The sequence below is a fragment of the Sunxiuqinia indica genome (genome assembly GCF_009847015.1).
Classification (GTDB): Bacteria; Bacteroidota; Bacteroidia; order Bacteroidales; family Prolixibacteraceae; genus Sunxiuqinia; species Sunxiuqinia indica.
Window position 1 is genome coordinate 288,358 of sequence record NZ_WVEM01000001.1, and the last position, 57,671, is coordinate 346,028.

A 57,671-nucleotide genomic window follows, 5' to 3' on the forward strand; every position below is an offset into this window, starting at 1 on the left:
ATGGACTGGTCCAGCCAGCTTCCCATTTATTTTAACTTCTGCATCGGTCATCACCCCATCAAAAACAATCGTTATCTCTTTGTTTTTCCAGCTGTTCGGAACAGTGAAGTTGTATCGATAAAGTCCGGTTTCATTCATACGTTCTTCAAATGGATCGTGTCCATAATTATAGTCACCAAATCCTTGTTGTTCCCAGCAGGAAGGAACTGCGATGGTTAACCATTCTCCCGACTTTCTTCCATCAGAACAGTAAAACTCCCATTCGACGGCATCTTCGGCTCCAGTTCCGGATAGGTAGATTGTTTCGGTTTCTTGGGCAAATAAAATACTTGTAAAAAGCACCAACAGTTTTAGTGTAAGTAGTTTCATTATTTTTTGTATTGGTTTTGTACTAAGATAAGCGTTAGCATTGTTTGTGAACTCTATTTTTAACGTAAATCACGTTCTTTTAACCGTTAAAAGTTTACGTTTTTCATCCTTGAATCTTTTTGATAGTCAGTCTGTATTACACAGTTTTTAATTATATTTGAAGCTTTTCAAAAATCATGGTGGCTGAAAGACAAAAACTCGAATACCAATTAAAAAAGATACTTGAAAGTGATCAGTTTTCACGTTCAAATGTGAATACGGTGCTGCTTTCGCTATTGTTTAGTGCAACTATTGAAGGGCGAAAGTTGAAAGAAGCCACAATTGGATCAGAGATTTTTGGTAATAGCTACGACCCGGTAAAAAATGACAATAAGGTTCGGGTTTATGTTCACAATCTGCGAAAGAAACTATCTGCCTATTATGAAACGGAAGGACAAAATGATAAGGTCATTTTTCAGATTGAAAAAGGGCAGTACCGGGTTATTTTTAAAGATGTTGAAAAGAAAAAGTCATTATTCAGTAAACCAGGAATTGTTGTCGGTTTTTTAGTTTTAATTCTTTTTTTTATTGTGGCTTTTTTACTCTTTAGAAAAGAACCTTCAAGTGATTTCTGGGAAGGCTTTTTAGAAGAAAAATTCTCAATAACTGTATTGATTGGTGATCATTTTACCATTGAATCCAACTTGCCAACAGGAGGATTCGGAACATTCAGGGATTTTTCAATAAACTCAGAGCAAGACTTTTCGCAACACCTGCAGCAACATCCGGAACAAGCTTCTCAAATGGTTCCCAATCAATATCCATACGTAACGAAAATGGGACCATACAGTGCAAAGATGTTGAGTCTGTATTTTGGAGATCACGAATTATCTTTTGATTTGTTGTTAAACTCAGAATGGGATAAGTCAAAAATTAATACTGGGAGCCTGGTTTATGTCGGCCAGTTCAAGACCATGGGCTTTTTGAAAAATGTATTTACAGATTACTTTCCAAATTATGAGATTATCGGTGGGAAAATAACCCGAAGAGATCTCACCAACAATGACAATGAAACTTTTCAGTCAAGATCAGGGAAACAGATTGTTGATTATACAATTGTGGCTAAAATGCATGGTCCTGTTAATAATGACATTGTTATGTTTCTTTCTGATAACGATATTGGCGTGATTCGGATGGTGGAGTATTTCACAGACAAGGATTCCGTCGCAGCCTTTTATGATCGACAACACTTACTTGAAAAAGATTTTGCGGCTCTTTTTAAAGTCAGTGGCTGGGAACGGACGGGGTATACCATGGAGTTAATCAGGTTGGATATAAAATAAGTTTCAGTCGCGTAGTTTATTTAGTGGAATCAGGTCAAATTCGGAATGTAGCAGATTATTTTCTTTGATGTAATTTTTATTAACTATGAATAGTTCGCTATTGAATTTATCTTGAGGGAACGTATTTTTCGCAGAAAAATCCTCGTCATCAAAATCGGTAAAGTTTAGTTCGCAAGCTGACAGTTCCCACTGTTCTTCATTCATAAAAAGTAGTGGTAGACCGTGTGTACGACAAATAATTGGGCGATGTTCATATATCTGACAGGCGTGATCTTTCAGGAAAATACAACTTCCATCAGTAGATTCTTGAAAGTCTATAGGCTCATTTTCAATCTTCATTTTTATTGAATTGTATTCAACAGGAAAAACATTGTAGTCCATGCAGCATAAATCACAACCTTTTTTGCAGACCATGTGATTTTTATGTGTATCAGATAACTTCTCTGTCAACAGATCAATCTGATCTTTGAGCTCGTGATAATTGTCAAATTGCTTTTTCATGAGTGGCAAAAGTAGTCGATTTAATTAGAACCAGTGAAATAAAGAATCTTGCTAAGTCGTTCAAAAATCTATTAACAATCGCTTCTTATTATTCACATTCAAGCGGTTTTCGACAGGTTTAGACTATTTCTTCTGAAGTAATTTTTATCTTTGTGCCGTGTTTTACAACATGTCATTTAATCATTAACCGATTCAATATGATTTTATTCTTTAAAACCCTCCAGAACAGCATTGTAGCCGTTCAAACATCCGTCTCATTTTCGGATGAAGACATACAAAAACTGAGCTGGTTGTTTGGTGATGCAACCTTGGTTGACCGCGATTTTTTAGAAGGGTATTTTGTAGGCCCACGAAAAGAAATGATTACTCCCTGGAGTACCAATGCAGTTGAAATTACCCAAAACATGGGGCTCAATGGTATTGTACGTTTGGAAGAATTTATTGAAGTTCCTGATCGTTCTGCCGGATATGACCCAATGCTTAAAGCGTTGTATGAATCTTTGGGACAAAACATTTTTGCAATCGACAAGCAGCCGGATCCAATCATTGAAATTGATGATATTGCAGCTTATAATGAGCAAGAAGGTTTGGCATTGAGCGAAGATGAAATCAAGTACTTAGAGTCGGTTTCAGACAAGATGGATCGCAAGTTGACTGATGGTGAAGTATTCGGTTTTTCTCAGGTAAATTCGGAGCACTGTCGTCATAAAATTTTCAACGGATCGTTTATCATTGATGGGGTTGAGCAGGAAATGTCACTTTTCCAGATGATTAAAAAAACATCAAAAGAAAATCCAAATAAAATTATTTCTGCGTATAAAGATAATTGCTCCTTTGTGCAAGGACCAGTTGTTGAGCAATTTGCTCCAAAAACGCAGGATAAGCCTGATTATTTTGAAGTAAAAGATATTGAAACTGTACTTTCGTTGAAAGCCGAAACTCATAATTTTCCAACTACGGTGGAGCCTTTTAATGGTGCTGCAACAGGCACCGGAGGCGAAATTCGCGACCGAATTGCCGGAGGAAAAGGTAGTTTGCCGATTGCCGGAACTGCCGTTTATATGACTTCTTATCCGCGAACTGAAGAAGCCCGCAATTGGGAGGAAGCTACTGAGGAGCGTCCGTGGTTGTATCAAACACCTGAAGAAATATTGATTAAGGCGTCGAATGGAGCCAGTGACTTTGGAAACAAATTTGGTCAGCCGTTGATTACCGGATCTGTATTGACTTTTGAGCATTTTGAGAATCATAAAAAATATGGTTACGACAAAGTAATCATGTTAGCCGGAGGTATCGGTTTTGGTGCTAAAAAAGACAGTTTAAAAGATAAACCAGGCGTAGGCGACAAAGTGGTATTGCTTGGTGGTGATAACTATCGCATTGGAATGGGTGGTGGAGCTGTTTCTTCAGTGGCTACCGGTGAATTTAAAAACGCGATCGAGTTGAATGCTGTTCAGCGTGCGAACCCGGAAATGCAGAAACGTGCCTACAATGCCATTCGTGCATTGGCCGAGTCAGATGACAACCCAATTATTTCTATTCACGATCATGGTGCTGGAGGTCACCTGAATTGCCTATCGGAGTTGGTTGAAGAGACTGGTGGTAAAATTGACACAAGCAAATTGCCAGTAGGCGATCCAACTCTTTCACAGAAAGAGATTATCGGTAACGAGTCGCAAGAGCGCATGGGCTTGGTGATGAGTGAGAAGCATGTTGATTTGTTGAAGAAGATTGCAGATCGAGAACGCTCGCCAATGTATGTGATTGGCGATACGACTGGTGATATGCAGTTTACGTTCGAAAATTCAAAAACAGGCGAAAAGTCAATTGACTGGCAACTGGCTTATATGTTCGGTAATCCACCAAAAACAATTTTAACAGATACAACAGAGAAAGCCAATTTTGCTGAATTGGCTTACGATCAGGAAAAAATAGAATCGTACCTGGAAGATGTTTTGCAATTGGAGTCGGTAGCATGTAAAGACTGGTTGACCAATAAAGTTGACCGCTCGGTAACCGGTAGAATTGCAAAACAGCAAGGCGCAGGCAAATTGCACCTTCCGTTGAATAATGTAGGTGTCATAACTCTCGATTACCAAGGCAAAAGCGGTCTTGCAACAACGATTGGTCATGCGCCCGTTGCAGCAATGGTCAATGCTGAAAGTGGTTCAATCCTTTCGATTGCTGAGTCGTTAACCAATATTATCTGGGCTCCAATGCCCGATAAGATGAGGAGCGTTTCGTTGAGCGCTAACTGGATGTGGCCTGCAAAAAATCCCGGCGAAAACGCACGTATTTACAAGGCAGTAAAAGCAGCCAGTGATTTTGCATGTGCTTTAGGGGTAAATATCCCAACCGGAAAGGACTCCATGTCAATGACTCAGAAGTATAAGAACGATGTGGTTTATTCACCGGGAACAGTAATTATCTCAGCTTCGGGCGAAGTAACCGATGTGAAAAAAGTTGTTGAGCCTGTTGCTGTGAACGATGCAAGCAAGCCGCTCTATTATATCGATTTTTCTTCTACTCCCCTGGTTTTAGGAGGTAGTGCTTTTGGGCAAATCGTAAATAAACTTGGACAAGAAGCGCCAACAGTAGCCGATTCTGCATATTTCTTAAAAGCATTCAATTCCATTCAAAGTTTAATCGAAGAAGAATTGATCTTGGCCGGACATGATGTTGCTTCCGGTGGATTGATCACAACGCTGCTCGAAATGTGTTTTAGTGACAATGAAACAGGATTGAACCTGGATTTAACTGGTTTGGGCGAGAGAGACAGTGCAAAGGTCTTCTTCAACGAAAACCCGGGAATTGTAATTCAGGCAGCTGATTCTGAAGTAGTGGAAGCGAAACTGAGCGAAACAGGAGTGAAATTTGTAAAAATTGGACAACCTGCTGAAAAACGAGCTTTTACGATTAAAAACTTCGAAGCTGATTTTGATTTAGATATTGATTCGTTACGAGAATTATGGTTCAAATCTTCCTATTTGATGGATCGCAAACAAAGTGGCGAAAAACTGGCACTGGAGCGTTTCAAAAACTATAAAAACAATAAACTGGACTATGATTTCAAAAACTTTACTGGTAAAGCTGCTGACTATGGTATTGATTTAAACCGCCGAACTCCAAGTGGTGTAAAAGCTGCTATTATTCGGGAGAAAGGAGTAAATGGTGATCGAGAAATGGCATATATGATGTATTTGGCTGGGCTGGATGTGAAAGACGTTCACATGACCGACCTGATCTCCGGACGAGAAAACTTAGAGGATGTCAACATGATTGTGTTTGTTGGAGGTTTTTCTAATTCCGATGTTCTTGGATCTGCAAAAGGTTGGGCCGGTGCTTTTAAATATAACGAGAAAGCTCGACAAACTTTAGAAAATTTCTACAAGCGAAAAGATACTTTGAGTTTGGGAGTTTGTAATGGTTGCCAGCTGATGGTGGAACTTGGCTTGCTCTATCCTGAACACGAAAAAATGCCAAAGATGCTGCATAACGAATCACACAAGTTCGAATCAGCATTCCTAAATGTTGAAATTGCGGAGAATGACTCAGTCATGCTGAACTCAATGGCCGGAATGAAACTCGGTGTTTGGATTGCTCATGGTGAAGGAAAATTTAGTTTGCCTTATGCCGAAGATCAATACCATATTCCTTATAAATATAGCTATGACTTCTATCCTGGAAATCCCAATGGATCAGATCTCAATACGGCTTCTCTTTGCTCGAAAGATGGCCGCCATTTAGCCATGATGCCTCACCTTGAAAGAGCCTTTAAACCTTGGCATTGGCCTTATTATCCGGCCGACCGTAAAAAGGATGAAGTAGCTCCATGGATTGAAGCATTTGTAAATGCTCGGGAATGGATTAAGAAGTATTCAAAATAGATTATCAAAGGGCTCTTGTGCAAAGAGCCCTTTTTTTGCTTAACATGTTCTTATTCAATAGCTGTTTATTCAATTCATTTACCTTTTTTTGAACGGTGATTCAATAAAAATTGACATATTTGCAATTCGCATCTTATGCAAATGGTTAAAAGAAGTGGGCTTCATATTATTTTCCTTTTTATATTTCACCTTGCATTTAGTCAAGATGATGTGGATAGCCTTTTGTCTATTCAGACGGATGTGAGTGCTGAGGAGAAGCTAAGTCAAATGTTGGATTTTTCGCAGCGCTATGTGCGTGAAGATAGCACCAAATGTCTGGAAGTAGCGAATAAGGCGATTGCTATTACTGATTCGATTAATGCTCCTTTGTTCGAATCACGGTTTTTATACTTGAGAGGGGAGTGTTACTACTATTATGATAGCTATCCACTGGCTTTAAAAAATTATTCAGAAGCCTTGGAAATATTCCGGCAAATTAATGATGTGCAGAATATTGCAGAGACTTTGAATTCTATTGGCTTGGTTTATTATTACCTTGGAGAATACAATAAGGCCGCAGAAAATCTATATCAGGCATTAAATCTTTTTTCAAAGCAAAATTCAGCAGAAGATGAAGCTCGGGTATATTCAAACCTAGCCATGGTTTTTACGAGGATTGGCGACTTTGAAGAGTCTATACATCATTATGAACTGGCAGCAGAAATTAATGCAAGGGTTGGTAAAAAAACAAGTTTGGCTGTTAATTACAATGGTGTTGGTGTCGGTTACTATAATCTGGAGCAATATGATTCTTCGAAGGTGTATTACAATAAAGCCTTGTTTTTATTTCGGGAATTGAAAAATAAGAAAAGAGAGGCCATTGCACTTAATAATATTGCAAACATCTATCTAAATACAAAAGATAGTATGGAGCTAGCGCTGGATTTTTATGAGAGGGCAGTTGACGTATTTGGTGAGTTGGGTGATAGTCGAAGCGAGGCTTTTGCGCTTGAAGGATTGGGTGGCGCTTATCGCGAACTTGGTCAGTATGAAAGTGCGATCAATACATTTTATAAAAGTTTGCAGCTAGCTGACGATTACGAATATTATTTGAAGCAACTTAATTATCAGGACCTGGCTCTTACCTACGAAGAACAAGGGCGAATTGAAGAGGCCTATCATGCGTTTAAGATGCATGATCAATATCAGGATACCTTGCGTCAGGAAGAACGTCAAAATCAAGTTGCTGAGCTTGAAAAACAATATGAAACCCAGCAAAAAGAGGCAGAAATTGAGCGATTAAGCGTATCACGAGAAATTGATCAACTGCAAATAAAGCGTGATAAGGAACTTCGGGCTTTTGGGATTATTTTGATTTTGGTATTGGTAGCTGCAATATTTTTTGTGTCAGTTGCATACTTAAATAAGAGAAGGATAAATGATCTGTTGCGTTTGAAGAATTTGAAGATTGAAGAACAGCGCAAAGAGCTTGAAGTATTAAATGCTTCTAAGAATAAATTCTTTTCAATAATTGCACACGACCTCAAAAATCCATTTCACTCCGTAATGGGGTATGCCTATTTGATACATAAGGAATATGATCGTTTTTCAGACATTGAAAGAAAGCAATATGCTTCAGATATTTATAATTCAAGCAATTCTATTTCCCGATTGTTACAAAATTTATTGGATTGGTCCCGCTCCCAAACGGGCCGATTGGAGTATATTCCGCAGGAACTCAATTTTCGCGATATTTATGAAGGTATTGAACACTTGCTATTGCCAGTTGCAGCGCAAAAAAATATTCAGTTAATTTCAGAAATGCCTGAACAAGTTACTGTTTATGCAGATCCGATGATGATTGAAACAGTTATGCGAAACTTGTTGAATAACGCCATTAAATTCACGAATGAAAAAGGACAGGTAAAAACAGTTTTGAAATCAGAAAAGGAGACCGTAACTGTTTGTGTTGAAGATACCGGAGTGGGAATTAGTCCTGACGACCTGAATAAGCTATTTCAAATTGAATCGAAAGTAAAACGGAGGGGAACCCATGAGGAAGACGGCACAGGCTTGGGGCTGGTTATTTGTAGCGAATTTGTCAGGAAGAATGGAGGCCGCATTTGGGGTGAAAGCGTGCTTGGTCAAGGCAGCCGTTTCTATTTTACACTTCCGAGCACTAGCGGCCATTCCTGATTCAGCTACTCAACTAACATGGCCTTGGACAATTCTTCTGCTTTATCGGCATGCATTATTTCTTTGACAAGCGCAAGGCCAAATTTTAAAGCAACGCCAATTCCGCGACCCGTGACGATGTTGTCAGAAACGGTCGTCGGATCTTTTAAAACTTCAGCTCCATGTAGTTCATTCTCAAAACCAGGATAGCAAACAGCCTTCCGTCCCTTCAATATTCCTAAATGCCCAAGCACAAGCGGTGCTGCACATATTGCACCCAATAGTTTTTTCTCGTTATTAAACTGCAGGATTTGTTCTCGCAAGCCCTTATGATTATCCAGATTTGTCGCCCCAGGCATTCCTCCAGGCAATACAATTACGTCAATAGTTGAATAATCGAGCTCCGGAAATAGGATATCAGTAACGATAGGGATCTGATGGCCGCCTACAACTGTTTTTGTATCGGTCATGGAAACCATAATAACATCCAGCTCTGCTCTTCTTAATACATCAACAATGCTTATTGCTTCAACTTCTTCAAATCCGGTTGCAAAATGTACAGCTATTTTTGTCATGTCAGTTTCTATTTTTTCGTGATTCGTATTTTACTTTCGATTAAAAATAAAAAAAATGATCCGCAATTGCGAACCATTTTTTAACTGATCTAATCATTTTATAGCGATCAACTAGATAGCATATTCTTTTAAAGCTTTTTCTAATTTTTTTCTTGTAAAGAAAATGCGGCTTTTTACTGTTCCTAACGGAAGGCTGAGTTTGTCTGCAATTTCTTTATATTTATAACCATCCAAAAACATTTTAAATGGAACTTTATATTCCTTTTCAAGGGCGTTGATATTTTTAATGATTTCTTTAGAACTGTAAAATGAATCCGGCGATGGATAAATTTTGTCTTTTGAAAACTTTAAATGAAAATCGTTATTTGCTCCATCAAAGGTGCTTTTGGCTTTCACATTCCTTCTGTAGTTATTAATGAAGGTATTTTTCATGATGGTATAAATCCACGCTTTAAAGTTTGTGTTCTGCGTAAATTTATCACGGTAAGTAAGCGCTTTCAAAAAGGTTTCTTGTAAAAGATCTTGTGCTTTTTCCTGATCTGCAGTTAAACTAAGTGCATAATACAAGAGTTTGTCTTGCAGTCCTAAAAGTGCGTTGTTAAATTGAACTTGTGTCATGGCAGCGTGTTTTAAATGAGTTATTGTTTAGAACAAATATAAATAAACAACCCCTTTATATAAAGGATTTAGGGGTCTTTTATTGTTCGATTTTATTTATTTGTGATAAAGAAAATTGATACATGCTGATTATAAGCAGTTAATGTTAAGATACGACATTTACATAAAAATGTTTGACGTTTTGTAGCTGTCGTAAAACAATCTATTTTTATTTGGATTAACTATGAATTATTCTTTTCGTTTTGTATTTTAAAATCCTTTCAGAAGATTTTCGTCCCAATTTTTAATGGAAAACTACTATTGTGAATTTTCCATAGTCTCTTTTTGTGCATCATTTGTTTATCAAAGAACTACCTTCCCATGCTCAACGATCATGCAGAACCTGTGATAATTGTTTCTTTTGGACGCATTGGATCACATATTTTGCTGTTTGTTAGTTTGTTGTATTTTGTTGAAGGAGGTTGTTTGTGTATACATGGCACTAATTATTTTGTTTCAATATATCTACAGTCGGGGTGAGTGTTCTACAAAATGATCGTTTCATTTCTTTTTGTACCATAGTGCATAAAATGCTTGTTGCTTTTCAAAGTGGCTTGGATTAACGACTTTCGGATGTAGTCAGATATTTCTACATTTGCGGCTTCTGATTACTTATTCGTGAACAAATTCAAATGAAAAAGTTAAGTTTTAAACACAGTTGGGCAACCAAACTTGTTTTCAAACGATGGGGTGGTCAAAAGTATTCATTGTTTCAGGCATTAAACAGGCAAGTGCGTATTGGCGTATTGGCCGTTGCTTATTTTATGGTGACCGGAATTAATGATGCGATTGCACAACCCGATAGTTTGGAAGTAAAGATGGAGTATGATCTTGATGAGATTGAGGTCAGCGCCCAACGAGCACCTGTGACATATTCGCAGGTGGCACGGATTATTTCCGTGATTGAGAAAGATCAAATTGAAGCGGCTCCGGTCAATAGTATTCAAGACCTCCTGGAGTATGCGCTGAGTGTTGACATCCGGCAACGAGGAACGCACGGCGTTCAAGCTGACGTTTCAGTCCGGGGAGGTTCTTTCGATCAAACACTCATCCTTTTAAATGGAATCAATCTTTCCGACCCCCAAACCGGGCACCACAGCCTCAACTTGCCGGTTAGTTTTAAAAGCATCAAACGTATTGAGATATTGGAAGGTCCCGGAGCCCGTATTTATGGCCCGAACGCATTTTCAGGTGCTATCAATATTGTTACGGAGCCTGATGATAATGATCAGGCCATTCTGGATGTGACTTATGGGGAACACCAGTTGAGAGATATTAATGTATCGGCCAATAAACAAATTGGGAAACTGCAAAGTTTTGTTGCTTTCAATAACAAAGCATCCGATGGATACATTGATAACACCGATTTTAAAAGTTCCAATATCTTCTATCATGGAGCTTTGAAAAGCGATGCCGGAAAGTTGGAACTACAGGCTGGCTTTTCCAACAAACAATTTGGAGCCAATAGTTTTTACACGCCCAAGTATCCCAATCAATTTGAGGAAACGAAAACCTCTTTTGCGTCGTTAAAATTTGAAACAGGTGAAAAGGTTCATTTTACCCCAGCGTTGTACTGGCGTCGTCATCAGGATCGGTTTGAACTGTTTCGCGATAGTCCTGCATCGTGGTATTCTGGTCATAATTACCACATGACCGATATTTTAGGAACCTCGATTAATAGTTGGTTTGCCAGCGATTTAGGAAAAACTGCGTTTGGAGCTGAATTTCGTTCAGAAAATATTTGGAGCAATGTGCTGGGTGAAGATTTGGATGAACCGATTGATGTGCCGGGCGAAGACGGACAACAGTTTACGAAATCACATTCAAGAACGACAACTTCTTTTTTTGCTGAGCACACGTTCTATCTGGGAAAATTCACGGCTTCCGGTGGAGCAATGGCTAACTGGATTTCGGATCTTAATTTTGATTGGAATATTTATCCCGGCGTTGACTTGAGTTACATGCTCACTGAAAAATTGAAGTTGTATGGTTCATTCAACAAATCGTTGCGAATGCCCACATTTACTGATTTATACTACAGTGGTCCTACAAACCAGGGAAATCCGAATTTGAAGCCGGAGCGATCAACAACCATCGAAGGTGGGGTAAAACTGAATAATCGTTATTTGCATTTGCAGACAGGCTACTATCATCGAGTTGGAAAGGATTTAATTGATTGGGTTCGCGAAAGTGAGGAGTTCCTTTGGGAAACCCGAAATCTTACAGAAATTAAAAGTGATGGTTTTGAATTTACTGGCGCTTTGTTTGTGCCTGAACTTATTGATGCTTCGTTCTTTCTTAAAAAGATCAACGTTAACTATTCGTACAACTCCCTCAATAGAAGTCAAAGCGAGTTTTTATCGAATTATGCTTTGGACAATTTAAAACACAAACTGGTTATCTCAATTGACCATAAGATATGGAAGAACCTTTTTGCTTCGTGGAATTATCGGTTTCAGGAAAGAAATGGAACGTATACCAAGTTTGAAAATAAGGAGCCTGTTGGTGAAGCAAACTACGAGGCATTTGGGTTGACTGATCTGAAAGTGTATTGGAAAACGCCCAGATTAATGCTATCAGCATCGGCAACAAATCTATTCGATAAGGAATATGTTGATTTAGGTAATATTCTTCAGCCGGGGCGTTGGATTAGTTTTGGCGTAAAATATCAAATTGGATTAAACCAGTAGTAATAATATAACGGTAATCAGAAAGAAAGGGCACTCGTTTTGGGTGCCCTTTGCTATTCCGTTCAGGCCAGAGTAGCAACCATAACTGCTTTAATGGTGTGCATACGGTTTTCTGCCTGATCAAAAACAATGGACGCCGGACTTTCAAAAACTTCATCAGTCACTTCCATTGACTGAAGGCCAAATTTTTCAAAAATTTCCCGACCAATTTTGGTTTCCTGGTTGTGAAATGCCGGAAGACAGTGCATGAATTTTACATCCGCATTACCTGTCAGTTTCATTAGTTCATTGTTTATTTGATAGGGGAGAAGACGTTTTATTCTTTCCTCCCAAACTTCTTGTGGTTCACCCATCGATACCCAAACATCGGAATACAGAAAATCGCACCCTTTCACTGCCTCCTGCACGTTATCGGTAACAGTAATTTTGGCACCACTTTTTTCAGCAATGCTTTTGCTTAGCTCAATTAGCTCTTCGTCAGGTTGACAGCTTTTGGGTGCCGCAGCCCGAAAATCCATACCCATTATGGCTGCTCCAACCATGAGCGAATTTCCCATATTGTTATGGGCATCGCCCAAATAGCAAAATGAAATACTGCCGAGTGGTTTATCAGCATGCTCTTTCATGGTCAGAAAATCAGCTAAAATCTGTGTCGGATGAAATTCGTTGGTAAGTCCATTCCAAACCGGAACACCGGCGTATTTTCCAAGTTCTTCTACAATTCGTTGCCCAAACCCACGGTATTGAATGCCATCGTACATCCGCCCTAAAACCCGGGCGGTATCTTTCATCGATTCTTTATGTCCGATTTGAGAACCTCCCGGCCCAAGAAAAGTAACGTGCGCCCCTTGGTCGAATGCGGCCACTTCGAAAGCGCAACGTGTACGAGTTGATGTTTTTTCAAAAATCAGGGCGATATTTTTTCCCTGTAACATTTGTTCCTCAGTACGATTATATTTTGCGAGTTTTAGTTTCTCTGCTAGTTCAAGTAGTTGGTTGATTTCTTCGGCTGTAAAATCTAATAGCTTCAGAAAATTTCGGTTTTTAAGATTCAGTATCATGATTTTGTTTTTTGTTGTCGTAATTCAACGTTATTTTCGATCCATAGGATTTATCTGATAGTTTGGTTGCTTCGGTAATGACGCTTTTTTGTCCTCCGTTTTCAATAAAACTTAGGCAAGCTCTTATTTTTGGAGCCATACTTCCTTCACCAAAAGTACCATTATTCAGATGTACTAAGGTGTCCTTGTAGTTAAGGAATTCTAGTTTCCTTTGGGTCGGCAACCCAAAATCTTTAAAGATGTATGGTACGTCAGTTAAAATATAAAATTCGTCAGCATGAATGGTCGATGCCAGCAGAGCAGAGCTCATGTCTTTATCAATCACTGCTTCAGTTGTTCGAACATTATTATCATCGTCTAAATAAACGGGGATGCCTCCACCTCCAGCAGTAATAACAATATTTCCTTCGTGCACCATTCGCTTGATAATGTCTTTATTGAGTATATCAATTGGCGTGGGAGAGGGAACAACCCGCTGGAGACTCCCCTCGTGTTTCGAACTTGGTTTGAATTGCCAGCCTTTTAATTTCGCGAGCTGATTGGCTTCCCTCTTGCTGTATACTTTACCAATCCGTTTTGTCGGATTCTGAAAAGCAGGATCATTTGGATCAACAGTAACCATGCTGATCACAGATATGATATTTTTGTCAATTCTGTGTTGGTTTAAAACGTTGCGCATCATGCGTTCAATCATATAGCCAATTCCACCCTGCGAATCGGCAACGCAAACATCGAGTGGCATTGGCGCAATATTGTACATGGCTTCTCCCGCATCATTTCGCATCAGGATATTGCCAACCTGCGGACCGTTTCCGTGCGTAATAACTAAGTTGTATCCCTCGCGAATTAGATGCACCAAATTTTCGAGCGTTGCAGTGGTGTTTTGCTCTTGTTCTTCTATTGTTCCAGCTTCATTATCACGTAGCAAGGCATTTCCACCCAGTGCAATTACTGCCAACTTTTGTTTGTTCATCGTTTTCAAAATTAACTGGCTTTACACAAACATAGAAAAATAGGTGTGATAAAAAGGTGACGAAACTGCTAGTTGTTGTTTTTTTCGCCTGTTGTTGAGCAGCGATTTTTTGATCGTTTTATTCTGATTGTAAGTGTGGTTCTTCTCTTTCAAATTTAGAAAGTCAGAATTCTGTTTCGAAAACCTTTTAAAAATAAATTCAACCAATAATACTGGGGATGAAAAAAGGTGGCTTTTTTTGAAATGATTATCCGGTATGATTTTTTTTCAATATTTAAGCAGCCCAGAAGGCACGATATGCTGTCCAAATTTCGTTAACTTTGCAATCGAAATTTCAAAAATACCTCATGGCTAAAAAGACCAAAAGAAAACCTGTGAAGAAGAAAAACAATAGTTTGAAAGGACTATTCACTCTGTTTAAGGGAGATAAGTTTAGGTATACCGTTGGGCTATTTCTATTTGTGTTTGCTCTTTATTTGTTAATCGCATTTATATCTTTCTTGTTTACAGGTCATGCAGATCATAGTAAACTAGATCTATCGTGGCGTGAGTTGTTGGCAAATACCGAAATAAAAGTTAGAAACAAGGCTGGCAAAACGGGCGCATTTTTGAGCGAAGCGATCATTAATCGCGGGTTTGGAATTTCAAGTTTTCTGTTGATATTTATGTTGGTTATTACAGCGTTCCATTTTTTTAAGCGTCCGCTGGTCAGGTATTGGAATTCAATAATACTTGCTTTTGTGAGTATGCTTTGGCTCTCCCTGTTTTTTGGGCTTTTACTAACGGATGTAAATACCAAAAGCTTCCTGTACTTGGGAGGTGAAAATGGTTATTTTCTGGCTGTTTGGTTAAGCTCACTTGTCGGATATGTCGGCACTTTCTTTATTCTGGTTCTTAGTTTGTTCTTAATCGTGCTTTTTAGTTTTAAAAACTTTATTCCCTGGTTGCAAAAGCTATTTGGTAAAAAGGAGATGGGTGAGACTGAAGAGCAGCCAAGTTCTGTTGAGCACAGTCAGGATGTTGAGATGGAGGATAGTATTTCAAAAGTTATAGACGATAATGATACCATTGAAACCATTTTTGACCCCGATGAGAATGATCTCGACCTAGATGAATCGATTGATAAGAACAAGATTCAAACGAACGTGCGCGAACAGCTTTCAGGAAAAAGCGGGAACGAGGAAAATGAAGATGATCTGGAGATGAGTGTTGAAAAGGTGGAAGAGGAGACAGATGAGAATTATGAGCATGAAGCGATGGTTGATTACGATCCAACGCTGGATTTGTCAAACTACCAATTTCCATCAATTGATTTACTTGATGATCACTCTTCAGGTAATGCCGAAGTAAGTAACGAAGAGCTAATTTCGAATAAGAATAAAATTGTTGAAACACTTCGCCATTACAAAATAGAGATTACTAAAATTCGAGCAACCATTGGACCAACAATTACCTTGTACGAAATTGTGCCGGCTCCTGGAATTCGAATAGCCAAAATCAAGAATTTGGAGGATGATATTGCCTTGAGCTTGGCCGCTCTTGGAATTCGGATTATTGCACCAATTCCCGGACGCGGAACAATTGGTATTGAAGTGCCTAATCAAAATCCTGAAATTGTCTCAATGCGATCGATCATTGCTTCCAAAAAGTTTCAGGAAAGTACAGCCGAATTGCCCGTTGTGCTTGGTAAAACAATTTCGAATGAAACTTTTTTGATTGATTTAGCAAAAATGCCTCACATTTTGGTTGCCGGTGCTACCGGACAAGGAAAGTCAGTCGGATTGAATGCCATTATTGCTTCGTTACTTTATAAAAAGCATCCGGCACAATTGAAGTTGGTTTTAATTGATCCCAAAAAAGTGGAGCTGAGCTTATATTCGACTATTGAAAAGCATTTTCTGGCCAAACTTCCAGACGAAGAGGAAGCCATTATTACTGATATTCAGAAAGTGAAACATACGTTGAATTCAGTCAATATTGAGATGGACACCCGATATGATTTGTTGAAGAAAGCACATACCCGAAATATAAAAGAATACAACAAAAAGTTTATTGGCCGGCGTTTAAATCCTGACAAAGGTCACCGATACCTGCCATATATTGTAGTTGTTATTGACGAATTTGCCGATTTAATTATGACAGCTGGAAAAGAAGTGGAATTGCCGATCGCCCGCATTGCACAGTTGGCTCGTGCGGTGGGAATCCACATGATTATTGCAACTCAGCGACCATCAGTAAGTATCATTACCGGGGTAATCAAGGCGAATTTTCCGACACGTATTGCTTTTAAAGTTGCGTCAATGATTGATTCACGTACTATTTTAGATACTTCAGGAGCCAACCAGCTAATTGGTAAAGGTGATATGTTGATTGCGATGGGCAGTAGTATTACGCGTTTGCAATGTGCATTCCTTGATACTCCGGAGGTCGACCGCATTTGTTCGCATATCTCGGAACAACAAGGATATCCAACTGCTTTCTTATTGCCTGAATATGAAGGGGAAGATGCTGGAGGAGTTCAGGGGACAGACTTAGCGAACCGCGATGAGATATTCGATGATGCCGCACGCATCGTTGTGGTCAATCAAATGGGTTCAACTTCAATGATTCAGCGTAAATTCTCGATTGGTTATAATCGGGCCGGTCGGATTATGGATCAACTGGAAGCTGCAGGCGTAGTTGGCCCGAGTGAAGGAAGTAAGGCTCGTCAGGTGCTTATTCAGGATGAATATAGTTTGGAACAGTTATTGAATAGCATGTAAAAATTCAAATATAGAAATGAAGAAACTAGTAGTTTTATTGACCGTTGCGTTGTACTGGAGCATTGGCTTTGCCCAGCAAGATCAAAAAGCCAAAAGCATTTTAGAGAAGGTAACCGAAACCACGCAAGGATATTCAAGCATTCAAGCCACCTTTAATTACATTATGGAGAATCAAACAGAAGGAATCCATGAAGAAAACAATGGCCAGATTTTATTAATGGGAGATCAATTTCACTTAAGTTTAGATGAACTGGGCATGGAGATTTTCAACAATGGGGAGACCGTTTGGACTTATATGAAAGATGCCGGAGAGGTAACCATTGCTGAGGCTGATGATGAGATGAATGAAATGATGGATCCTTCGAAATTATTTACCATTTACGAAGAAGGGTTTGCTTATAAATTTGTGGAAGAAAAAATAGTTGAAGGACAGGAGGTTTATGTGATCGACCTATTTCCTGATAATGAGGAAATAGAGTATACAAAAATCAGAATTCAGATTGATAAAAAGCGAATGTTGATCAAGAAAGCTGAAATGGTTGGTCGTGAGGGAAACAACTACATCGTGGAGGTGAAGAACTTAGAAACAGATGTTCGGGCAACTACAGCCGATTTTGAGTTTGATTCGTTGAAGCATCCTGATGTTGAGAAAATTGATTTACGATAGATAACATACAAAAAAAGGAGCTTTAAAGCTCCTTTTTTTTTGTTCTATAATTATTTGTAACTATTCTTTTTCCTTGTAAGTTAAACGTTCAACGGTTGAAATTTCCATGAAGGTTGATCCACCGCCAATACCGAAACTTCCACCAACGTATACCACGTTATCATCGTTAACGACTTTACCTTTATTTACAAGTTCTTTTAATGAAGAACGAACCATTTTAAATTTGTTCTTTTTAGGCTCAACTAAAAAAGGACGGACACCATACGAAAGTGCTAATTGACGAACAACGGGCATTTCGTAGCAGCTGGCATAAACTGGGTTCTTTCCGCGGAAAGCAGCCAGGTAACGAGCCGTTTTTCCGGTAAGGGTGTTGGTTACAATTGCTCTCGTTTTTAATTCATCTGATGCTAAAATGGCAGCTTCAGCCAAATAGGCAACAACTTCGTTATTTACAGCAGGAATTGTAATGTCGTTACGTTTATCTTTGCTGCTTTCAACTTGCTGTGCAATGCGGCTCATGTATTCAACCGACTCAATCGGATATTGTCCGTAAGCGGTTTCTCCACTAAGCATGATAGCATCAGTTCTTGAGTAAATCGCATTTGCAACATCGCTTACTTCAGCTCTGGTCGGACGTGGGTTGTCGATCATACTATGCAGCATTTGAGTAGCAATGATTACCGGCTTCTTTCTCTGAACAGCTTTTTTGATCAGCATTCTCTGGATGCCGGGTATTTTTTCGGCCGGAATCTCAATTCCAAGGTCTCCACGGGCCACCATGATTCCATATGCGTGATCCAGAATCTCATCGATATTATTTACACCATCCCAGTTTTCTATTTTAGCAATAATCTTGATCGGACTATTGAGTTTGTCTAACTGTTCTTGCACTTGAATAACATCTTCTTTATTACGAACGAAAGAATGTGCGATAAAGTCAAGTTTATTTTTCGCAGCAAATTTGATAAATGTTTTATCTTTTTCCGAAATAGATGGAAGTTTTACACTAAACCCGGGCGTATTTATGCTTTTCTTGTTCTTAATTTTTCCGGGATTTTCAACAAGACACAAAACATAGTCTTCAAATTTCTCCTGAACCGATAGTTCTAATTCTCCATCGTCAATTAATAATGTTCCGTCGGCTGGTATTTCTACATGAAAATTATTATACGATACCATCATGGTAGGACGGCCTTTTTCACTTTTACGGTCAAGTCCCGAAACTTCGATAAGATCTCCTTTTTCAATCTCAATTGGGCTTTCCATATTTACAGTTCTGATTTCAGGCCCTTTCGTGTCAATCAGTAGTGCTATTGAATCTGATACTGATCGTATATTGTTTACCATTGTCAAGGCTGTTTCCTCGGTGATATGCGCCGTATTTAACCGGGCAACATTCATCCCCGCTTGATATAAGGCTTTGACAAATTCCGGTTCGCACTTTAGGTCTGAAATCGAAGCAACAATTTTGGTATGTTTCATTACATTCATTTATTACATTATCGGCCGGCAAAATTAGACTTTTTTCTTATAGTGTAAACAAAAGGACCTTTTGAGATCGTTAAATGATTTTAAAGTTAACGTTGCAGAAAACTTTCAATTCCTAAACGGTATGAGTCGAGGCCAAAACCCATAATACTACCCTTGCAGGCCGGCCCTATGATTGATTCGTGTCTGAATTTCTCTCGGGTTAAGATGTTCGATATATGAACCTCAACAACTGGCGTTTGTATGCCGGCGATGGCATCTCTAATAGCTACCGAAGTATGTGTATAAGCTCCAGCATTAAAGACAATCCCATCATAATCAAAGCCAACTTCGTGTATTTTATTAATTAATTCGCCTTCAACATTCGATTGGTAATAGGTTAGTTCATGCTGAGTAAACTGTGTCTGAAGTTGTTTAAAATAATCTTCAAAGGAGGAATTACCATAAATGTTTTTTTCTCTCTTTCCTAGTAGGTTTAGGTTAGGACCGTTGATTAACAATATTTTCATTTTTATTGTGCTTTATATTAAAATTTTAGTAACTTTAGCCGGTCTAACGACGTATTGATAATTATGTATTCTTGGGGAAGAAGCTATTGTTATCAATTTAGTTGAGAAGTGTTACAGAACCAAAATTACGAAAATTGATTTGAGAACAAATTTAAATGCTTTTAATTATGAAATGGGAAGATAGTAAAAAAGGATTTGAAAATTTCTTGAGACTGGAGAAGTCTTTATCTCAAAATTCCATTGCTGCTTATGTGAATGATATTAACAAGCTGATGGTTTTTTTAGAAGAAAATTTCAAGCGCTTAGCACCTGAAAAGGTTAAGTTAAATCATCTGCGGAGTTTTGTTGAACACCTGAACGACAGGGGTGTTTCTCCTCGTACTCAAGCACGTACTATTTCTGGAATTAAGTCCTTTTTTAAGTACTTGTTGATTGAAGGAAAAATTCAGGGAGATCCAACAACATTGTTGGAGTCGCCAAAAATCGGGCGTAAGCTTCCAGATGTATTAACAATGGAGGAGATTGATACGATTATTGATGCTGTTGATGTTGAAAAGCCTGAGGGACAGCGCAATAAGGCTATGTTGGAGACGCTTTACAGTTGCGGATTGCGAGTTTCTGAGTTAGTGAATTTAAAGGTGACAAACTTATTTTTTGAACAAGGCTTTGTTAAAGTTGAAGGCAAAGCCGAAAAAGAAAGACTTGTTCCGGTAAGCGAGAAAGCGGTTGTTGAAATTAATAAATACCTCAGTGGATACCGGAAGACATTAAAAATTAACCCCGAAAGTGAAAATGTTCTTTTTCTGAATAGAAGAGGAAAGAAACTAAGCCGGGTTATGATTTTTACAATCATTAAAAATTTGGCTGAAAAAGTGGGGATGGATAAAAAGATTAGTCCACATACCTTCCGTCATTCATTTGCGACTCACCTAATTTCTGGAGGAGCGGATTTAAGAGCTGTTCAGGAAATGTTAGGACATGAGTCTATTTTGACAACTGAAATATATACTCACCTTGATCGTGATTATTTGAAGTCGACAATTAGTCAATTTCACCCGCGATCATAAGAAATTACCTGGTTCTGTTTTAATGATTTCTTAACATTGTAAATTAGTCAAATAAGTTGGATATAAAGTTGCGAGACAGTACGTTAGTTAACGTGCTGTCTTTTTTTTATTTAGCTTAGTTTCAAATTAGTACTAAATTGATTTTGGCCTCTTAAAAAGAAGGAAAAAAATATTATTTTCGTCTGCCGAGAGAAAATTGGTTTTGTTGGAAATATTAATTTTTAATTGTTGATTATGAAAAATTTAGATTTATCGAAGTACGGCATTGTTGATGTAAAAGAAATCGTACATAACCCATCTTACGAAGTATTATTTGAGGACGAAACGAAGCCTGAGTTGGAAGGCTTTGAAAAAGGTCAGTTGACAGAGCTGGATGCAGTCAACGTAATGACTGGCGTTTTTACAGGTCGTTCGCCAAAAGATAAATACATCGTTGAAGATGAAACAACTAAAGACACCATGTGGTGGAATTCGCCAGAATCTCCAAATGATAACAAACCAATTTCGAAGGAAGTTTGGAATGATCTTAAAGCAAATACAGTAGAACAGCTATCAGGTAAAAAGCTTTACGTGATGGATACTTTTTGTGGAGCGAATGAAGATTCTCGTCTGAAAGTACGTTTCATCATGGAAGTTGCATGGCAGGCACACTTTGTGAAAAATATGTTCCTTCGTCCAACTGAAGAAGAATTGGCAAACTACGGTGAGCCTGATTTTGTTGTGATGAACGGTTCAAAAACCACAAACGAAAAATATAAAGAACACGGATTAAACTCAGAGGTATACACTGTATTTAACCTGACTGAAAAAATGCAGGTCATTGGTGGTACTTGGTATGGTGGAGAAATGAAAAAAGGTATGTTCGCTATGATGAACTACTACTTACCATTGCGTGGAATGGCTTCAATGCACTGCTCTGCCAATGTTGGTAAGGAAGGCGATGTAGCTATTTTCTTTGGTCTTTCAGGAACTGGAAAAACAACTTTGTCAACTGACTCAAGCCGCCAGTTAATTGGTGATGACGAGCACGGTTGGGATGATGATGGTGTATTCAACTTTGAAGGTGGATGTTATGCAAAAACCATCAACCTGGATAAAGAAGCCGAGCCCGAAATTTTTGGTGCTATAAAGCGCGATGCATTGTTGGAAAATGTTACTGTTGATGAAAATGGTAAAATTGATTTCACTGATGGCTCAGTAACACAAAATACACGGGTTTCATATCCGATTAACCACATCGAAAATATTGCTGTTCCTTCAAAAGCAGGACATGCTAAAAAAGTAATTTTCCTTTCTGCTGATGCTTTTGGTGTGTTGCCTCCTGTATCAAAATTGACTCCAGAACAAACAAAATACCATTTCCTATCAGGATTTACCGCTAAGCTTGCTGGTACTGAGCGCGGTGTTACGGCTCCTCAGCCAACTTTTTCTGCTTGTTTTGGTGCTGCATTCTTAACACTTCACCCTACACAGTATGGTGCTGAGTTAGTGAAAAAAATGGAAGCGCATGGAGCTGAGGCTTACTTGGTAAATACAGGATGGAATGGTACCGGAAAACGGATCTCAATTAAAGATACTCGCGGTATTATCAATGCAATTTTGGATGGTTCTATCGAGAAGGCAGAAACGAAAACAGTTCCTGTTTTCAACTTGGAAGTTCCTACTGCTTTGCCAGGAGTTGATCCTAACATTCTTGACCCACGCGATACTTACGCTGATGTTAAAGAATGGGAAGCAAAAGCTCAGGATTTAGGTGGGCGTTTTGTTAAAAACTTTGAGAAGTATACTGACAACGAAGAAGGTAAGGCATTGGTTGCTGCCGGTCCTCAATTGTAAGAGATTACATTTTATTACTATATTTGAGCCCTACCAATTCGGTAGGGCTTTTTTTGTGCTTAAAGTGTAGGTGATTTTGCAGATGAAGGTTTTCAAAGATAGGCAGGTTCTCGTTTTGTTTTTAATTACGGCAGTCGTACTCCGTCTTTTCAGTTTTTTTACCAGTGTGCTTGATCATGATGAATCTACCTATTTAATAATAGGAAGAGATTTGCTGAATGGAAAATTGCTTTACTATGATGTTATTGATAGTAAGCCAGTAGGGATATTTGCAATCTATGCCTTCATGGGCCTTCTGTTTGGACATTCAATTGTAATGAGCCGGTTGTTTGTTGCTCTTATTGTCGGAGTGACTGCTCACTTGCTTTTTCTCGTTTCAAAGAAAATATTGAATAATCAACCAGCGGCACTGGCCACTGGATTTATTTATATTTGTTGTACGTCTACTTGGAACTATTTTGGATTATCTCCTAATACGGAGTTATTCTTCAACTTTTTTACAGCCTTCTCTTTGCTTTTTTTATTGAAAAAGAGCTCAATTCGATATGGGGTGGCAGGTGTACTTATGGGAATTGGTTTTATTATTAAGTATCTGGTTCTTTTCGATTTCGTCGCTCTAATGTCTTTTCTATTGGTATATGAAATTATGCAGCGCCGAAGTCGGTTTTCGTGTAAGGATTTTTTACCCTTTCTGTTCTCAGGTGTTGGGTTTGCATTACCTTTTTTGATGGTAAATCTATATTTCTTTGTCGGAAATTATTTTGAACATTTTAGATTTATTACTTACGATTTGCCGGGAAGGTACATGCAGCAAGGCACAACCTGGCGATTTGTAAAACTGTTACTCGACTTTTCGGGACGATTTTTCCCGGTTACGTTCTTGATATTTTATGTGTTGTTTTCGAAACAAAAGCTACTTAAGCCAAGATACAAGTATTTAGTCAATTATTGGATTGCCGCTATATTATTGGCAATCTATCTTCCGGGAAAAGGATTTAGTCACTATGCAATTCAATTGATGATTCCAATAAGTCTTATTGTAGGTGTGGCTTTTCATTCGGAATTTCGGTTAGGTAAATATGCTCGTTTTTTCTTTCGGGGTAAGACTGGCATGTCTTTTGGCATTTTATTGTTACTGGTCATTCAGGTTGTTGGAATACGGGGGAAAATAGTTCGTCCGGATGAACCAGAGGTAATTGCAGACTACTTACAAAAGCGAATTACTCATGAAGACAATGTTTTTGTGGCTAATTATGAGCAAATTGTGTATTTATTACTAGAAAAAGAGTGTCCCACAAAGTATGTGCATTCATCCATACTGAATTCACCTCATCTCTCAATGGCTTTCAATGTTAATCCGGAATTGGAACTAATTGAAGTGCTCAAGAAAAAGCCCAAGTATATTCTCATTGAAAATAAATTCGAGTTACTTGAAAAGATGATTCATTCGGATTATATTTTAGAAAGGAGCTTTTTTAATGAAAAGGTAAGAGCCTACAGACGGGTGCTGTAGCATTTCTCTACTGATTTTATTCGTTTATAATCTCATTGAGTGATTCGTCAAGGGTAGGATAAATGAATTTGAAATTTTGCTGAATCAAATGCTGAGGCACAACTACCGGACTTTTCAAAATTAGATTCGAAGCTTTACCGAAAAGTAAGCGTAATGCGACAGCAGGAACTTGAAAAAATGCCGGACGACTTATTTTCTTTGCAAGGTTTTTTGTGAATTCCTGATTCGAAGTTTGTTCCGGAGCTACTAAATTGTATATACCCGAATATGATTCGTCAGTAAGTGCGATTTCAAAAGCTTGCAGTACATCATCAATATGAATAAACGGGAAAGCTTGTTTGCCGTTACCTATTTTTCCACCAATCCCTAGTTTGAAAACAGGTAGCAGACGATTCATAAATGGTGAGTTCTTGCCGATTACAATGCCTGATCTGAAAATAATACGCCGGATATCTTCTGGTAGCCCAACCAATGCATCCTCCCAATCATCAATCACGCGAGCTGCAAAATGATTTGCATACCTGGTACTTGTTTCATCGTGAGATAATTCATCTCGGTAAATACCAATGGCCGATATTGACACAACTATTCCAGGTCTGTCAGCATGTTTTATTGCGTTAATGGCCTTAACCAGATTTTGGGTTGTTTGCACACGACTGTTGTATATAACTGATTTATTTTTTTTGGTCCAACGCTGAATAATCGGAGCTCCTGCCAAATTAATTACTGCATCTGTTTCGTGCAGCTTTTCAGCGAGTAATTGATAATCTCCATATAACAGTTCGCGGTCAATCCTGATAATTTGAACATTCCGTTGGTTTAGCTTTTCAATTATGTTTGTTCCAATATATCCTCCCGATCCGGTAATTGCAATTCTCATACTTCTGTTTTTATCTAATTGTTAGTTTTAAGACAATCTTAGTAACTGAAAAGTTTTTGAATGTAAGTACAACATCCGGCTATTGAATCGTTTTATTTATCTAATTTTGTTTTTAAAATAGATTTTAATGGCGACAAAAAGGTCAAAAAAGATACCATCCCAAAAGAGAAAACCAATACGAAAAAAACAAAAACGATCATCGAAAGCAAAAAAGAGAAATGTCTGGATGTTTCTGCTTAAGCTTTTTGCTGTTGGTTTTATTCTCTTTTTTATATTCTTCATGGCTGTTTATTTGGGATTTACAGGCCATGTTCCGAGTTCCAATCAGTTGAATGATATCAAAAACCCACAGGCATCAGAAGTATTCTCAGAGGATGGTCGGTTACTCGGTCGCTATTATATTGAGAATCGGAGCAACGTTCAATTTGATGAAATATCACCTAATGTAATCAATGCACTGATTGCTACAGAGGATGCTCGTTTTTATGAACACCGCGGGATTGATGAGATTGCGCTTATGCGTGTACTTTTCAAAACGATCTTGCTACAGGATAAAAGTGCTGGCGGCGGAAGTACTTTGAGTCAGCAGGTTGCTAAAAACTTATTTCCACGAAATGATTTGTGGGTGTTTAGTATGCCGGTTAATAAACTGCGCGAGGCAATTATTGCCTATCGTTTGGAGCGCATTTATACCAAGGAAGAAATTCTGACACTATATCTGAATACGGTTCCGTTTGGAGAAAACATTTTTGGTATTGAGGTCGCTGCAGAACGATTCTTCAGCAAAAGTCCTAAAAACCTTACCGTAGATGAATCAGCGGTGTTGGTTGGTATGCTGAAAGCCAACTACAGCTACAATCCCCGAATTAATCCTGAACGTTCGAAAGAACGGCGCAATGTGGTCATCAATCAAATGATCGCAAATGGCTTTCTGGAAGAAGCACAAGGAGCGGTTTTTAAGGAGAAGCCTCTGGGTGTAAAATACCGACGGATTTCTTACAACGAAGGGCCGGCACCGTATTTTGTCGAGATGCTAAAGTCGGAATTGATGGAGTGGTGCTCAAACAATACCAAAGAAAACGGTGAACCATATAATTTATTTACCGATGGTCTGCGGGTTAAAACAACCCTGAATTACGATTTCCAGTATTTTGCGCAACAATCGGTGAAAGAGTACATGGAAAACTTACAAAATGTATTTGATAACCACTGGGGGAAAACCGAGCCATGGAGAGGGAAACCGAACATTTTGAAGAGTGCAATACATCGTTCGGAGCGCTATAAGAAGATGACTAAAGCTGGCAAAACGCAAGAGCAGATTGATCAGGCTTTCAATTCGAAGATAAAGACAACTTTTTTTACCTACCAAGGACTCGAACAGGTTGAAACAACCCCTCTTGATTCAATTAAACACTATTTACGCTTACTTAATGCCGGTTTTTTAGCAATTGAACCATCAACAGGAGCCCTAAAAGCATGGGTTGGGGGGATTGATTTTCGCTTTTTTAAATACGATCATGTTTTGTCAGCGCGTCAGGTTGGTTCTACATTTAAGCCGTTTGTTTACTTAGCAGCTCTTGAAGACGGACAAAGCCCATTTGAGTATTACCCAAATGAAAAGAAAGTCTATGAAGATTATCAGGATTGGTCGCCGAGTAATTCACACGGAGAGTATACGGGGTATTATTCAATGGAAGGGGCGTTGAGTCAGTCATTAAATACAGTTGCAGTTGATGTAATGATGAAAACAGGCATCGAGAAAACGATTGAGACTTGTCGGGAATTGGGATTAGAAGCTGATTTGCCCGAATTTCCCTCTTTAGCGCTTGGTGTAGCTTCAATTAGTTTGAAGGACTTGCTTTTTGCTTATGCAACCATGTTAAATCAAGGAACTCGTGTTGAACCCAATTACCTTGTTTCAATCAGTGATAACAAAGGCAACAGGCTGGTTGAATATAAACGGGAACCAGCCACCCGAACTTCGTTGAATGGTGTCAATTGTCAGATTATTACCCACATGCTCGAATCGGTTGTGAATGGTGGTACGGGGAGCTCGATCCGAAATACCTATCAAATTTCTGGCGATTTTGCCGGTAAAACAGGGACAACGCAAAATCAGTCTGACGGATGGTTCATTGGCCTCACTCCTGAATTGGTAACTGGTTGCTGGGTTGGAGCTGAAGATCCTGGAATTCATTTCCGCACAATAAAATATGGACAAGGAGCATACATGGCTTTACCAATTGTAGGTAAGTTTTACAGTAAGCTTTATCGTGATGCTCGATATAAAACGATGCAGTATGCTGATTTTCCAAGTTTGGATAACGGGCTATTGGCCGATCTGGCAATTCCTCACTACCGGGAGTTTTATGATTTGGATGATAAAGACAATTTGATTGAACGAATATTTGCCGGAAAATCGAAAGAAGAGAAGTTGAAAGAGGTTAAAAATCCGGAGAAGAAAGAAAAGAAAAAAGTTTGGGAAGTAATCAAGGGAATTTTCAAAAAGAAAAAATAGTTTCTCCCCGATTTTAGACTGCCTTTTATTATTTTTGCGAACAAATGGAGAATAAGCAGTCTTTAATTGTTCGTTTTCACCGTTGGCGTTTACGGCACTTGAGCGAACGCCACTTTGTGGTGATTCTGAGTGTGGTTGTTGGTATTATTGCCGGAATTGCAGCAACGATAATTAAAAATGCTGTTTGGCTGACGCAACGATTAGTGCACAATATATCGCTGGGGCATTATGTTGAAAATTACATCTACCTAATTCTTCCAATTACAGGGATTTTCATCACTGTTTTGTTTATTACCTATATTATAAAAAAACCGGTTCGTCATGGTATTCCCAATGTTTTGCACAGTATTTCAATGCGCCAGGGCGAACTGAGTAGACACAACCTGTTTTCATCGGTAATAACTTCTGCATTTACTGTGGGCTTTGGTGGTTCTGTTGGGTTAGAAGGACCCACCGTTGCTACCGGAGCAGCTTACGGATCCTGGATTTCAAAAGTATTCAGACTTAATTACAAGAATACCATATTGATGCTTGCCTGTGCTTCTGCCGGAGCAATGGCAGCTATTTTTAAGGCACCCATTGCTGCCATTGTTTTTGCGGTTGAAGTTATTATGATCGACCTGACTACCTTTAGTTTGGTTCCTCTCTTATTGGCATCTTCATCAGCGGTATTGACTTCTTACTTTTTTATGGGGCAAGACGTACTTTATCCATTTAATGTTGAGACCAGCTTCGAACTGTCAGACCTTCCATACTATATTGTTCTAGGAATATTTGCCGGATTGATTTCGGCATATTTCACCAAAATGTACTTATACATTGAAAAACTTTTTGAGGGGTTTAGTACAAAGCGAATACGACTTACGGTTGGTGGATTGAGCTTGGGAATTTTGATTTTCTTTTTCCCAGCACTTTATGGAGAGGGCTACGAAGCCATCAATATGTGTTTAGAAGGAGATTTAGGATATTTGTACGATGATTCGATCTTTTACAGCTTTAAAGGAGAAATGTGGAGTATGTTCGTATTGATTATAGCTGTAATTCTTTTAAAAATTGTTGCCACTTCAATAACCTTTGGTAGTGGTGGTATTGGCGGTATTTTTGCCCCAACACTTTTTATGGGTGTTAATTCTGGAATGCTTTTCGCACAATTTGTCAACATGACTGGGTTAAAACAATTAAATGTAAATAACTTCGCACTGATTGGAATGTCCGGATTAATAGGCGGAGTTTTGCAAGCTCCGTTAACCGGTATTTTCTTGATTGCTGATATTTCCGGTGGCTATAAATTATTTGTACCATTAATGATCGTGTCAACTTTTGCATACCTTACGGTTAAAGCGTTTACATCAAATTCTGTTTACCATATTCAGCTGGCAAAGCGAAAGGAACTAATGACTCATGATAAAGACCTCAATGTAATTCGAATGATGGAAGTGAAAAAGTTAGTTGAAACTGACTTTCTTGTGCTGCGACCAAACTCAACTTTAGGCGATCTGGCTGAAGCAATTTCCAAGGCACACCGGAATTTATTCCCCATTGTTGACGAAGATGGTTATTTGAAAGGAATGGTGAAAATGGATGACGTGAGACATTTGATTTTCCGTCAAGAGCTTTACGATAAGGTTCATGTTAGTCATTTGATGTATTTGCCTGAGCATTCAATTTCAACGTCTGATTCGATGGAACAGGTTGTTGAGAAATTTGAGTCAAGTGAACGTTATAATCTGGCAGTAATCGATCAGGGCAAATACATTGGTTTTATATCCAGAGCTCGCGTTTTTTCGACATACAGAAAGCGAATGGCACATTTATCACACGATTAAGCAAAATTTAATAATGTTGGGGATTGACAAGATTGATTTAAAATCATTGGCGAAACAGCTAATGGGTAAGAAAAGGCTATACTGGATAAGCTTCATAATTGGAGTTGTCAGTGGATTGGCTGCGTTAATCTTAAAAAAATTAATTCACTTTATTGGAGAACAGTTAGTTGGCCACTTTGTTACGACCGATGAAAATTTTCTGTATCTGGCCTTTCCTTTAATCGGAATTGCGATCACGGTGCTGATTATTCGGTATTTTATTAAAGATGATATTGGACACGGCGTCGCTAAAATTTTGTCTTCAATTTCAAATAATAAAGGAAAGATTAAGTCGCACAATTCTTTTTCTTCCATGATTACCAGTAGTTTCACGATTGGGTTTGGTGGATCAGTAGGAGCTGAGGCTCCCGTGGTATTGACGGGAGCTTCGATTGGCGCAAACCTGGCTCGCTTCTTTAAACTCGGACATGCCGATGTTATCTTAATGATTGGATGTGGAGCTACCGGAGCTATTGCCGGAATTTTTAAAGCACCAATTGCTGGCATCGTCTTTACCTTGGAAGTACTAATGCTTGATTTAACCATGGCTTCACTGGTTCCTTTATTAATATCGGGGATTACTGCTGCAGTAATTAGCGTTTATTTTATGGGTGATGTTGCGCTATTCAAGTTCAATCTGATCCACACTTTTCAGGCCGATCAGGTTCCTTTTTATATCGCCTTGGGTATTTTTGCAGGCTTTGTATCCTTGTATTTTACAAGAGTCGCGATGTGGGTAGAACAAGTTATGAAAGGTATCGAAAAGCAGTGGCTTCGTATGGTTTACGGTGGAACTGCTCTTGGAGTTTTGATCTTTCTCTTTCCGCCACTTTGGGGTGAAGGCTATAATTCCATAAACAAAGTGTTTAACGAACTTGGTCTGGAATTGTTAGACAATTCCTTATTTTACGGTTTGCGCGATAATCCTTGGTTTTTTGTTGTCTTTTTAGTGCTTTTATTAGGCTTTAAAGTAATTGCCATGGCAGTTACCACTGCTAGTGGTGGAATCGGTGGAATTTTCGCACCAACACTTTTTGTAGGAGCCATTGGTGGTTATTTTATGGCTTTCTTTCTGAATCTCGTCTTTGGGCTAAATTTACCACTCGATAACTTTGCATTGGCAGGTATGGGAGCGATGATGGCGAGTGTTATGCATGCGCCCTTGCTGGGTATTTTTTTAACTGCCGAAATCACAGGAGGCTATGAACTTTTCTTTCCTTTAATCATTGCATCGTTGGTCGCTTATATTACAATAGTCCGATTCGAAGAACACTCGATATATACGAAGCGATTAGCCCTCGATGGAAAGTTGGTAACGCATCATAAGGATAAAGCGGTTCTTCACTTTATGGAAGTTCAGGATTTGATTGAAACTGATTTCGAAATTATTTCTCCCGAGGCAACTTTGGGAGATCTAACCAAGTCTATTTCCAAGTCGAAGCGCGATCTTTTTCCGGTGGTTGATGCCAGTGGAGTTATGCGTGGAATGATTAAAATGAATGATATAAGAGATATCATTTTTAATCAGGATTTGTACGAAACTGTTTATGTAAAAGACTTAATGTACATGCCCGAGTATTTTATTTCACCCGGGGATACCATGCATGTTGTTGCTGAAAAATTTGAAACGAGTGGACGTTTCAATCTAGCAGTTATCGATAATGGGAAATACATTGGATTTATCTCCCGGGCTAAAGTATTTTCGAACTACCGAAATACCGTGCGTACTTTTTCGCATGATTAAACGCAACGGGAATAACGATCAACTGAATGGAACGGACAGCGTATACCCGAATAACTGCTGGCTGTTGAGAATGAGTGCAACCGATATTCGATATCAATAAAATGGGTTAACTTTGAGTGAGTGATGAATCATAGGCGAATACAAAAAAGACGTGCGGATGGCGAATAAGAAAATCAATCGGTTAGTAACTCAAATTAGAGAAAACCTCGGTTTTTTCCTGTGGCTTACCTTTGGGATTTTCTTATATGTGCTTTTTTTTCAGCCCTTTCCTTTGGACCATTTCGATTTTAATAATCGGTTACTATTTGTCGCTGGCTTTGTAGCTATCATCTTTTTTTTCGTTGTAACTATTCGAAGTGTTTTTCGTGCTATAGCGCAAACCAAATATTCGCAAACGGATGATGAACTCTTATTTTCTTATGCTTGTGGTTTTTTCATTTTTTTGTTGAGCACCACCGCGCTTTCTTTTTATTTGAGGTATGTGGGAAAGGTCGACATATCGTTTTACGTCATTTTTAAATTGGCCCTTATCTGCATGGTCTCGCCGGTTGTTCTAAATATCTTTGATAAATACCAGGATTTGCGGTTTCAGAATACCATCTTATTGAAGGAGAAGGAGAATGTTTTAAAAGAGATTGCGCGCTATGAGAATGATTATTTGACTCAGATGGTTGAGTTTAATTCAGAATACGGCACCGATCAACTAAATTTACCGGTGGCGGAAGTTATTCTGCTTCGATCGGCTGATAACTACGTTGAAATTATATACGGGGAAGGAAATAGCACCAAAAAGAAGCTGATCCGAAATACACTTAAAACGCTGGAAAAACAACTCAGGCCTTTCCCCAATTTTGTTCGTTGCCACCGTACCAGTATTGTTAATACCAACGAAATTGAGAAGCTAAATCGCAAATTCAATAGCCATCAGTTACAATTGCGTCACTTTGATGAACCGGTACCTGTTTCACGTCAGTACCTGTTGAAAATCAGAGAGTCTTTGTAGTTTAGGGGTGAATGGCACCCACCGGACTTTCCTGTTATTAAACCCCTTTTAGCTCGTTTCTCCGTCAAATTCGGTCATTAACCCCTTTTTTATTTAAAGCGCATTGAAATGCAATATCTTTGTGTGTATTGCCGGAACGAGTTATCAATTCCCCATCGAAACAACAAAAACAAAACAGTGTTAGAACACCTGACCTGATGGATGCTGATTCGGCTTTGGAGAATAGTATATGGCTGTAAAAGTAGCTGAATAATAACACTAGAACAGGAGAACATGAAAACAACAATCAGATTTAAAAATACGATTCAACAAGAATTTATCAATGAATTGAGAAAAAAGATATTCGATTATTTTGAGGAAAACCAGATTTCGAAATATGGAAATTCAGGTATGGTATTTAAAACCATTTTCATGTTTTCCTTATACCTCATACCTTATTTCTTAATGGTTTTTTCAGTAGTAACAAATCCATTTGCATTGTTTTTTCTTTTTATATTGATGGGAATTGGGATGTCTGGAATCGGGCTTTCAGTCATGCATGACGCCAACCACAATTCATACTCAAAAAAAGGAACTGTAAATAAGGTATTATCATATTCACTGAATTTTTTAGGCGGCTTTTCACGCACATGGCAATACCAGCATAACACATTGCATCACCATTATACCAATATAGAAGGGCACGATGAAGATATTGATGCCGGAGCAGTTTTGCGGTTGTCACCCAATAGCCCAAGGTATAGTTTTCATCGATTTCAACATTTCTATGCCTGGGTTCTCTATTCCTTAATGACAATTATGTGGACAACAACCAAGGATTTCAGACAACTGTATCGCTATTCAAAGGCTGGTGCATTTAAAGGAAAGAAGAAATCCATCAGCAAACTATTAACTGAGCTGATTCTATCGAAAATCATTTATTACACCTACATGTTGGTAATTCCAATTCTTGTTTTGCCTGTGGCGTGGTGGCTGGTAGTCATTTTTTACTTGAGCATGCACGCTGTGTGTGGATTCATTTTAACGGTTATCTTTCAAACAGCCCACGTTATGCCGTCTTCGGAGTATCCAACGCCGGATAACGAAGGTTCAATAGAAAATAGCTGGGCCATTCATCAACTGTTAACAACGACCAATTACGCACCCAATAACCGGTTGTTCTCGTGGTTTGTCGGGGGGCTGAATTACCAGGTTGAACATCACTTGTTTCCGGCGATTTGCCATGTGCATTACCGGAAAATTTCAGTTTTAGTGGCTGATACAGCAAAGAGCTATAACTTGCCGTATCATGTTCAGCCAAGCTTTTTTTATGCGTTGAGAATGCACTTCAACATGCTCAGAAGGCTAGGGCACTAATTATGCAGGGGTGCAACGTGTTGCAATGAACTAGCCCATGCGGGTATAGAACATCAGGTAGATTAGAAGAAACAAGCTTGTGAAGATTGTATTAACGACTGAAAAAGCATTCCAATTGAGCCAGAGCACCGGTAGAAAAAGCATGGCAAGCTGTGCCCCCAAGTAGAAAAACAACCCTGCTTTTTGCCATTTACGCATTTTAAATACTCCAATGAAGGAGAGCAGACTTAGTGCGGCAAACATCAGGAAATAGAGCGGCGTGATATTGTCCATGCTGGTTATATTGGTAAGCTGAATAACCAGGGCTTTGGTTCGATCGAACATCAAGGCAGCCACACTAAAAAGCAAAAAGCCAGCCAAACCTCCGATCAAACTCAGAAAGGTAGATGCAACGAATAGTAATGGTTGGTTTTCTCGGAGTTGTTGTTTGTTTTGCTTCATAATTTATGAATAACCTTCAGTCCATTTATCTCTTGTTAATTGGAAATCTCAATCAGTTTTCACCGCATTGGCAGCGTGAAATTAAAAAATAAAAAGAAACCTCCATTCAGCTGAGATTTCTTTTGTCTATTTTCAGGTTGGTGAACCTGTTAAGCAGTTCTGGCTTTTGCAAATTTCATAACAAAGGGTTGCACCAAACGTTCAAAATCGGCATATGCCATGCGTATCAGTTCCACATGGGTTCCGGCATTGAAGGCTATTTCTTCATCTTCAGCCAGGCTTTCGGCAACAAAAACCTGCATGTCATAAAGGTTTCCAAAAGGTGGCATTGCTCCAATTTCGCATTCAGGAAAAAATCGTTTAAATTCCATTTCGTTGGCTAACTCAATTGTTTTGGCACCGATTTGCTCTTTCAGAAGGTCGAGGTTTACCATGTACGAAGCCGGCAGTACTGCCATGGCCATCTTTCCGTCTACTTTTACAATAACGGTTTTAGCCAATTCCTTTCCGGGAATGTGTGTGGTTGCGGCAACTCGTTGGGCATTAAATGCCAGCGAATGGCGAATGGTAATGTACTCAATGTTGTAGTGATCCAGATACTTTTTTAGTTTTTCTATTGGCATAACGGTCGTTTTAAATCATTCAGTAAAAACAATCAATAAATCAAGGCATAAAATCAAAGTACGCAGTCGAAGGTAATATCGTAAAGCAAGCAGTAGCTTAGTTGACAACTTACTCTGATAGTTTATACTCCGCAATCCTGAAGAAGGTTACTACTCGAAAAAGGATGATCGTATTGAACTCACAGGCGAAGGTTTTCTCAATGTTAAACGTTCAAAAAAACAGATGTTTGTTAATTTCTAATCGTTTCGGCACGAGATAAAAAGTTTTACCTTTGCACTTTAAATTCGTTATCGAAAATAATTATCAAATGAAACGATCGCAAATTTTGGTATTCTGTTCCCGCTGTTGTTGGGACAAAAAAGAATGACCAGGATTTTCCGGAAGTTCCATCTTATACCCATAAAGTAAACATTTTTAATACGATGAAAAGAGATCAAATTGTATTTGACATTATTGAAAAAGAACGCCAGCGTCAGTTGAGCGGAATTGAATTGATTGCGTCTGAAAACTTTGTTAGCGAGCAAGTCATGGAAGCGATGGGTTCGGTAATGACCAATAAATATGCGGAAGGATATCCGGGCAAACGTTATTATGGCGGCTGTCAGTGTGTTGATATGACTGAGCAATTGGCCATCGACCGGTTGAAAGAAGTTTTTGGCGCAGCATATGCCAATGTGCAACCGCACTCCGGAGCACAGGCAAACGCGGCGGTATTGAGTGTTATTCTTAAGCCGGGCGATAAATTTTTAGGTCTTGATCTCTCTCACGGAGGCCACCTGTCACACGGCTCTCCGGTTAATTCGTCGGGTATTTTATACGAGCCAATTGCATACCATGTAAAAGAAGAAACCGGTTTGGTTGATTACGATGAAATGGAAGCGTTGGCTCGCGAGCACAAACCAAAACTGATTATTGGTGGAGCATCAGCCTATTCGCGCGAATGGGATTATGCCCGCATGCGTAAAATTGCTGATGAAGTGGGGGCGATGTTTATGGTTGACATGGCTCACCCGGCTGGTTTAATCGCTGCCGGATTATTGGAAAATCCCGTAAAGCATGCCCACATTGTAACATCAACAACCCATAAAACATTACGTGGTCCACGTGGAGGTATTATTCTGATGGGTGAAGACTTTGAAAACCCGTTTGGCTTTAAAACGCCGAAAGGGGTGACAAAAATGATGTCGGCCGTATTGGATTTCGCTGTATTTCCCGGACAACAAGGAGGACCACTAGAGCATGTGATTGCTTCGAAAGCGATTTCATTTGGCGAAGCACTTGATCCTTCGTATAAAGAATACCAAACTCAGGTGAAAAAGAATGCAGCCGTTATGGCGCAGGCTTTTGTTGATAAAGGCTACAAAGTAATTTCAGGCGGAACAGACAATCACAGTATGTTGATTGATTTACGGACCAAGTTTCCTGAATTGACAGGGAAAGTTGCTGAAAACACCCTGGTAAAAGCTGATATCACCATCAACAAAAACATGGTTCCTTTCGATAGCCGTTCGCCATTCACAACTTCCGGTTTGCGTGTCGGAACACCAGCCATTACAACTCGTGGTTTGAAAGAAGACCAAATGCCAATTATTGTTGATTTGATTGACGAGGTATTGAGCGATGTTGAGAACGAAGCCGTGATTACATCGGTTCGCGAAAAAGTAAATAAAATGATGAAAGACCTGCCATTATTTGCTTGGTAGTACACTTTCTGACTGAATAATATTGAAAAGGCACTCCAAACGGGTGCCTTTTTTTTGCACTTCTTTTTAGCGGTTTCGCCTGTAGGTATTGGCCGTTGCAAGTTTTCTCAAAAGCGGATGACAAGCTTCTGGAAATATTTTTTCGCTCTCACGTGGCATGGACAGCATGCTGGAAAATTTTTTTCGTTCTCATGTGGCTTGGACAAGCTTCTGGAAAATTTTTTTCGTTCTCACGTGGATTGGACAAGCTTCTGGAAAATATTTTTTGTTCTCACGTGGATTGGACAAGCTTCTGGAAAATTTATTTTGCTCTCATCTGTCGTTGACAAGCTTCTGGAAAATTATTTTTGTCCAAATGAACTGATGAGAAAGTGGTAAATGCTTTCCAGGTAATCTTCGGTGTGTAAAACTTACGTTTAACCCGGGCCGTACGAGTCGTCTATTTCAAATACAGATTACTATCGCCGTAGCTGAGGAAACGGTAGTTGTTGTCGAGCGCGTGCTGATACACCCGTTTCCAGTCGTCGCCCAAATAGGCTGAAATAAGCAAAAGCAAGGTGCTTTGTGGTTGGTGAAAATTGGTAATCATACCGTCAACCAAACGAAACTGATAGCCCGGTACAATAATGATTTGGGTAGAAGCGATTACCACAGGCAGTTCGTTTTGGTCCATATAATCGAGCAAGGCCTGCAACACATCGGCAGCAGGTTCGTGGGCGGCAGCTTCGTAGGGCGACCACTGCTTTACATGCAATTTATCGGGCGCCTGGTGCGGATTCTTCATGATTGATTTGCCCAGCCAGTAAAGGCTTTCCAGCGTGCGAATTGACGTTGTTCCCACCGCAATTCGCTTGCCCTTGTTTTGGAGGAGCTTTTCAATCAACTGCCGCGAAACAACAATTGTTTCCGAGTGCATCTCATGGTCGGCAATGGTAGCCGACTTAACCGGTTTAAACGTTCCGGCACCAACATGCAGCGTCACTTCAGCCAGCGATATTGATTTTTCCTTCAATGATTGAAATACCGCATCGGTAAAGTGCAGCCCCGCTGTTGGAGCAGCCACCGAACCTTTTATTTTCGAATAAATTGTTTGATACCGTTCGTGGTCGCTCGCTTCAGTTTCGCGATGGAGGTAGGGCGGTATGGGTAATATTCCGCAGGCTTCAATCAGCGAGGCAAAGTCAACCGATTGGTCGTTCCAGGTAAATTGAACAACTACATTCCCTTTTTCCTGATTCAACTTTTGGGCAGTGAGCGTAATGGATTTTCCATTCACGTCAACTTCCCGTTCCAATGGCTCTTGCTTCCACTTTTTCAGGTTGCCTACCATGCAGTTCCAGCTACATTGTTGGGTTTGCTGAAACGCGAGCTGATAGTCGGCCGGCAATTCCGGATCAAGACAGAAAATCTCAATCTGTGCCCCCGTTTTTTTCTGAAATGGAAGTCGTGCACGAATAACTCTGGTATTATTCGAAACCAGTAAACTGTTTTCGGGCAAATAATCAGCGATAGAGCGAAAGTTAACATCCGATATCTCACCATTCTTCCAAACGAGTAATTTCGACGCATCGCGCTCGCTCAATGGATATTTCGCAATACGTTCGTCCGGCAAATTGTAATTCAATGCCTGCGCACTTTGATTGAAAACCGGTTTTATCGAAGTTTTTTCGCTCATGGGCGGCAAAAGTACTGAAATATTATTTTCGGTTAAAATAGTTCTTAATTTTGTAGTAAAATATAGCGAACTATGATGAAAGTAGGAGATCGGGTAAAATTTATGAATGATGTCGGTGGTGGTGTTGTGACCAAAGTAGTTAGTAAGTCTTTGGTTAACGTTGAAAATGAAGACGGTTTCGAAATTCCGACTTTAGTGTCCGACTTGGTGCTTGTTGGTGAAGAACAATACGCTAAAAAGCCAAGTGTCGAGCAATTTGCAGCGCAAGCTAATCCGAAAAAGCCAGATCCGGTTGCCGAGCCGGTAAAGGAAGAAGCTGTGCTGATTGAAGGAAATGACAAACCCAATTTTCAGTTGGCCTTTGTGCCTGAAGATAGCCGAAATCCGCTGGAAGGAACCATCAAACTGTACTTGATTAACGATAGCAATTTTTCAGTTTTATATCATTTTTCAGAGTTGAAGGGAAACGAATATAGCTCAAAAGAAGCTGGGGAGTTGGAGCCGAATACCAAGTTGTGGCTGGATTCAATTGCCCAGGTTGATATTGCCGAGCTGCCGGAATATTTCTTTCAGTTGATCTGCTATCGCGAAAAATCCAGTCAGTTGGAACGTCCTGTCGAAGCGTCAGTAAAAATTAACCCGGTGAAGTTCTATAAGTCGGGTAGTTTTACCTCCAACGAGTTTTTTAATGAAAAGGCGATGGTTGTAAGTCTGACCCCAAATCCGATGGAAAAGGTGGTTGAAAACCTGACTGAAAAGGAGGTGAAGAAAGCAGTAAGTGCTAAGGAGCCTGCCCGTAAACGAAAACGAGTTGTTGAAAATACAGATCTGCTTGAAGTTGATTTACATATCCACGAGTTAATTGATGATACCGCCGGACTCTCGAACAAGGAGATGTTGGATTTACAAATGAATCATTTTCATGAGAAAATGGATGAGGCCATTAAAAAGCGAATAAAGAAAGCCGTTTTTATTCATGGGTTGGGAAATGGAACACTCAAGCAGGAAATTCGTCGGGAGCTCACGCATAAGTATAAAAAGTATAACTTTCAGGATGCCAGTTTTCAGGAGTATGGCTATGGGGCAACCATGGTTATTCTGCATAAATAAAATGAGCTGACTAGCATAGTTCAGCGTTTTTCATAATTTTGCAGCGCAGACCGCTCTATCGCTCTTCAATTTATATTGAAGGGAGGAAAGTCCGGGCAACACAGGGCACCATGTTTCTTAATTGGAAGGCGGGCGAAAGCTTGCAGTAGTGTAACAGAAAATAACCACCCCGGCTTGCCGGGGAAAGGGTGAAAAGGTGAGGTAAGAGCTCACCGGTTTCGGAGGTAACTTCGAGAGCCGTACGCCTCGTGGGTTGCAAGACCAAATATATCACGACCAGGAGCGGCCCGTTCCATTTCAACCTGGTTGAAAGTCGTGAGGGGTAGGTTGCTAGATCGTTGCAGTGATGCTGCGGCCAGATAAATGATAGAGGTCTTTGGTCATTTGACGAAGGATACAGAACCCGGCTTACAGGTCTGCGTTTTTTAATTTTTATACAGACAAACTATTTTTTCAATGATATGTTAAAATAGTTTGTCTGTATTTTATACTTTTCGGTCAATAACGAAATCCACTCACTCATGAAAAAGAGTTTACTATTTCTTAGCGCATTATTCTTTGCTGCTACTGTACTTTTTGCTCAGGTAGCTGATACCAATCCAGCACTAACGATTCATTCTAATACCATTATCTCAAGTGGCGACGGTGTTCCCTTTTGGTTGCAAATGAATCAGCAGGGAATGGTCGATGGCTCAGCCCCGGTTCAGGAGCTGTTTATTATGGAGTACGTAAAACAAGCTGACCATAACCTGCAAGATAAATTTCAACTGGCCTATGGAGTGAACTTAGTTGGACAACTATCGGAGAATTCGGCCTTTCATCCGAATGAATACTGGGCGCAGCTGCACTTTAAAAAGTGGTTTTTGCATGCTGGAGCAAAGGCAGAGCCGGTTTTTGCCAATGGCTTATCACTAACAAACGGAAATTTCTATTTGTCGAATAACGCACGTCCATTGCCACGCGTTGGTTTTGGAACAACCGACTTCAAGCTATTTCAAAATGGGTGGTTGAGTAGGTTTGCTTTTGACTTTGAATACAACGAGTATTTGTTAATTGATGACCGAATTGTTGATGATGGGAACTTACACCATAAACGATTGGACGTAAATTATTCAATAACCGACAAGTGGACTCTCTCAGCCGGTTTGGATCATTGGGTTTTTTGGGGTGGTACGTTTACATCCAGCAGCGGCGACTTTAAAATGCCCGGGCTTGAAGATTATTTCAGATATATAACCGGTAGGGTAGGAAGTAGCGATGCTCCGGCAATTGATCGGGCTAATGTGGCGGGAAATCAGCTCGGTCAATACTTGGCGTCGTTGGAGTACAATGGCGAAAGCAATTATCTGAAATTGTATTGGCAACATCCTTGGGAAGATCGCTCTGGTATTCAGCTCGAAAACGCTCCTGATGGTTTGTGGGGGGTGTACTGGAAGCATGTAGCTGATAAACCCTTTATAGAGTCTGCTGTGCTGGAGTATGCCAATACCCGGGATCAAAGTGGGCAACATCACAAATACCATCCGGACCCAAGCCGACCCGATTATGAGATTGGCCAAGGAGAAGATAATTATTTTACGCATGGCGTTTATAAATCGGGTTTTGTGAGCTACGACCGGATGATTGGAATTCCATTATTCATCCCGGTTTTTAATGAGGATGGAATATCGAAAGGCTTTGATAATACCCGGTTTTGGGCAATTCACAATGGCTTAAGTGGGTGGCTTAACAACTCAATCGAATGGAAAACAAAGCTTAGTTATTCGAAGCATTATGGGAGGCACAATGCCGAGTATGCTTCACCTAAAGAGTTTCTTTCGGCGTCAGTTCAGGCGACTTACATATTGCCCAATATTCCTTTGCGGTGTGGTATTCAGCTAGCTTACGATCATGGCTCAATATTACCGTCCGATTTTGGAGCGGCTGTTAAATTGAGCTATTCATTGAAATAATCTACCGGATTATTGTTTTAAGCAAGTCTCTTTTTTGACCTGATAAATTTGAATGGATCTTGGTGAACCGGAATTCCGGTTGATAAAACACGACGGGTAAGCTGAATTTGTTTTGATCTTTTCTTGATAATTTTTTCAGAACGTCTGTGCAAATATCCTATCACTGCGAAACTGATTGCCAGCGTTAAAAGAAAACTTATAGTTGTAGATAAATACGCTTGTGATGAAATGCTCAATGAAACAAAGAATAGCGTGTATAATACCAAAAAACCACTTGCTTGAATATGTTTCATCCCGGAACGAATTAAAATATGATGAATGTGATTCATATCTGCCGAAAAAGGTGAACGCCCCTGATAAAGACGAATAGCAAACACCCGTAAAGTATCGGTAACCGGCACAATGAGTAACGAAAGAATAAAGTTAGGTGCATTGTGAATTCTTACCATCTCGGGAGCAGTCAGGTTAAAGCTTAAAAATTTAATCGCCAAAATACCTAATAAGCATCCTAATACTAACGAGCCAGTATCGCCCATAAATACTTTATTTTCATTTCCCCAAAGGTTAAAGCGTAAAAAGGCTAATAAACTTCCGGCTACCGCAAAACTCAAAATGGTGTATGCAAAGTGTCCGGTTATCAGAAACCATACGCCCAGTACTGATGAAACTAAGATTGTGATTGAAGCTGCAAGCCCATCAATCCCATCAATTAAATTTATCGCATTGATAAGAAAAAGTAGAAGCATAAATGAAATCGGAGCACTCATCCAAATACTAATCTGATTGAGGTAAAATAAGTTAGATAGGCTGCTGATTTGCACATTGCCCATGAAAACCAAAATGCCGGCGGCTAGTACCTGAATCAATAATTTTTTCATCGGAGCAATGATCAGGATATCGTCTTTCAGTCCGATGAAAAATAACATGATGAGCGCAGCAAATATGTATCTGAATTCGGGAAACTCAATCTGTCCGATAAATAAGATCGAACTTAAGGTTATCCCAATGAAAATACTGACACCGCCTAATGTCGGAATAACAGTTTTGTTTAATTTTCGTGAATTAGGTACGTCAAATAATTTTTTTTCTTGTGAAATACGTACAATTGGGGGAATGCATACATAAGTGATGAAAAAGCTTATTGTGATTGTGCAGAATATGTAGAATAAGTATTGTTCCATAATCAGATGGTTTAATGCAAAAGTAATACCTTAATATGTTTGTCAGCAGGTTTTAATATTATTAAAATGTTTCCTTTTGTCTCTTTTTTTATTATAGTGATGCGTAATTGTTTGTTATTCTATTGTTTATGAGCTCTTCTGAAAAACTTCTATCGATTAGCAAGATTAGATCAAGTAACTTTGTTGCGGGTGAAAACGACCGTGTCGAACAAATGTTGTATATAGATTGCTTTCATTTTTTGTTTAATGATTATTTTTGACGCTGGATAAATTGGAATTAGGATTATTATTAAACATGATGGTACTTTTAAATAATAGTTGCGTTAGCTAATTATATTTTTTTTGTTATGCTGAAAAAGGGGGATTACAAATGGCATGCCGTTTATGTCAAATCGCGTGCTGAGAAAAGATCATTCGAAGACATAGTATCTATAGGTATAGATGCCTATTTGCCACTTAAAATATCGAAGAAAAAATGGAGCGATCGGATTAAAGTTGTAGAAGAACCTCTTATTCGGGGCTATCTGTTTGTAAAGGTCAGTAATCGGGAGTATGTTAAGGTTTTACAAGCTTCCGGGGTTGTCGCTTATGTTAGTTTTGGAGGAACGCGAGCCGAGATTCCAGAAAAGCAAATTCAGGATTTAAGAGTATTTCTGGAAAAACTTAATGATGCTGTACAAGTTACCAATGAAAACCTGACTAAGGGCCATAAAGTGAAGGTTTTGAGTGGCCCGTTGGAAGGAATGGAAGGAGAGATCTCAGAGATCAAAGGTCGAAAAAGAATCGGTATGCGTTTTGAATCGCTAGGATGCTCTGTTTTTGCTGATGTTCCAATTGAACTCGTTGAAAAAGTTGAATCAATAAAATAGGTTTTATATCTTTAACTTGTTAATAACGAACTTATATAGGGCGATTCCGATTAATACACCCGAGATGTTGGCGCAGATATCAAGCAGGGAAAAATGCCTGCCTAAACGCATGGTAATTTGAAGAAATTCCATAAAAACACCCCAGCCAATAATAAACAAGTAAAGCTTCCAACGTTCGATATTCGTTTTCACATGAAAGGTCCACAAGACTAGGAGAGAGAATAGAAAGTACATCATCATGTGAATTAACTTGTCGGCTCCCGGGAATAATGGCACCTTGGGAAAGTCGTCAATTGGTAATAAAGACAGTAAGACAATGATGCCTAGGTAGAGGAGTGATATTAGCAGTCTTATCTCGAATGAAAATAAGCTGAAGATTTTTTTTATTATTTTGTTGTCGATTGCTACTTCCTTCATTTTTTGATGAGTTGATTTTTTCAAATTGATAACTTTTTTTTCAATATGATAAAGTTTAGGGGTGGTGGTCGAAATTGCTATTTTCGATTAATTTAGATTCAAAGAAACAAATTTATGCTTATTATGGTTGAAACATCGTTGTCATGTTTCAGTTATCAAATTATTAATACAAAAATCATTCATGAAAGCTGCTTCACTAAAAGAATTAAGAGATGAACTAAAAATCTATTCTCCAGAAGATTTACAATCGTTATGCATCAGATTAGCAAAATATAAAAAAGATAATAAAGAATTGCTTAGTTATTTATTGTTCGAAGCTGATGATGAAGCAGCATATATTCAGTCTGTAAAAAATGAGATTGATAGCGGTTTTGAAAGTATGAATCGGAAAAACACTTATTTGATTAAAAAGAGCTTGCGCAAAATACTAAAAGATACGACCAAGTACATCAAGTACTCGGGAATTAAAACCACCGAACTGGATTTATTGATCTATTACTGTCGCAAAATTAGAACCTCGAAAATTCCTCTCAACAGGAGTTTAGCATTGCGGAATATTTATGCTCGTCAGGTTGTCAAGATTGAGAGCTTGCTTAAGAAGCTCCATGAAGATATTCAATTCGACTATCAGGATGATGTTCGGTTTTTGAAAGCATAAAAAAAGACGAAGCGTTTAAAACTTCGTCTTTGAATATCAATTGTTGTTTTCGATTAATCGTATTGATGTTCTCCTTCCGCAGGACCACAATCGCAGTCACAATCCAGCCCTTTTTCGTACTGTTCAAGCGCTCTTAAACTCATTCCCATGGATGAGAATCCTCCATCGTGGAAAAGGTTTTGCATGGTTACTTTCTTCGTTAAATCGGAGAAAAGAGTAATGCAGTAATTTGCACACTCGTCACCTGTTGCATTCCCAAGCGGCGACATACGCTCACCAAAGTCAAGCAGTTTGTCCATTCCCTTTACACCGCTACCGGCAGTGGTTACTGTTGGCGATTGCGAAATGGTGTTGATGCGCACATTACGTTCACGTCCGTAGATATAGCCAAAACTACGTCCGATTGACTCCAGCAATGATTTAGCATCAGCCATATCGTTATACCCATAAAAAGTACGCTGTGCTGCGACATAAGAAAGGGCAACCACAGATCCCCATTCATTAATTGCGTCTAACTTGCGTGAAACCTGAAGTACTTTGTGGAATGAAATCGCTGAGATATCAAGCGTCTTTTCGAGATAGCTGTAATCAAGGTCACTATAGTGGCGTCCTTTTCTAACATTGGGCGACATCCCTATTGAGTGTAAAACAAAATCAATTTTACCACCAAGGACTTCCATTGATTTTTTTACAAGGTTTTCAAGTTCTTCAACATTGGTGGCATCTGCAGGAATTAACTCTGCACCACATTTTTCAGCTAGTTTAGCTGTGTCTCCCATTCGTAAGGCAATGGAAGTATTAGTAAGTGTGAAGGTTGCTCCTTCTTCGTGGGCTCTTTCAGCTACTTTCCATGCAATGGAGTCAGCATTTAAAGCACCAAAAATAATTCCCTTTTTACCTTTAAGTAAATTATAAGCCATGATTTTAAATTTATGAGTAAAACAACTCTCGTTTAAAATGGTTGTAAAAAATTATCATACAACAAAAAACCGGCTTTTGCCGGCTGATTTGATTTTTAAATCTTTTCTATGTAGCTGACAGGGAGCCATCCCTGATTGCCATCAGCTATTCGAACCTCTCTCCAGTTTCCTAAACTGTCTTTTATTTCCACCTTTAGCCCTTCGTGAATCAAGAATAAATCTGTACCACTTTCCGATGGCGAACTTTTAACAGTTACACTAGGTTGAGTAATTATGGCAAAATTGTGGCTCTTCATTCGGTTTTTCTGCCGGGCGGCAAAGTTATAACTAAAAATTGAAATGCCTATAATAAAAATGCCCAGCCAAAAAGAGAGACGTTTTATCGCTATTGTCCGGGTAAAAAGAAATAGTCCGGCTAGAATTAGAACTAAGATAAATGAACTAATGCTGATTTTTGCCCATCCATCAGTCGAAAACTGATTGGCAATATTGTTCCACCATCGAACAAAAAATACTTTAGGAAGTGGATCAATGGCATCAACAACATGCTGATTGGCCAGTTCGAGGTTGAATTGAATATCTTCATCGTTTGGTGCCAATAATTTGGCACGTTCGTAGTTGATGATTGCCTGGGTAACCTGACCGGATTTAAAGTATGCATTGCCCAGGTTGAAATAAACTTCGGCTGACTCTAAATTACCATTGAGAATCTCGTTATATGCTTCAATGGCCTGATCGTATTCCTGACTCGTATAATGCTCATTTGCTTTTTCGAGTAAACTTTGCTGAGCGAGGGCATTCAACGAAAAGAATAGAATGAATATGATTTGAAAAAATGTTTTCATTGTTTTTTCTATTAACGAATTTGTCTTTCCAATTTCCCCATTAAGCCGGCGGCTTTATCGTACAGTTCTGTTTTGGTCGATTCAACTGCACTTGGTGCATATCGGGCGTATTCGCACGTGTCGACAATATGAATAAAGTCGGTGATTACCTCTGGTGAAACCTGACGTTTTTCCAGTGATTCCGAAGCATTTTGTCGGTTCATATCAGCAAGCGGAATACTTAATTTATCACTCAGATATCCCCAGAAAGCTTTTAAAACGGACTCGTAGAAAGCCTCGTCGTTGTTATTTTTTAAATGACCAGCAGCAACTTTCAAGTGCTTACGAGCCACTTTATTGGCTTTTTTGTTTCGAACAAGTTGCATGTTGGAATTCTCTTTCAGCTTTTTACGATATACCAAGGCAATCACAGTAAAAAGCAGTGCAGCACCCAAATAAAGCAAGTAAAACGCCAAACTTCCGAAGAACGATGATTCCTTAGGCTTCAGTTTATACTGACCTTGTTTTATAAAGCGAATGTCTTTTCCAATGAAGCGAACATCTTCTTTCGAATACGCACTGGTAACCGTTGTATTTTGGTCATCGTTTCCTTTTTCTACCTGAAGGGTAAACTCTTTGGACTGAGCGTATTCAAAACTCCGACTAACCGGGTTAAAGCTGGCAAATTTAACAGGCGGAATAGAATATTCGCCTGCAAAACGCGGAATAAACAAATATTCAAACGTTTTGCTTCCGGTTAATCCGCCGTTCGATGTATTTAAATTCTCACTGGTTTTCGGGTCGTAAACTTCAAAATCAGCCGGGAATTCAACTTTCGGAGCATCAATCAGGCGCAGATTTCCGCTTCCCGAAATGGTAATCTTCAAAGTCGCTGCTTCGTTCGATTTAAGCTGATTTTTATCCAACGAAGCCGAAAACTTCAAATTACCAACGCCGCCGGTAAAGCTTGCTGGTTCTGAAGGAAGGTTTTTAACATTGATTGAAACCGGAGGGCTAACCACTTTAGCCTGAATGTTTCGGTAATTATCAAAAAAATCGTCGAAGAAGCTTCGCTGCTGGCGAATGCGCTGACGCACCAAACAGGTGATTTCAAAAGGATCGATGGTGATTTTTCCGGTTTGCTGTGGAAAAAGGATGGTTTTCTTCAATACGCCAACCTGGTAGATCTTGTTGTTGTATACTTCTCGTGTAAAGCTGATTTGATTTGGAATGTTAATCTCCTGTGTCCAAAACCCGGCGTAGGAGGGGAGTTTCACATCATCGAAATTAGTGATTGGCACATCGGGTGCAACGTAAATTTTAACAGTCGCTATAATTTGTTCGCCCTTAAAAACGTTGCGTTTATCCAGATCCACTTTCACAAAGAGGTCATCTTTATCGATAGAACCACTGGCAGTGGTTGACGATTGCTGCTGTTGACTGTTTGTGGAACTTTGTGGCTTTTGTCCCTTGACTACCTGAATGCTCAATTCATTGGATTCATATACTTTCCCATCAACTTTAATGGATGCAGGACGAATTGTGAATTTGCCTTCTTCCTTAGCACGTAAAATAAAAATATAAGAAAAGCTGACCGATTGAGTCGTCTGTCCGTTAATGATTTGCACACTCGAACTTTGCGAGGTGGATGGCCCCATTAAAACATCAAAATTAGATATGTCGGGTAATTGCAAATCGGTCCCACGTTCGTTTAGTGTGAATGATAAACGAAACTGTTCACCTACTGAGACCACATTGGGTCCCGACATGGTAAATTTTACGCTGTCGGCATCGGCGAAAAATGCCGGAATGAGAAGCAATAGTGTTACAATAAATTTTTTAATCATCTTGCTTAATTATGCTCGATTGAAATTTTTGCTAAAATTAACAAATAATCAGCTACCAGTCTTTGTCGGTTTTCCGCTGTTGCGCTTTTTCCGCTTGAGCCTTTTTTACTTTCTCCTGAATTTTCTTCTCGTCATTCTGTAAGGCTTGCAACAAGCGTTCAGCAGCCTCCTTCGATATTTTTTGCTGCTGCTGTTGTTGTTGCTGTTGCTGCTGCTGATCTTTATTTTGTTGGTTCTTGTTTTTGTCTTTATTCTGATCTTTGTTCTGATCCTGTTTGTCCTTGTTCTGCTGATCCTTATTCTGATCCTGATCTTTATTGTCCTTATCCTTATTTTTGTCTTTGTCCTGCTGTTTCTTTTGTTCTTCCTGTTTTTTCTTCAGGTTCATCGCATATACCAGATTGTATTTACTGTCCAGGTCTTCCGGATTGTTTCGCAAAGCCTTTTTATAAGCTTCAATACTCTCGTCGAGTTTATTTTGCATGAGCATTGAATTTCCCAAATTGTGATACGCTCTGGATTTTTCAATTTTATCATCGCTTTTCTCCGCAATTTCTTCAAATTTCGAGGTTGCCTGGTCAAACTTCATTTGTTTGTACAGAGCATCGCCCAGGTTGAAATTCCATTGCAAATCATCGGGGCGTTTATCCAGCGCTTTTCTGTAGGCAGTTTCGGCTTGGCTAAAGGCGGTGGTGTCGAGCTTGGTGGTATCTTCTAACGCTTGCTCAAAGATGTCGTTTCCCTGGCGAATAAATTTGCGTTCATTTTGTGCTTGAGACTGAATTCCCATAACTAGCATGAATAAAAAAAGTCCGGTATGTATAATTGTTAATTTCTTCATTATCCAAATAATTTGACGTTTTTCAAATATTTGTTCTTTCTCTCTAACAGTAAAAAGTCAATCAATAGCAATAGAATAGAAAACCCCAGAAACCATTGAAATTGGTCTTCGTAATCCGAATAAACCAACGATTCCATTTCTGCCTCTTCCATTTTGTCAATTTCGTTGAAAAGAGTATTTAATCCTACCTGAGCATTGTTGGCTCGCACATAGATTCCATTTCCGGCAGCCGAAATCTGTTGCAGCATCTCCTCGTTCAGTTTAGTTACCACAACGTTTCCTTCTTTGTCTTTGCGATAATCTCTTTGTCCGTTTTTATAAACCGGAATCGGTCCTCCTTGAGGAAGTCCCATCCCAATGGTGTGGACGATAATCCCTTTTTCGGCTGCGGCAGTTGCTGCGTCGATAGCATCGTCTTCGTGGTTCTCACCATCAGTAATAATAATGATGGCTTTGTTGCCCTCAAATTGTGGGCTGAAGGATGATGATGCCAGGTCGATGGCTGCTCCAATGGCTGTTCCTTGTCGCGGAACAATGTCGGTGCTGACGGCATTCAGAAACAACTTAGCCGACGGATAATCAGTTGTGATTGGGAGTTGCGTATAGGCATCGCCTGCGAAGACAATTAAGCCAATTTTATCGTTATTTAAATTGTCAACCAAACGAGAAATAGCACGTTTTGCGCGTTCCAGTCGATTCGGCTGTATGTCTTCGGCCAACATTGAGTTGGAAACATCCAATCCAATAATCAGTTCAACACCTTCTCGTTTAACCGTTTTTAATTTACTTCCAAACTGAGGTCTTGCAATTGCTATTATTAGTGAGGCGATTGCCAAAAGCCAAATGATAAATTTAATAACCGGGCGCGAATGGCTTACATTTGGCATCAGTTGGCTGACTGTTTCTGGCTTGCCAAATCGCTCCAATGCTTTGCGACGGCTTCTTCGTGTAATCCAAAAAAGTACAATCAGCACGGGTATAATTGCCAGTGCGTATAAGTATTCAATATGTGCAAATCTGAACATTTCCATAGTCTTTCCTTTTTAAGGAATGTTTCTGAATAAAGTTGTTTTCAAGAATAAACCACCAAGAAGAACAATGCCTGCTAGAAAAGCATAGCGCTCAAATTCTTCGTCTTTACGACTGTATTCTTTGACCTCCATTTTCGATTTTTCCAGTTTGTCAATTTCCTGGTAAATCTGAATCAATTTGTCATTGTTGGTAGCCCTGAAATAACGACCGTCAGTGATGTCTGCAATTTTCTGTAAGGTTTCCTCATCAATTTTTACTTCAACATCGCGCATTTGTGTGCCAAATGGTGTTTGTACAGGGTAGGGCGCTGTACCAATTGTTCCAACACCAACTGTATAAACACGAATTCCGTACGTTTTTGCCAACTCAGCAGCTGTTTCGGGAGCAATTTCACCGCGGTTATTTTCCCCATCGGTTAGTAATATAATTACTTTACTAATGGCATCGCTTTCTTTAAGACGAGCAACCGATGTCGCTAATCCATTTCCAATGGCAGTACCATCTTCAATCATACCACTTTCAATATCGTTAAATAAGTTGATCAGCACTGCATGATCGGTTGTCAGCGGGCACTGGGTAAAACTCTCACCCGAAAAAACCACTAAACCCATTTTGTCATTCTGTCTTCCTGAGATAAACTCAGTTGCCACTTTTTTCGCAGCATCCAGGCGGTTGGGTTGAAAGTCTCGTGCCAGCATCGAGCTGGAAATATCCAGCGCGATTACAATATCGATTCCCTCTGTTTTTACGTCCTGCCAGCTGTTTGACGACTGCGGACGGGCTAGAGCAAGAGTAAGAAGACCAATGCCTGCCAGTTGCATTACAAAAGGTAAGTGCCTGAGGTAATGCTTCCAGCTTTTTGAAAGTCCGGAAAATCCTTCAATTGATGAATACCGGATACTTGCCCCTGCCTTTCGATACTTAAAAATGTACCATGCAATTATTGGTATTAACACCAATAGCAGGTAGAAAAATTCCGGGTTTTTATATGTTATTCCATTCATCTCGTACTCTTTATTTTAATACAACATCTTCACCTTCACGATCGTCGGTTGGCTGACTCTGCTTTTTGTCTTCCTTTTTTGTTTGATTTACAAAAAGGTAAGCATTCATCAAGGTCAGGTTATGATCATCGGGCAATGGCCGATATTTGGCAAATTTAACGAGGTCGGCGAGTGTCAGTATATTTTTTAACTCTTCAAACGATTTTCCCGAAACCAGTGTCTTGCGTTGTTCAAAAGCCCGGATTGTTTCGTCTGTTGTGTATTCCATTGCCTGAATGTTGAAACGATCTTCAATATAGGTTCTAAGCGTATCTGATACCAGACTGTAGTAAGCTTTTATTTCTTCGGTTTGCCATAGCTTTTCTTCCTTGATCCGGTCGAGTTCCCGCAATGCGATAATATGAGCCGGCTCTTTGGGTTTCGCTGGTTTCGCAAAAATAGGCTTGTTTTTACGTCTCCGTTGAATGTAATAAAACAGGAAGAAAATGAGTGCTCCAATTAGAATTGCTCCTAAAATATAGGGAGACACTTCTTTTAATGTTACGGGCGCATCGTATGGTTTTTTGATGTCTGTCGGGCCTTTTGTTGTGTCGATGGGCATACTGTGCACAAAAAACTCCGCTGGCAGTGTTTCAATGGTATCGTACAGCTCATCATATTTCAATAGAAATCGAAATGGTGGAACCACTTGCTTTCCACTGTCAAACGATGTGATTGTCAGATTTTGGATAATCTTGATCTGGTCTTTCTCATCCAACTGGAAAGTGTCCAGTGGCGATTTGTCAATAATTTCTACCGTTGCCGAAAGAGAATCTCCAATTACAGGAAATTCAATTCCCACATTGGTGGGCTGATCCAACTCGATCCGAAGGTTGATCTGATCTCCAATCAGAATGTTGGTTGAATCGATGATTGCCCGAGCCTGTATCTTTTGCGCCTGAACCGTGGTTGTCTGCCACAAAAGCAGGGCAAGCACAAACGCTATCGTTTTAAGTCCTTTCATGCTTTGTTTCTTTTTATCCTCGCTTCTTAAATAGCGTCATCAGCGATTTTATATAATCTTCGTTCGTATTGATGTTTGCATAATCAACACCACTCTTCTTGAAGGTTGTGTCCAGTTTTTGACTTGTATCACGCCACCATTTGGCATACGTGTCGCGTACTTTCTTGCTGCCGCTATCCACCCAAACATATTCATTCGTTTCAGCATCTTTCAGTTTGATCATGCCAATTGGCGGCAATTGCGTTTCCCGTTCGTCGTATATCCGCAGGGCTACAATGTCGTGCTTATTATTGGCAATAGTCAGCGCTTTATCAAAATCAGGATCATTTTGCAAGAAGTCGGAAATAATAAAACCGGTACATCGTTTTTTGATGGCATTGGTCATGTAACGGATCGCCTCGGTGATGTTTGTTCCTTTGTTTTCCGGTTCAAAATCAATCAACTCGCGAATGATTCGCAAAATATGCGACTTCCCTTTCTTCGGCGGAATGAACTTTTCAATTTTTTCAGAAAAGAAGATTACCCCGATTTTATCATTGTTTTGAATGGCTGAGAAGGACAGAATTGCTGAAATCTCAGTAATGACATTTTTCTTAAATACATCCAATGAACCAAAATCACGCGATCCACTAACATCAATTAGCAGCATGACAGTTAATTCACGCTCTTCTTCAAATATTTTAATGTACGGTTTATTGTAGCGGGCAGTCACGTTCCAATCGATGCTGCGAACATCGTCACCAAACTGGTATTCGCGCACTTCGCTGAAAGCCATCCCACGACCCTTAAAGGCCGAATGGTACTCACCGGCAAAGATATTGCGACTCAGCCCGCGGGTTTTAATTTCAATCTTCCGTACCTTTTTTAGTAGTTCCGTGTGTTCCATCTCATTTTTGTTTTCAAATTTCAAATTTCAAATTCCAGATTTTTAAGTTGGGAGCCAACTCAAGATCCGGAACGAGTAACTCAAAACTCATTTACGGAACTTCAACAGTGTTCAGAATATCGGTGATGATTTCTTCAGAAGTGATGTTGTTGGCTTCGGCTTCGTAACTTAATCCAATGCGATGACGCATGACATCATGACAAACGGCGCGTACATCTTCGGGGACAACGTAGCCACGGCGCTTGATAAACGCATATGCTTTTGATGCTTGTGCCAAACTGATACTTGCACGGGGCGAACCACCATAAGAAATCATATCGGCATACTTTTCAAGTTTGTATTCCTTTGGTTCGCGGGTGGCAAAAACAATATCGACAATGTATTTGCTGATTTTCTCATCCAGATAGACATCTTTCACAACATCGCGTGCATTTAGAATATCCTGTGTTTTCAGAATCGCTGTCGCTTTTGGAAACTGCTTCAATAAGTTTTGTTGGATGATCAGCCTTTCTTCTTCCTTTTTCGGGTAGTTGATAACTACTTTCAGCATAAAACGGTCAACCTGTGCTTCGGGAAGTGGGTAAGTACCTTCCTGCTCAATGGGGTTTTGGGTGGCCATTACCAAAAAAGGTTCCTGAAGTTTAAAGGTTTCGTCTCCAATGGTAATTTGACGTTCCTGCATTGCTTCGAGCAAAGCTGACTGCACTTTTGCGGGTGCCCGGTTTATCTCATCAGCTAACACGAAGTTGGTGAAAATAGGTCCTTTCTTTACGATAAATTCTTCGTTTTTCTGACTATAAATAAGCGTACCCAGCAAGTCGGCAGGCAATAAATCTGGCGTAAATTGAATACGGGCAAAGTCGGCATTAATGGTTTGCGAAAGCGTGTTAATAGCTAACGTTTTTGCAAGTCCCGGTACACCTTCGAGTAAAATGTGTCCGCCCGACAGCAAACCGATTAGTAAACTCTCAACCAAATGCTTTTGGCCAACAATGACCTTGTTCATTTCGATGTTTAGCAAATCCACAAAAGAACTTTCTTTTTGGATTCGTTCGTTCAATTCGCGTATATCAACTGCTTGATCCATATTTTAAATTGTTTGTTTTCGATTTTGGTTCACGAAAATAATGCAAACTTGTACTAAAAAGGATGTAAACTTGTTAAAAATTGTTAAGTTAACTTTCCTCTGAAAGAGCTGTAAAATTAATAATTTCAGACGTTCATTCGCCCCATTTATGATATCTTTTTTACATTTGCCGAAAAGCTAATATTTTGAAGCAACGATATTTTATTGAGCTGGCCTACAATGGTACGCGTTTTCATGGTTGGCAAATACAGCCTAATGCTGTGAGTGTGCAGGAAACACTGGCAAAAGCGTTAAGTTTAATCTGCCGTGAGGAGATTGCACCGACCGGAGCAGGACGGACTGATACCGGAGTGCATGCCAGTTATTTTGTTGCCCACTTCGATTCTGGAAATGCAAACTTGGATAATCCTGATTTTGCGTACAAACTGAATAGTTTTTTAGGAGCTGATATCGTCATTTTTCGGGTAAGTAAGGTGAGCGAGACCGCACATACCCGTTTTGATGCGATATCCCGAACTTATCATTACTTCATTAATCGGCAAAAAGATCCTTTTGCACAGGAGACATCGTGGTATTTTAAGCATCCGTTGAATGTTTATCAAATGAATGTGGCTTGTGCAGTATTGTTTGACTACACCGATTTTACGAGCTTCAGCAAGTTGCACACTGATGTGAAAACCAATGATTGCAAGATATACTATGCCCGTTGGATTGAGAAAGGAAATCAGTTGATCTTTACTGTTAAGGCAGATCGGTTTTTGCGAAATATGGTTCGGGCAATTGTTGGAACCATGATTCAAGTAGGGCAGGGGAAAATGACTATTCAGGAGTTTAAGCGAGCAATTGAGTTAAAAGATCGTGGAGCAGCTGGAGTTTCCGCACCACCTCAGGGATTATTCTTGTCAAATATTGCTTATCCCGAATCTGTATTCCAGCGTATGGAGGAATAGACACTTTCACGGTGGTAAGATGAATGCTCTCATTAGGGTGAGATTATCGTATTATTGGTTAAATTAGTTGTCTGAAAAAGATAACTAATCAATTAACTATTATGAATCGAACCATTTTAGGGGGCATTGCAGCTTTAGCTATTCTGACTTCCTGTCAAACTTCTCAAAATCAAAACGAAAAGGAAGAAGATAATCCAAACATAGTCTACATTCTTGCTGATGATTTAGGCTATGGTGATTTAAGTTGTTACGGGCAACAAAAGTTCCAAACTCCTAATATTGATCGACTTGCTAGCCGGGGAATGATTTTCACGCAGCATTATGCTGGGTGCACGGTTTGTGCCCCCTCCAGATCATCGCTTTTAACGGGGCAGGATACCGGCCATACACCTATCCGTGGCAATATTGGTAGAAAGCCCGAAGGTCAGGTTCCGCTGACGGCGCAAGCCTATACAATCCCGGAAATGCTCAAAGAACATGGTTATCTTACAGGTGCCTTTGGAAAATGGGGGTTGGGATTTATTGAGACAGAAGGAGATCCGAAAAAGCAGGGGATTGATGTGTTTTACGGCTATAATTGTCAAACACTGGCGCATAATTATTATCCGGATCATCTCTGGAGTAATCACGAACGAATAGAATTGGAGAAAAATGTAGATGACCAGTTTGAGCAATATGCTCCTGAGCTAATTCATCAGAAAGCATTGGAGTTTCTGGAAAAGAATAAGGATACCAGTTTCTTCATGTTTTACCCCACTACTATTCCTCATGCAGAGTTGCTGTTGCCCGAAGAATATTTAAGCAAATATAGAGGTGAGTTTATGCCGGAAAATGTTTACGATGGAGCCAACCCGGGTGATGAACGGTTTCGGAAGGGAGCATATGGTTACCAGCCGGAGTCACATGCTGCTTTTGCGGCTATGGTTACTTTGCTCGATAAGCAGGTTGGCGAAATTGTCGATAAGTTGGAAGAATTGGGATTAGCTGAGAACACCCTTGTTATTTTTACTTCCGACAATGGCCCACATGTTGAAGGAGGGGCTGATCCGGATTATTTCGATAGCAACGGCCCACTGAAAGGTTATAAACGCGATTTGTATGAAGGCGGTATTCGGGAGCCAATGATTGCTGTTTGGCCGGGGAAAATCAGGGCTGCAAGTACCACTGATCATGTCTCTGCCTTTTGGGATGTGATGCCCACTTTTGCAGAGCTTGTTGATGCCGAAACTCCGGAAAATATTCAGGGAATTTCTTTTTTGACAACTTTGTTAGAAAAAGAAGGACAGCAAAAACACGATCATTTGTACTGGGAGTTTCATGAAATGGGCGGAAGACAGGCTATTCGCAAAGGGGATTGGAAATATGTGAGCTACAACGTGCTTGATCCGGAAAAAGCGAGTGTTGAGCTTTACAACCTGTCAGAAGATATTGGTGAGGAGAATAATGTCGCAGAAGACTATCCCGACGTTGTTCTGGAAATGCAGCAGATTTTGAATGGAGCGCGTGTTCCTTCAGAACTATTTCCATTTTCATCAGCCAATAATTAAAACTATTCTAATGGATGAAGTCTGGAGATGACCTGTTGACTTTGTAATCTTTGAGTTCGAAATTTGTTAGACGGAATGGAAATAAAACAAGAAAGGCCGGAATATCCGGCCTTTCTGTTTGTATGTTTGTTGCGATTAAGCCAAAAGCTTTTTCACTTGATTGTATACATTTTGCCCTGTGAAACCTAATTTCTCATCAAGCACCGTGTAGGGAGCCGAGAATCCAAAAGATTCCATTCCGAATACAAAACCGTCGGCTCCAACTAAGCCTTCCAGTGTAACTGGCAGTCCGGCAGACATTCCGAATTTTTTAACACCGGCAGGAAGAACTTCTGCTTGGTATGCTTTGCTCTGAGAGCGGAAAAGTCCTTCAGAAGGTACTGAAACGATACGGCATTTAACGCCATCCTTTGCCAATAATTCAGCTCCGGCAACCAACGTGCTAACCTCCGACCCACTGGCAAGAAGAATCACGTCAGGAGTTCCCTCTGTGTCAGTTACAATATAGGCACCCTTTTCTGCTTTTAAGGCTTCGGCATAACGATCTTCCGCTGGAAGATTCGCAATATTCTGACGAGACAAAATTAGGGCTGTCGGTGTTTTTGTGTTCTCCAATGCCATTTTCCAAGCTACGGTTGTTTCTTCAGAGTCAGCAGGACGAATAACCAATGCTGAATTATCGCCGTGATGGTTTTTCAATTTTTCCAATAAGCGAATTTGAGCTTCTTGCTCAACCGGCTGGTGAGTCGGGCCATCTTCTCCCACGCGGAAAGCATCGTGAGTCCATACAAATTTAACAGGAAGTTCCATTAAAGCCGAAAGGCGGACAGCGGGTTTTTGGTAGTCGCTAAATACGAAGAATGTTCCGCATACAGGAATGATACCACCATGTAATGCCATTCCGTTCATTAATGCGGCCATGGTTAATTCACAAACTCCTGCCTGAAGGAATGCGCCAGAGAAATCCCCTTTTGTGAAGGCTGTTGTTTTCTTTAAAAATCCGTCCGTTTTATCAGAGTTCGATAAGTCGGCTGAAGCTACAATCATGTTTTCAACTTCTTCGGCAAATGCTGCAAGTACTGTTGCTGACGCACCACGCGTGGCTGCACCCGCTTTTTGCTCAATCTTACTGAAGTCAAAGTCAGGAGTATCTTTCGAGAAGAATTTTTCAAGTTTTTTAGCTAACTCAGGGTTTGCTTTTGCCCACTCGGCTTGTTTGGCTTTCTTTTCTGCCGCTGCAGCAATAAGTTTTTCATTTCTTTTCTTGAAGAAATCTTCGACATCAGGGAAGATTTGGAACGGATTCTCAGAATCTCCTCCAAGGTTGTCGATTGTTTTTTTCAAAGAACCGCCTGCAGCTCCCAACGGCTGACCGTGGGTTGAGCACTGACCTTCGAAACAAACTCCTTCTTCGGTAACAGCACCTTTTCCCATAATGGTTTTACCAATGATCAGGGTTGGTTTTTCTGTTTCCGCCTGAGCGATTTGAAGTGCACCAGTGATTGCTTCGATGTTGTTTCCTTCAATTGTTTCGACTCGCCATCCCCAAGCTTCATATTTTTTAGCTGTGTCTTCTATCGTTACAGCATTCGTTTCGGTAGAAAGCTGGATGTCATTTGAATCGTAAAACATGATCAGGTTGCTAAGACCCAGATATCCGGCAATACGGCCAGCTCCCTGCGATATTTCTTCCTGAACACCTC

45 protein-coding genes and 1 other RNA gene (2 of these 46 only partly in view) are annotated in these 57,671 nt (G+C 39.7%); 22 read left to right on the top strand and 24 right to left on the bottom strand.

What is annotated here, in order from left to right; translation table 11 throughout:
• On the bottom strand, positions 1–369 hold the 5' portion of the coding sequence (locus GR929_RS01125) for a glycoside hydrolase family 2 TIM barrel-domain containing protein (protein WP_159517070.1). It extends 2,388 nt beyond the left edge of the window; 369 of the gene's 2,757 nt are visible here — the first part of the coding sequence; its start codon is at positions 367–369; the stop codon falls past the left edge of the window.
• Positions 370–545: 176 nt separating this feature from the next.
• On the opposite strand from GR929_RS01125, the gene GR929_RS01130 reads away from it, so the two are divergent.
• Positions 546–1,691 carry a helix-turn-helix domain-containing protein gene (locus GR929_RS01130; RefSeq protein ID WP_159517071.1) on the top strand — a complete coding sequence of 382 codons (1,146 nt, stop codon included), beginning with the start codon at positions 546–548 and terminating at the stop codon, positions 1,689–1,691.
• Positions 1,692–1,694: 3 nt separating this feature from the next.
• On the opposite strand, the gene GR929_RS01135 is transcribed toward GR929_RS01130, so the two are convergent.
• Positions 1,695–2,192 carry a YkgJ family cysteine cluster protein gene (locus tag GR929_RS01135; RefSeq protein ID WP_159517072.1) on the bottom strand — a complete coding sequence of 166 codons (498 nt, stop codon included), beginning with the start codon at positions 2,190–2,192 and terminating at the stop codon, positions 1,695–1,697.
• 197 nt (positions 2,193–2,389) lie between these two features.
• On the opposite strand from GR929_RS01135, the gene purL reads away from it, so the two are divergent.
• Entirely contained in the window at positions 2,390–6,079 is a 3,690-nt protein-coding gene (gene purL, locus GR929_RS01140; protein ID WP_159517073.1) for a phosphoribosylformylglycinamidine synthase, read from the top strand.
• A gap of 135 nt (positions 6,080–6,214) precedes the next feature.
• The gene (locus tag GR929_RS01145; RefSeq protein ID WP_159517074.1) at positions 6,215–8,254 is read left to right on the top strand and encodes an ATP-binding protein; all 2,040 of its coding nucleotides are present in this window, start codon (positions 6,215–6,217) and stop codon (positions 8,252–8,254) included.
• 5 nt (positions 8,255–8,259) lie between these two features.
• Here the strand turns inward: GR929_RS01145 and GR929_RS01150 are convergent, their stop codons facing one another.
• Both GR929_RS01150 and GR929_RS01155 read right to left on the bottom strand, forming a co-directional pair.
• The gene (locus GR929_RS01150) at positions 8,260–8,808 is read right to left on the bottom strand and encodes a DJ-1 family glyoxalase III (protein WP_159517075.1); all 549 of its coding nucleotides are present in this window, start codon (positions 8,806–8,808) and stop codon (positions 8,260–8,262) included.
• Between the two features lie 111 nt (positions 8,809–8,919).
• Positions 8,920–9,426: an RNA polymerase sigma factor gene (locus tag GR929_RS01155; RefSeq protein WP_159517076.1), complete on the bottom strand. Its 507-nt coding sequence runs from the start codon at positions 9,424–9,426 to the stop codon at positions 8,920–8,922.
• A gap of 671 nt (positions 9,427–10,097) precedes the next feature.
• On the opposite strand from GR929_RS01155, the gene GR929_RS01160 reads away from it, so the two are divergent.
• A complete protein-coding gene (locus GR929_RS01160) occupies positions 10,098–12,155 on the top strand; it encodes a TonB-dependent receptor plug domain-containing protein (protein WP_159517077.1) in 2,058 nt (685 codons plus the stop codon).
• 62 nt (positions 12,156–12,217) lie between these two features.
• Here GR929_RS01160 and argF read toward each other — a convergent pair whose 3' ends face one another.
• Both argF and GR929_RS01170 read right to left on the bottom strand, forming a co-directional pair.
• The gene (gene argF / locus GR929_RS01165; protein WP_159517078.1) at positions 12,218–13,216 is read right to left on the bottom strand and encodes an ornithine carbamoyltransferase; all 999 of its coding nucleotides are present in this window, start codon (positions 13,214–13,216) and stop codon (positions 12,218–12,220) included.
• Complete coding sequence (locus tag GR929_RS01170) at positions 13,200–14,189, bottom strand: carbamate kinase (protein WP_159517079.1); 990 nt, start codon at positions 14,187–14,189, stop codon at positions 13,200–13,202. Before GR929_RS01170 ends, argF begins: the two co-directional genes overlap by 17 nt.
• 347 nt (positions 14,190–14,536) lie before the next feature.
• On the opposite strand from GR929_RS01170, the gene GR929_RS01175 reads away from it, so the two are divergent.
• Together GR929_RS01175 and GR929_RS01180 are read left to right on the top strand one after the other, a co-directional pair.
• A complete protein-coding gene (locus tag GR929_RS01175; protein WP_159517080.1) occupies positions 14,537–16,951 on the top strand; it encodes a DNA translocase FtsK in 2,415 nt (804 codons plus the stop codon).
• 16 nt (positions 16,952–16,967) lie between these two features.
• A complete protein-coding gene (locus tag GR929_RS01180) occupies positions 16,968–17,618 on the top strand; it encodes a LolA family protein (RefSeq protein ID WP_159517081.1) in 651 nt (216 codons plus the stop codon).
• Between the two features lie 60 nt (positions 17,619–17,678).
• Here the strand turns inward: GR929_RS01180 and pyk are convergent, their stop codons facing one another.
• Together pyk and aroQ are read right to left on the bottom strand one after the other, a co-directional pair.
• The gene (gene pyk, locus GR929_RS01185; protein ID WP_159517082.1) at positions 17,679–19,100 is read right to left on the bottom strand and encodes a pyruvate kinase; all 1,422 of its coding nucleotides are present in this window, start codon (positions 19,098–19,100) and stop codon (positions 17,679–17,681) included.
• A 95-nt stretch (positions 19,101–19,195) separates the two neighbouring features.
• Entirely contained in the window at positions 19,196–19,615 is a 420-nt protein-coding gene (aroQ, locus tag GR929_RS01190; RefSeq protein WP_159517083.1) for a type II 3-dehydroquinate dehydratase, read from the bottom strand.
• Positions 19,616–19,782: 167 nt separating this feature from the next.
• On the opposite strand from aroQ, the gene xerD reads away from it, so the two are divergent.
• From xerD to GR929_RS01205, 3 genes are all read left to right on the top strand, one after another.
• Complete coding sequence (gene xerD / locus GR929_RS01195) at positions 19,783–20,682, top strand: site-specific tyrosine recombinase XerD (protein ID WP_159517084.1); 900 nt, start codon at positions 19,783–19,785, stop codon at positions 20,680–20,682.
• Positions 20,683–20,916: 234 nt separating this feature from the next.
• Positions 20,917–22,518 carry a phosphoenolpyruvate carboxykinase (ATP) gene (gene pckA / locus GR929_RS01200; RefSeq protein WP_159517085.1) on the top strand — a complete coding sequence of 534 codons (1,602 nt, stop codon included), beginning with the start codon at positions 20,917–20,919 and terminating at the stop codon, positions 22,516–22,518.
• Positions 22,519–22,600: 82 nt separating this feature from the next.
• Positions 22,601–24,031, top strand: a complete 1,431-nt coding sequence (locus tag GR929_RS01205; RefSeq protein ID WP_235934036.1) for an ArnT family glycosyltransferase — start codon at positions 22,601–22,603, stop codon at positions 24,029–24,031.
• A gap of 16 nt (positions 24,032–24,047) precedes the next feature.
• On the opposite strand, the gene GR929_RS01210 is transcribed toward GR929_RS01205, so the two are convergent.
• Entirely contained in the window at positions 24,048–24,911 is an 864-nt protein-coding gene (locus tag GR929_RS01210) for a TIGR01777 family oxidoreductase (RefSeq protein ID WP_159517087.1), read from the bottom strand.
• A 127-nt stretch (positions 24,912–25,038) separates the two neighbouring features.
• Here GR929_RS01210 and GR929_RS01215 point away from each other — a divergent pair, with 127 nt between their 5' ends.
• The 5 genes from GR929_RS01215 to GR929_RS01235 all read left to right on the top strand — a co-directional run bounded on the left by GR929_RS01215 (position 25,039) and on the right by GR929_RS01235 (position 33,397).
• On the top strand, positions 25,039–27,429 hold the full coding sequence (locus GR929_RS01215) for a penicillin-binding protein 1A (protein WP_159517088.1): 2,391 nt from the start codon (positions 25,039–25,041) through the stop codon (positions 27,427–27,429).
• 44 nt (positions 27,430–27,473) lie between these two features.
• On the top strand, positions 27,474–29,255 hold the full coding sequence (locus GR929_RS01220) for a chloride channel protein (protein ID WP_159517089.1): 1,782 nt from the start codon (positions 27,474–27,476) through the stop codon (positions 29,253–29,255).
• Positions 29,256–29,268: 13 nt separating this feature from the next.
• Complete coding sequence (locus GR929_RS01225; protein WP_159517090.1) at positions 29,269–31,038, top strand: chloride channel protein; 1,770 nt, start codon at positions 29,269–29,271, stop codon at positions 31,036–31,038.
• Between the two features lie 157 nt (positions 31,039–31,195).
• Entirely contained in the window at positions 31,196–32,041 is an 846-nt protein-coding gene (locus GR929_RS01230; RefSeq protein ID WP_159517091.1) for a LytTR family DNA-binding domain-containing protein, read from the top strand.
• Positions 32,042–32,314: 273 nt separating this feature from the next.
• Positions 32,315–33,397, top strand: a complete 1,083-nt coding sequence (locus tag GR929_RS01235) for a fatty acid desaturase family protein (protein ID WP_159517092.1) — start codon at positions 32,315–32,317, stop codon at positions 33,395–33,397.
• A gap of 30 nt (positions 33,398–33,427) precedes the next feature.
• Here GR929_RS01235 and GR929_RS01240 read toward each other — a convergent pair whose 3' ends face one another.
• Positions 33,428–33,838 (bottom strand): hypothetical protein, encoded by a 411-nt coding sequence (locus GR929_RS01240; protein WP_159517093.1) that lies wholly within the window; start codon positions 33,836–33,838, stop codon positions 33,428–33,430.
• A gap of 149 nt (positions 33,839–33,987) precedes the next feature.
• Positions 33,988–34,461, bottom strand: coding sequence for an aminoacyl-tRNA deacylase (locus GR929_RS01245; RefSeq protein ID WP_159517094.1), 474 nt, complete (start codon positions 34,459–34,461; stop codon positions 33,988–33,990).
• Positions 34,462–34,884: 423 nt separating this feature from the next.
• Between GR929_RS01245 and glyA the strand changes: the two genes are divergently transcribed.
• Positions 34,885–36,165 carry a serine hydroxymethyltransferase gene (gene glyA, locus GR929_RS01250; RefSeq protein WP_159517095.1) on the top strand — a complete coding sequence of 427 codons (1,281 nt, stop codon included), beginning with the start codon at positions 34,885–34,887 and terminating at the stop codon, positions 36,163–36,165.
• Between the two features lie 439 nt (positions 36,166–36,604).
• On the opposite strand, the gene GR929_RS01255 is transcribed toward glyA, so the two are convergent.
• Positions 36,605–37,840: an S-adenosylmethionine:tRNA ribosyltransferase-isomerase gene (locus tag GR929_RS01255; RefSeq protein ID WP_159517096.1), complete on the bottom strand. Its 1,236-nt coding sequence runs from the start codon at positions 37,838–37,840 to the stop codon at positions 36,605–36,607.
• 72 nt (positions 37,841–37,912) lie between these two features.
• Here GR929_RS01255 and GR929_RS01260 point away from each other — a divergent pair, with 72 nt between their 5' ends.
• The 3 genes from GR929_RS01260 to GR929_RS01270 all read left to right on the top strand — a co-directional run bounded on the left by GR929_RS01260 (position 37,913) and on the right by GR929_RS01270 (position 40,902).
• Complete coding sequence (locus GR929_RS01260; RefSeq protein WP_159517097.1) at positions 37,913–38,950, top strand: Smr/MutS family protein; 1,038 nt, start codon at positions 37,913–37,915, stop codon at positions 38,948–38,950.
• Positions 38,951–38,992: 42 nt separating this feature from the next.
• Positions 38,993–39,377, top strand: an RNA gene (rnpB, locus tag GR929_RS01265) — RNase P RNA component class A.
• 94 nt (positions 39,378–39,471) lie between these two features.
• Positions 39,472–40,902 (top strand): capsule assembly Wzi family protein, encoded by a 1,431-nt coding sequence (locus tag GR929_RS01270; protein WP_159517098.1) that lies wholly within the window; start codon positions 39,472–39,474, stop codon positions 40,900–40,902.
• A 17-nt stretch (positions 40,903–40,919) separates the two neighbouring features.
• Here GR929_RS01270 and GR929_RS01275 read toward each other — a convergent pair whose 3' ends face one another.
• Positions 40,920–42,083 carry a glycosyltransferase family 4 protein gene (locus GR929_RS01275; RefSeq protein WP_159517099.1) on the bottom strand — a complete coding sequence of 388 codons (1,164 nt, stop codon included), beginning with the start codon at positions 42,081–42,083 and terminating at the stop codon, positions 40,920–40,922.
• Positions 42,084–42,430: 347 nt separating this feature from the next.
• On the opposite strand from GR929_RS01275, the gene GR929_RS01280 reads away from it, so the two are divergent.
• A complete protein-coding gene (locus tag GR929_RS01280) occupies positions 42,431–42,952 on the top strand; it encodes a UpxY family transcription antiterminator (RefSeq protein WP_159517100.1) in 522 nt (173 codons plus the stop codon).
• A 3-nt stretch (positions 42,953–42,955) separates the two neighbouring features.
• Here GR929_RS01280 and GR929_RS01285 read toward each other — a convergent pair whose 3' ends face one another.
• Positions 42,956–43,369 (bottom strand): VanZ family protein, encoded by a 414-nt coding sequence (locus tag GR929_RS01285; RefSeq protein WP_159517101.1) that lies wholly within the window; start codon positions 43,367–43,369, stop codon positions 42,956–42,958.
• Positions 43,370–43,550: 181 nt separating this feature from the next.
• On the opposite strand from GR929_RS01285, the gene GR929_RS01290 reads away from it, so the two are divergent.
• Positions 43,551–44,027 (top strand): hypothetical protein, encoded by a 477-nt coding sequence (locus GR929_RS01290; protein WP_159517102.1) that lies wholly within the window; start codon positions 43,551–43,553, stop codon positions 44,025–44,027.
• A gap of 53 nt (positions 44,028–44,080) precedes the next feature.
• Here GR929_RS01290 and GR929_RS01295 read toward each other — a convergent pair whose 3' ends face one another.
• From GR929_RS01295 to GR929_RS01335, 9 genes are all read right to left on the bottom strand, one after another.
• The gene (locus tag GR929_RS01295) at positions 44,081–44,947 is read right to left on the bottom strand and encodes an enoyl-ACP reductase FabI (protein ID WP_159517103.1); all 867 of its coding nucleotides are present in this window, start codon (positions 44,945–44,947) and stop codon (positions 44,081–44,083) included.
• A 95-nt stretch (positions 44,948–45,042) separates the two neighbouring features.
• Positions 45,043–45,792, bottom strand: a complete 750-nt coding sequence (locus GR929_RS01300; RefSeq protein ID WP_159517104.1) for a tetratricopeptide repeat protein — start codon at positions 45,790–45,792, stop codon at positions 45,043–45,045.
• Positions 45,793–45,803: 11 nt separating this feature from the next.
• Positions 45,804–47,618 carry a BatD family protein gene (locus GR929_RS01305; RefSeq protein WP_159517105.1) on the bottom strand — a complete coding sequence of 605 codons (1,815 nt, stop codon included), beginning with the start codon at positions 47,616–47,618 and terminating at the stop codon, positions 45,804–45,806.
• Between the two features lie 52 nt (positions 47,619–47,670).
• A complete protein-coding gene (locus GR929_RS01310; RefSeq protein WP_159517106.1) occupies positions 47,671–48,459 on the bottom strand; it encodes a tetratricopeptide repeat protein in 789 nt (262 codons plus the stop codon).
• Complete coding sequence (locus GR929_RS01315; protein ID WP_235934003.1) at positions 48,459–49,490, bottom strand: vWA domain-containing protein; 1,032 nt, start codon at positions 49,488–49,490, stop codon at positions 48,459–48,461. The genes GR929_RS01310 and GR929_RS01315 overlap by 1 nt, the downstream gene beginning before the upstream one ends.
• Positions 49,491–49,502: 12 nt before the next feature.
• Positions 49,503–50,495 (bottom strand): vWA domain-containing protein, encoded by a 993-nt coding sequence (locus tag GR929_RS01320; RefSeq protein ID WP_201300873.1) that lies wholly within the window; start codon positions 50,493–50,495, stop codon positions 49,503–49,505.
• A 10-nt stretch (positions 50,496–50,505) separates the two neighbouring features.
• Entirely contained in the window at positions 50,506–51,498 is a 993-nt protein-coding gene (locus GR929_RS01325) for a hypothetical protein (RefSeq protein ID WP_159517107.1), read from the bottom strand.
• Positions 51,499–51,511: 13 nt separating this feature from the next.
• A complete protein-coding gene (locus GR929_RS01330; protein WP_159517108.1) occupies positions 51,512–52,384 on the bottom strand; it encodes a DUF58 domain-containing protein in 873 nt (290 codons plus the stop codon).
• A gap of 91 nt (positions 52,385–52,475) precedes the next feature.
• Positions 52,476–53,471 (bottom strand): AAA family ATPase, encoded by a 996-nt coding sequence (locus tag GR929_RS01335; protein WP_159517109.1) that lies wholly within the window; start codon positions 53,469–53,471, stop codon positions 52,476–52,478.
• A gap of 185 nt (positions 53,472–53,656) precedes the next feature.
• Between GR929_RS01335 and truA the strand changes: the two genes are divergently transcribed.
• Positions 53,657–54,421 carry a tRNA pseudouridine(38-40) synthase TruA gene (gene truA, locus GR929_RS01340; protein ID WP_159517110.1) on the top strand — a complete coding sequence of 255 codons (765 nt, stop codon included), beginning with the start codon at positions 53,657–53,659 and terminating at the stop codon, positions 54,419–54,421.
• A gap of 101 nt (positions 54,422–54,522) precedes the next feature.
• Positions 54,523–55,968 carry an arylsulfatase gene (locus tag GR929_RS01345; RefSeq protein WP_159517111.1) on the top strand — a complete coding sequence of 482 codons (1,446 nt, stop codon included), beginning with the start codon at positions 54,523–54,525 and terminating at the stop codon, positions 55,966–55,968.
• 135 nt (positions 55,969–56,103) lie between these two features.
• Here GR929_RS01345 and GR929_RS01350 read toward each other — a convergent pair whose 3' ends face one another.
• On the bottom strand, positions 56,104–57,671 hold the 3' portion of the coding sequence (locus tag GR929_RS01350) for a transketolase family protein (protein ID WP_159517112.1). 457 nt of this gene lie beyond the right edge of the window; the window shows 1,568 of its 2,025 coding nt (coding positions 458–2,025); the start codon falls outside the window, past its right edge; the stop codon is at positions 56,104–56,106.

Excerpts from the sequence above, each read along its gene's own strand:
- GR929_RS01270 (WP_159517098.1), top strand. The coding sequence starts at position 39,472 with ATGAAAAAGAGTTTACTATTTCTTAGCGCATTATTCTTTGCTGCTACT.
- GR929_RS01280 (WP_159517100.1), top strand. The coding sequence starts at position 42,431 with ATGCTGAAAAAGGGGGATTACAAATGGCATGCCGTTTATGTCAAATCG.
- GR929_RS01330 (WP_159517108.1), bottom strand. The coding sequence starts at position 52,384 with ATGGAACACACGGAACTACTAAAAAAGGTACGGAAGATTGAAATTAAA.
- GR929_RS01310 (WP_159517106.1), bottom strand. The coding sequence starts at position 48,459 with ATGAAGAAATTAACAATTATACATACCGGACTTTTTTTATTCATGCTA.
- GR929_RS01335 (WP_159517109.1), bottom strand. The coding sequence starts at position 53,471 with ATGGATCAAGCAGTTGATATACGCGAATTGAACGAACGAATCCAAAAA.
- glyA (WP_159517095.1), top strand. The coding sequence starts at position 34,885 with ATGAAAAGAGATCAAATTGTATTTGACATTATTGAAAAAGAACGCCAG.
- GR929_RS01175 (WP_159517080.1), top strand. The coding sequence starts at position 14,537 with ATGGCTAAAAAGACCAAAAGAAAACCTGTGAAGAAGAAAAACAATAGT.
- GR929_RS01145 (WP_159517074.1), top strand. The coding sequence starts at position 6,215 with ATGCAAATGGTTAAAAGAAGTGGGCTTCATATTATTTTCCTTTTTATA.
- GR929_RS01290 (WP_159517102.1), top strand. The coding sequence starts at position 43,551 with ATGAAAGCTGCTTCACTAAAAGAATTAAGAGATGAACTAAAAATCTAT.
- aroQ (WP_159517083.1), bottom strand. The coding sequence starts at position 19,615 with ATGAAAATATTGTTAATCAACGGTCCTAACCTAAACCTACTAGGAAAG.
- GR929_RS01225 (WP_159517090.1), top strand. The coding sequence starts at position 29,269 with ATGTTGGGGATTGACAAGATTGATTTAAAATCATTGGCGAAACAGCTA.
- GR929_RS01275 (WP_159517099.1), bottom strand. The coding sequence starts at position 42,083 with ATGGAACAATACTTATTCTACATATTCTGCACAATCACAATAAGCTTT.
- GR929_RS01155 (WP_159517076.1), bottom strand. The coding sequence starts at position 9,426 with ATGACACAAGTTCAATTTAACAACGCACTTTTAGGACTGCAAGACAAA.
- GR929_RS01230 (WP_159517091.1), top strand. The coding sequence starts at position 31,196 with ATGGCGAATAAGAAAATCAATCGGTTAGTAACTCAAATTAGAGAAAAC.
- GR929_RS01245 (WP_159517094.1), bottom strand. The coding sequence starts at position 34,461 with ATGCCAATAGAAAAACTAAAAAAGTATCTGGATCACTACAACATTGAG.
- GR929_RS01285 (WP_159517101.1), bottom strand. The coding sequence starts at position 43,369 with ATGAAGGAAGTAGCAATCGACAACAAAATAATAAAAAAAATCTTCAGC.
- GR929_RS01320 (WP_201300873.1), bottom strand. The coding sequence starts at position 50,495 with ATGAATGGAATAACATATAAAAACCCGGAATTTTTCTACCTGCTATTG.
- GR929_RS01315 (WP_235934003.1), bottom strand. The coding sequence starts at position 49,490 with ATGGAAATGTTCAGATTTGCACATATTGAATACTTATACGCACTGGCA.
- argF (WP_159517078.1), bottom strand. The coding sequence starts at position 13,216 with ATGATACTGAATCTTAAAAACCGAAATTTTCTGAAGCTATTAGATTTT.
- GR929_RS01150 (WP_159517075.1), bottom strand. The coding sequence starts at position 8,808 with ATGACAAAAATAGCTGTACATTTTGCAACCGGATTTGAAGAAGTTGAA.
- pyk (WP_159517082.1), bottom strand. The coding sequence starts at position 19,100 with ATGAAACATACCAAAATTGTTGCTTCGATTTCAGACCTAAAGTGCGAA.
- purL (WP_159517073.1), top strand. The coding sequence starts at position 2,390 with ATGATTTTATTCTTTAAAACCCTCCAGAACAGCATTGTAGCCGTTCAA.
- GR929_RS01325 (WP_159517107.1), bottom strand. The coding sequence starts at position 51,498 with ATGAAAGGACTTAAAACGATAGCGTTTGTGCTTGCCCTGCTTTTGTGG.
- GR929_RS01170 (WP_159517079.1), bottom strand. The coding sequence starts at position 14,189 with ATGAACAAACAAAAGTTGGCAGTAATTGCACTGGGTGGAAATGCCTTG.
- GR929_RS01205 (WP_235934036.1), top strand. The coding sequence starts at position 22,601 with ATGAAGGTTTTCAAAGATAGGCAGGTTCTCGTTTTGTTTTTAATTACG.
- GR929_RS01160 (WP_159517077.1), top strand. The coding sequence starts at position 10,098 with ATGAAAAAGTTAAGTTTTAAACACAGTTGGGCAACCAAACTTGTTTTC.
- xerD (WP_159517084.1), top strand. The coding sequence starts at position 19,783 with ATGAAATGGGAAGATAGTAAAAAAGGATTTGAAAATTTCTTGAGACTG.
- GR929_RS01255 (WP_159517096.1), bottom strand. The coding sequence starts at position 37,840 with ATGAGCGAAAAAACTTCGATAAAACCGGTTTTCAATCAAAGTGCGCAG.
- GR929_RS01135 (WP_159517072.1), bottom strand. The coding sequence starts at position 2,192 with ATGAAAAAGCAATTTGACAATTATCACGAGCTCAAAGATCAGATTGAT.
- pckA (WP_159517085.1), top strand. The coding sequence starts at position 20,917 with ATGAAAAATTTAGATTTATCGAAGTACGGCATTGTTGATGTAAAAGAA.
- GR929_RS01295 (WP_159517103.1), bottom strand. The coding sequence starts at position 44,947 with ATGGCTTATAATTTACTTAAAGGTAAAAAGGGAATTATTTTTGGTGCT.
- GR929_RS01240 (WP_159517093.1), bottom strand. The coding sequence starts at position 33,838 with ATGAAGCAAAACAAACAACAACTCCGAGAAAACCAACCATTACTATTC.
- GR929_RS01260 (WP_159517097.1), top strand. The coding sequence starts at position 37,913 with ATGATGAAAGTAGGAGATCGGGTAAAATTTATGAATGATGTCGGTGGT.
- GR929_RS01180 (WP_159517081.1), top strand. The coding sequence starts at position 16,968 with ATGAAGAAACTAGTAGTTTTATTGACCGTTGCGTTGTACTGGAGCATT.
- GR929_RS01300 (WP_159517104.1), bottom strand. The coding sequence starts at position 45,792 with ATGAAAACATTTTTTCAAATCATATTCATTCTATTCTTTTCGTTGAAT.
- GR929_RS01235 (WP_159517092.1), top strand. The coding sequence starts at position 32,315 with ATGAAAACAACAATCAGATTTAAAAATACGATTCAACAAGAATTTATC.
- GR929_RS01215 (WP_159517088.1), top strand. The coding sequence starts at position 25,039 with ATGGCGACAAAAAGGTCAAAAAAGATACCATCCCAAAAGAGAAAACCA.
- GR929_RS01130 (WP_159517071.1), top strand. The coding sequence starts at position 546 with ATGGTGGCTGAAAGACAAAAACTCGAATACCAATTAAAAAAGATACTT.
- GR929_RS01345 (WP_159517111.1), top strand. The coding sequence starts at position 54,523 with ATGAATCGAACCATTTTAGGGGGCATTGCAGCTTTAGCTATTCTGACT.
- GR929_RS01210 (WP_159517087.1), bottom strand. The coding sequence starts at position 24,911 with ATGAGAATTGCAATTACCGGATCGGGAGGATATATTGGAACAAACATA.
- GR929_RS01220 (WP_159517089.1), top strand. The coding sequence starts at position 27,474 with ATGGAGAATAAGCAGTCTTTAATTGTTCGTTTTCACCGTTGGCGTTTA.
- GR929_RS01305 (WP_159517105.1), bottom strand. The coding sequence starts at position 47,618 with ATGATTAAAAAATTTATTGTAACACTATTGCTTCTCATTCCGGCATTT.